At 55.1% G+C, this 57,001-nt stretch carries 55 protein-coding genes and 3 pseudogenes (1 of these 58 cut by a window edge); 35 read left to right on the top strand and 23 right to left on the bottom strand.

The features are described 5' to 3' along the window. The 7 genes from M2418_RS24635 to M2418_RS24605 all read right to left on the bottom strand — a co-directional run. Positions 1–218 carry the 5' portion of an RNA polymerase sigma factor gene (locus tag M2418_RS24635; protein WP_259149672.1) on the bottom strand. 331 nt of this gene lie to the left of the window's left edge, so 218 of the gene's 549 nt are visible here — the first part of the coding sequence; its start codon is at positions 216–218; its stop codon lies beyond the left edge, outside the window. 298 nt (positions 219–516) lie between these two features. Next, positions 517–1,314 (bottom strand): ABC transporter ATP-binding protein, encoded by a 798-nt coding sequence (locus M2418_RS24630; protein WP_259149671.1) that lies wholly within the window; start codon positions 1,312–1,314, stop codon positions 517–519. Then, positions 1,301–2,287, bottom strand: coding sequence for an iron ABC transporter permease (locus tag M2418_RS24625; RefSeq protein WP_259149670.1), 987 nt, complete (start codon positions 2,285–2,287; stop codon positions 1,301–1,303). The genes M2418_RS24630 and M2418_RS24625 overlap by 14 nt, the downstream gene beginning before the upstream one ends. Further along, entirely contained in the window at positions 2,284–3,264 is a 981-nt protein-coding gene (locus M2418_RS24620; RefSeq protein WP_259149669.1) for an iron ABC transporter permease, read from the bottom strand. The genes M2418_RS24625 and M2418_RS24620 overlap by 4 nt, the downstream gene beginning before the upstream one ends. 32 nt (positions 3,265–3,296) lie before the next feature. Then, the gene (locus M2418_RS24615; RefSeq protein ID WP_259149668.1) at positions 3,297–4,220 is read right to left on the bottom strand and encodes an iron-siderophore ABC transporter substrate-binding protein; all 924 of its coding nucleotides are present in this window, start codon (positions 4,218–4,220) and stop codon (positions 3,297–3,299) included. 66 nt (positions 4,221–4,286) lie between these two features. Continuing rightward, a complete protein-coding gene (locus M2418_RS24610) occupies positions 4,287–6,683 on the bottom strand; it encodes a TonB-dependent receptor (protein ID WP_259149667.1) in 2,397 nt (798 codons plus the stop codon). 359 nt (positions 6,684–7,042) lie between these two features. Beyond that, positions 7,043–7,819, bottom strand: a complete 777-nt coding sequence (locus M2418_RS24605; protein WP_259149666.1) for an IclR family transcriptional regulator — start codon at positions 7,817–7,819, stop codon at positions 7,043–7,045. 215 nt (positions 7,820–8,034) lie between these two features. Here M2418_RS24605 and M2418_RS24600 point away from each other — a divergent pair, with 215 nt between their 5' ends. The 5 genes from M2418_RS24600 to M2418_RS24580 all read left to right on the top strand — a co-directional run bounded on the left by M2418_RS24600 (position 8,035) and on the right by M2418_RS24580 (position 12,540). Continuing rightward, on the top strand, positions 8,035–8,718 hold the full coding sequence (locus tag M2418_RS24600; RefSeq protein ID WP_259149665.1) for an amino acid ABC transporter permease: 684 nt from the start codon (positions 8,035–8,037) through the stop codon (positions 8,716–8,718). Between the two features lie 9 nt (positions 8,719–8,727). After that, a complete protein-coding gene (locus tag M2418_RS24595) occupies positions 8,728–9,372 on the top strand; it encodes an amino acid ABC transporter permease (protein ID WP_192490066.1) in 645 nt (214 codons plus the stop codon). Further along, a complete protein-coding gene (locus tag M2418_RS24590; protein ID WP_275643003.1) occupies positions 9,356–10,090 on the top strand; it encodes an amino acid ABC transporter ATP-binding protein in 735 nt (244 codons plus the stop codon). Before M2418_RS24595 ends, M2418_RS24590 begins: the two co-directional genes overlap by 17 nt. A 45-nt stretch (positions 10,091–10,135) precedes the next feature. After that, positions 10,136–10,945 carry a transporter substrate-binding domain-containing protein gene (locus tag M2418_RS24585; protein WP_259149663.1) on the top strand — a complete coding sequence of 270 codons (810 nt, stop codon included), beginning with the start codon at positions 10,136–10,138 and terminating at the stop codon, positions 10,943–10,945. A gap of 65 nt (positions 10,946–11,010) precedes the next feature. Next, a complete protein-coding gene (locus M2418_RS24580) occupies positions 11,011–12,540 on the top strand; it encodes a UxaA family hydrolase (RefSeq protein ID WP_259149662.1) in 1,530 nt (509 codons plus the stop codon). Positions 12,541–12,874: 334 nt separating this feature from the next. Here the strand turns inward: M2418_RS24580 and htpG are convergent, their stop codons facing one another. Beyond that, entirely contained in the window at positions 12,875–14,767 is a 1,893-nt protein-coding gene (htpG, locus tag M2418_RS24575; protein WP_259149661.1) for a molecular chaperone HtpG, read from the bottom strand. A gap of 366 nt (positions 14,768–15,133) precedes the next feature. On the opposite strand from htpG, the gene M2418_RS24570 reads away from it, so the two are divergent. After that, entirely contained in the window at positions 15,134–15,406 is a 273-nt protein-coding gene (locus M2418_RS24570; protein ID WP_405049485.1) for a DUF982 domain-containing protein, read from the top strand. Between the two features lie 57 nt (positions 15,407–15,463). Here the strand turns inward: M2418_RS24570 and M2418_RS24565 are convergent, their stop codons facing one another. Next, entirely contained in the window at positions 15,464–15,757 is a 294-nt protein-coding gene (locus M2418_RS24565) for a hypothetical protein (protein WP_259149659.1), read from the bottom strand. Positions 15,758–15,929: 172 nt separating this feature from the next. Then, positions 15,930–16,172: a DUF6894 family protein gene (locus tag M2418_RS24560; protein ID WP_405049481.1), complete on the bottom strand. Its 243-nt coding sequence runs from the start codon at positions 16,170–16,172 to the stop codon at positions 15,930–15,932. 634 nt (positions 16,173–16,806) lie between these two features. On the opposite strand from M2418_RS24560, the gene treZ reads away from it, so the two are divergent. The 3 genes from treZ (at position 16,807) to M2418_RS24545 (ending at position 22,396) form a co-directional block, all read left to right on the top strand. Next, positions 16,807–18,582 carry a malto-oligosyltrehalose trehalohydrolase gene (gene treZ / locus M2418_RS24555; protein WP_259149658.1) on the top strand — a complete coding sequence of 592 codons (1,776 nt, stop codon included), beginning with the start codon at positions 16,807–16,809 and terminating at the stop codon, positions 18,580–18,582. Then, positions 18,579–21,155, top strand: a complete 2,577-nt coding sequence (gene treY, locus M2418_RS24550; RefSeq protein WP_259149657.1) for a malto-oligosyltrehalose synthase — start codon at positions 18,579–18,581, stop codon at positions 21,153–21,155. Before treZ ends, treY begins: the two co-directional genes overlap by 4 nt. A gap of 980 nt (positions 21,156–22,135) precedes the next feature. Next, on the top strand, positions 22,136–22,396 hold the full coding sequence (locus M2418_RS24545; protein ID WP_250984728.1) for a DUF982 domain-containing protein: 261 nt from the start codon (positions 22,136–22,138) through the stop codon (positions 22,394–22,396). 508 nt (positions 22,397–22,904) lie between these two features. Here the strand turns inward: M2418_RS24545 and M2418_RS24540 are convergent. Further along, complete coding sequence (locus M2418_RS24540; RefSeq protein WP_259149656.1) at positions 22,905–23,180, bottom strand: DUF2934 domain-containing protein; 276 nt, start codon at positions 23,178–23,180, stop codon at positions 22,905–22,907. Between the two features lie 613 nt (positions 23,181–23,793). Here M2418_RS24540 and M2418_RS24535 point away from each other — a divergent pair. Continuing rightward, positions 23,794–24,159, top strand: coding sequence for a carboxymuconolactone decarboxylase family protein (locus tag M2418_RS24535; RefSeq protein WP_259149655.1), 366 nt, complete (start codon positions 23,794–23,796; stop codon positions 24,157–24,159). A 66-nt stretch (positions 24,160–24,225) separates the two neighbouring features. On the opposite strand, the gene M2418_RS24530 is transcribed toward M2418_RS24535, so the two are convergent. Next, entirely contained in the window at positions 24,226–25,149 is a 924-nt protein-coding gene (locus M2418_RS24530) for an SDR family NAD(P)-dependent oxidoreductase (RefSeq protein WP_259149654.1), read from the bottom strand. A 62-nt stretch (positions 25,150–25,211) separates the two neighbouring features. Here M2418_RS24530 and M2418_RS24525 point away from each other — a divergent pair, with 62 nt between their 5' ends. Further along, a complete protein-coding gene (locus tag M2418_RS24525; protein ID WP_259149653.1) occupies positions 25,212–26,174 on the top strand; it encodes a LysR family transcriptional regulator in 963 nt (320 codons plus the stop codon). A gap of 345 nt (positions 26,175–26,519) precedes the next feature. Here the strand turns inward: M2418_RS24525 and M2418_RS24520 are convergent, their stop codons facing one another. Next, a complete protein-coding gene (locus M2418_RS24520) occupies positions 26,520–27,476 on the bottom strand; it encodes a dienelactone hydrolase (RefSeq protein ID WP_259149651.1) in 957 nt (318 codons plus the stop codon). Positions 27,477–27,580: 104 nt separating this feature from the next. Here M2418_RS24520 and M2418_RS24515 point away from each other — a divergent pair, with 104 nt between their 5' ends. Beyond that, on the top strand, positions 27,581–28,480 hold the full coding sequence (locus M2418_RS24515) for an AraC family transcriptional regulator (protein WP_259149650.1): 900 nt from the start codon (positions 27,581–27,583) through the stop codon (positions 28,478–28,480). A gap of 101 nt (positions 28,481–28,581) precedes the next feature. Here M2418_RS24515 and M2418_RS24510 read toward each other — a convergent pair whose 3' ends face one another. The 3 genes from M2418_RS24510 to M2418_RS24500 all read right to left on the bottom strand — a co-directional run bounded on the left by M2418_RS24510 (position 28,582) and on the right by M2418_RS24500 (position 30,373). Then, the gene (locus M2418_RS24510) at positions 28,582–29,106 is read right to left on the bottom strand and encodes a GNAT family N-acetyltransferase (protein WP_259149648.1); all 525 of its coding nucleotides are present in this window, start codon (positions 29,104–29,106) and stop codon (positions 28,582–28,584) included. Positions 29,107–29,313: 207 nt separating this feature from the next. Beyond that, positions 29,314–29,577 carry a hypothetical protein gene (locus M2418_RS24505; RefSeq protein ID WP_259149647.1) on the bottom strand — a complete coding sequence of 88 codons (264 nt, stop codon included), beginning with the start codon at positions 29,575–29,577 and terminating at the stop codon, positions 29,314–29,316. A 34-nt stretch (positions 29,578–29,611) separates the two neighbouring features. After that, complete coding sequence (locus M2418_RS24500) at positions 29,612–30,373, bottom strand: SDR family NAD(P)-dependent oxidoreductase (RefSeq protein WP_259149646.1); 762 nt, start codon at positions 30,371–30,373, stop codon at positions 29,612–29,614. Between the two features lie 266 nt (positions 30,374–30,639). On the opposite strand from M2418_RS24500, the gene M2418_RS24495 reads away from it, so the two are divergent. From M2418_RS24495 to M2418_RS24455, 9 genes are all read left to right on the top strand, one after another. Further along, positions 30,640–31,797 (top strand): transporter substrate-binding domain-containing protein, encoded by a 1,158-nt coding sequence (locus M2418_RS24495; protein ID WP_259149645.1) that lies wholly within the window; start codon positions 30,640–30,642, stop codon positions 31,795–31,797. Further along, positions 31,794–32,447, top strand: coding sequence for an ANTAR domain-containing response regulator (locus M2418_RS24490; protein WP_259149644.1), 654 nt, complete (start codon positions 31,794–31,796; stop codon positions 32,445–32,447). Before M2418_RS24495 ends, M2418_RS24490 begins: the two co-directional genes overlap by 4 nt. 49 nt (positions 32,448–32,496) lie before the next feature. Further along, positions 32,497–33,708, top strand: a complete 1,212-nt coding sequence (locus M2418_RS24485; protein WP_405049484.1) for an urea ABC transporter substrate-binding protein — start codon at positions 32,497–32,499, stop codon at positions 33,706–33,708. Between the two features lie 69 nt (positions 33,709–33,777). Continuing rightward, positions 33,778–34,650: an ABC transporter permease subunit gene (locus tag M2418_RS24480; protein ID WP_259149642.1), complete on the top strand. Its 873-nt coding sequence runs from the start codon at positions 33,778–33,780 to the stop codon at positions 34,648–34,650. 4 nt (positions 34,651–34,654) lie between these two features. Continuing rightward, complete coding sequence (locus M2418_RS24475) at positions 34,655–35,731, top strand: branched-chain amino acid ABC transporter permease (RefSeq protein WP_259149641.1); 1,077 nt, start codon at positions 34,655–34,657, stop codon at positions 35,729–35,731. 3 nt (positions 35,732–35,734) lie between these two features. Continuing rightward, positions 35,735–36,451, top strand: a complete 717-nt coding sequence (locus M2418_RS24470) for an ABC transporter ATP-binding protein (RefSeq protein ID WP_259149640.1) — start codon at positions 35,735–35,737, stop codon at positions 36,449–36,451. Continuing rightward, complete coding sequence (locus M2418_RS24465; RefSeq protein WP_259149639.1) at positions 36,444–37,160, top strand: ABC transporter ATP-binding protein; 717 nt, start codon at positions 36,444–36,446, stop codon at positions 37,158–37,160. The genes M2418_RS24470 and M2418_RS24465 overlap by 8 nt, the downstream gene beginning before the upstream one ends. Before the next feature lie 36 nt (positions 37,161–37,196). Continuing rightward, positions 37,197–38,195 (top strand): acetamidase/formamidase family protein, encoded by a 999-nt coding sequence (locus tag M2418_RS24460; protein ID WP_259149638.1) that lies wholly within the window; start codon positions 37,197–37,199, stop codon positions 38,193–38,195. A 63-nt stretch (positions 38,196–38,258) separates the two neighbouring features. Next, positions 38,259–39,995: a nitrilase-related carbon-nitrogen hydrolase gene (locus tag M2418_RS24455; protein ID WP_259149637.1), complete on the top strand. Its 1,737-nt coding sequence runs from the start codon at positions 38,259–38,261 to the stop codon at positions 39,993–39,995. 823 nt (positions 39,996–40,818) lie between these two features. On the opposite strand, the gene M2418_RS24450 is transcribed toward M2418_RS24455, so the two are convergent. The 4 genes from M2418_RS24450 to M2418_RS24435 are packed head-to-tail and all read right to left on the bottom strand — an operon-like array spanning position 40,819 to position 45,540. Beyond that, entirely contained in the window at positions 40,819–41,832 is a 1,014-nt protein-coding gene (locus M2418_RS24450; protein WP_259149636.1) for a proline racemase family protein, read from the bottom strand. A gap of 37 nt (positions 41,833–41,869) precedes the next feature. Further along, positions 41,870–42,643 (bottom strand): ABC transporter permease, encoded by a 774-nt coding sequence (locus M2418_RS24445; RefSeq protein ID WP_259149634.1) that lies wholly within the window; start codon positions 42,641–42,643, stop codon positions 41,870–41,872. A 1-nt stretch (position 42,644) separates the two neighbouring features. Further along, complete coding sequence (locus M2418_RS24440) at positions 42,645–44,495, bottom strand: ATP-binding cassette domain-containing protein (protein ID WP_259149633.1); 1,851 nt, start codon at positions 44,493–44,495, stop codon at positions 42,645–42,647. A gap of 4 nt (positions 44,496–44,499) precedes the next feature. Continuing rightward, a complete protein-coding gene (locus M2418_RS24435) occupies positions 44,500–45,540 on the bottom strand; it encodes an ABC transporter substrate-binding protein (RefSeq protein ID WP_259149632.1) in 1,041 nt (346 codons plus the stop codon). A gap of 143 nt (positions 45,541–45,683) precedes the next feature. On the opposite strand from M2418_RS24435, the gene M2418_RS24430 reads away from it, so the two are divergent. After that, positions 45,684–46,679, top strand: coding sequence for a GlxA family transcriptional regulator (locus M2418_RS24430; protein ID WP_259149631.1), 996 nt, complete (start codon positions 45,684–45,686; stop codon positions 46,677–46,679). A gap of 101 nt (positions 46,680–46,780) precedes the next feature. Here M2418_RS24430 and M2418_RS25850 read toward each other — a convergent pair whose 3' ends face one another. Then, a complete protein-coding gene (locus M2418_RS25850) occupies positions 46,781–47,185 on the bottom strand; it encodes a GNAT family N-acetyltransferase (protein WP_405049480.1) in 405 nt (134 codons plus the stop codon). A gap of 659 nt (positions 47,186–47,844) precedes the next feature. Here M2418_RS25850 and M2418_RS24425 point away from each other — a divergent pair. The 5 genes from M2418_RS24425 to M2418_RS24405 all read left to right on the top strand — a co-directional run bounded on the left by M2418_RS24425 (position 47,845) and on the right by M2418_RS24405 (position 50,503). Beyond that, entirely contained in the window at positions 47,845–48,372 is a 528-nt protein-coding gene (locus tag M2418_RS24425) for a hypothetical protein (RefSeq protein ID WP_259149630.1), read from the top strand. Between the two features lie 86 nt (positions 48,373–48,458). After that, positions 48,459–49,265 (top strand): N-6 DNA methylase, encoded by an 807-nt coding sequence (locus tag M2418_RS24420; protein ID WP_259149629.1) that lies wholly within the window; start codon positions 48,459–48,461, stop codon positions 49,263–49,265. Positions 49,266–49,331: 66 nt separating this feature from the next. After that, a complete protein-coding gene (locus M2418_RS24415) occupies positions 49,332–49,580 on the top strand; it encodes a type II toxin-antitoxin system VapB family antitoxin (RefSeq protein WP_259149628.1) in 249 nt (82 codons plus the stop codon). Beyond that, a complete protein-coding gene (locus M2418_RS24410; protein ID WP_259149627.1) occupies positions 49,580–50,017 on the top strand; it encodes a type II toxin-antitoxin system VapC family toxin in 438 nt (145 codons plus the stop codon). The genes M2418_RS24415 and M2418_RS24410 overlap by 1 nt, the downstream gene beginning before the upstream one ends. A 147-nt stretch (positions 50,018–50,164) precedes the next feature. Further along, positions 50,165–50,503: a hypothetical protein gene (locus tag M2418_RS24405; protein WP_259149626.1), complete on the top strand. Its 339-nt coding sequence runs from the start codon at positions 50,165–50,167 to the stop codon at positions 50,501–50,503. Between the two features lie 311 nt (positions 50,504–50,814). Here the strand turns inward: M2418_RS24405 and M2418_RS24395 are convergent, their stop codons facing one another. After that, positions 50,815–51,180 carry a helix-turn-helix transcriptional regulator gene (locus M2418_RS24395; protein ID WP_259149624.1) on the bottom strand — a complete coding sequence of 122 codons (366 nt, stop codon included), beginning with the start codon at positions 51,178–51,180 and terminating at the stop codon, positions 50,815–50,817. Between the two features lie 414 nt (positions 51,181–51,594). Then, complete coding sequence (locus tag M2418_RS24390) at positions 51,595–52,800, bottom strand: CHASE3 domain-containing protein (RefSeq protein ID WP_259149623.1); 1,206 nt, start codon at positions 52,798–52,800, stop codon at positions 51,595–51,597. A 489-nt stretch (positions 52,801–53,289) separates the two neighbouring features. Here M2418_RS24390 and M2418_RS24385 point away from each other — a divergent pair. The 8 genes and pseudogenes from M2418_RS24385 to M2418_RS24350 form a co-directional block, all read left to right on the top strand. Beyond that, a pseudogene (locus tag M2418_RS24385) lies at positions 53,290–53,697 on the top strand (Ku protein); the annotation flags it as partial. Next, positions 53,697–54,509 (top strand): annotated as a pseudogene (locus M2418_RS24380) (Ku protein). The pseudogenes M2418_RS24385 and M2418_RS24380, both read left to right, overlap by 1 nt. Before the next feature lies 1 nt (position 54,510). Then, positions 54,511–54,774: a hypothetical protein gene (locus M2418_RS24375; RefSeq protein WP_250984804.1), complete on the top strand. Its 264-nt coding sequence runs from the start codon at positions 54,511–54,513 to the stop codon at positions 54,772–54,774. A 185-nt stretch (positions 54,775–54,959) separates the two neighbouring features. Further along, complete coding sequence (locus tag M2418_RS24370) at positions 54,960–55,139, top strand: hypothetical protein (RefSeq protein WP_250984805.1); 180 nt, start codon at positions 54,960–54,962, stop codon at positions 55,137–55,139. After that, a pseudogene (xth, locus tag M2418_RS24365) lies at positions 55,136–55,931 on the top strand (exodeoxyribonuclease III). Before M2418_RS24370 ends, xth begins: the two are co-directional and overlap by 4 nt. Then, on the top strand, positions 55,928–56,137 hold the full coding sequence (locus M2418_RS24360) for a hypothetical protein (protein ID WP_259149622.1): 210 nt from the start codon (positions 55,928–55,930) through the stop codon (positions 56,135–56,137). Before xth ends, M2418_RS24360 begins: the two are co-directional and overlap by 4 nt. A gap of 275 nt (positions 56,138–56,412) precedes the next feature. Beyond that, complete coding sequence (locus M2418_RS24355; protein WP_259149621.1) at positions 56,413–56,652, top strand: hypothetical protein; 240 nt, start codon at positions 56,413–56,415, stop codon at positions 56,650–56,652. 128 nt (positions 56,653–56,780) lie between these two features. Further along, on the top strand, positions 56,781–57,001 hold a 221-nt coding region (locus M2418_RS24350), incomplete at its 3' end, for a cryptochrome/photolyase family protein (RefSeq protein ID WP_405049479.1).

Below are 57,001 nucleotides of genomic sequence, written 5' to 3'. Positions count from 1 at the left end.
AGGAAGGCCTTCACAGAGCGCTTGTTGCGAAGGACCTCCGGCTTAGTAGACAGCTTGATGTAAAGATCGTGAACAACGTCCTGAGCCGTCGAGCGCGGATGCCCGCGGCGCAGCACGGCACCAGTGATATCGGCATAGTGCTCTTCGATTGCTCTGTTCAGCAAATCATTGCCATCAAGACTGTCCCAAGACATCCGCGAGGTAGAAGAGCTCGACATAATACTCGCTTCCCAAAGCAACAATATCGTCAGGACGGCATCATGTCCTATGGCTCTGAACGCTATAGGTTCAGAAAAAGTCGTGCAAGGACAACAAGTTAAAACAATCCATCGGTGCTAATCTCTACTCGCCTTAAATCATGACATTAAAATTCATCTTTATGCCTGATTTTGTTGGTCGATTTTCATTTAACCTGTTCCGATCAGACAGCGCTGACCATGCTCAGACATCTGAAAAAATTGCAGCGGTGTGATATTTCCATCACCCATCATGAAGCCGCAACATTGACGGTTCGCCTTATAGTGGGATGCACAGCGGCGTTCCGGCAACCGGATCGCGCATGATCATAGTGTCTACGTTGAACACCTCAGTGATTGTCTTGGCAGAAATAACCTCTCCCGGATTTCCGGACGCTATGATGCGCCCTGCCTTGAGGACAACAAGGTGGTGCGCGTAGCGTGCAGCCTGGTTGATGTCATGCAAAACGGCAACAATGGTCTTGCCCTGACGGTCAACAAGCATCGTCAAGAGTTTCATCAATTCAATCTGATGTTCAAGGTCGAGGTAGGTTGTCGGTTCATCGAGTAGAAGGACTTCGCTTTGCTGGGCGAGTGTCATCGCAATCCAGGCGCGTTGTCTTTGTCCACCCGACAGGCTGTCCAAGGAACGATCGGCAAGGTCGGCTATGCCGGTAAGTGTCAGCGCCTCTTCGCAGGCAGACTGATCTTCGCTGGACCACCGCGCAAATAAAGACCGATAGGGATAGCGTCCTTGCTGGACAAGATCAGTGACAGTAAGCCCCTCCGGTGCGACCGGTCCTTGCAGAAGAACACCGATGCGCCGTGCCGTCTCCCTCGTCGAGAGCTTAGAGATGTTGTGACCATCCAGGAGCAAAGTGCCAGTTGTGGCAGGCATAAGGCCCGCAAACGTGCGCAGAATAGTGGATTTGCCACTCCCGTTCGGCCCTATTAAAGCAGTGAAACGGCGCGGCGGCACGGCGAGATCAAAATTCTCGACCACGTGACGTTTTCCATAAGCAATATGGATATCAACTCCAGCCAGCTTGGCATGCGGCGTTTTCTCATCCACGCTCATGGCGGCGTCCCCAGATCAAGTATGCTAAAAATGGTGCCCCGATGAGGCCTGTGACAATACCCGCAGGCAGTTGTGCTGGTGCTATGATCACGCGGCCCGCCAGATCTGCCGATGTGACAAGGCAAGCTCCGACGAGGGCTGCCACAGGTATAATTCTGTAGTGTGCTTGACCGACCAGGCGGGTGGCAATGTGGGGTCCTATCAGCCCGACGAACCCGATCAGTCCAGACACTGCAACCGCTGCGCCACAAATCATTACGCAGATAAAGATCAAAAGACCGCGCATTTTATCAACCGGCTGGCCTAGGCTTCGTGCGGCGTTGTCACCAAAGCGGATCAGATCCAGTTCGGACGATAGAAGGAACGTCAGCGTGATCGGTAGGATGAGCCAGATCGATAACAGCCGGACCTTGAGCATATTGGCGTCATAGACACTTCCAGAAAGCCAGATCATCGCGCGCTGTACATCACCAATCTCACCAAACGCAGACAGGAAAGTGGTGACCGCACTGGCAAGCGCACCCAATCCCACGCCAATCAGGATGATCCTTAGCGAGGATGTTCCACCACGCCATGCGAATAGGAAAACAGTCACTGCCATGATGGTTGCGCCACAAAATCCGGCGACCTGTAATAAAAATACGGGCGGGTCCTGCATCAGAACAATAACCGCCATCGCCGCCGCAGCGGCGCCACCATTGATTCCAAGAACTCCAGGTTCCGCTAGAGGATTACGCAGGACGGCAATCGTGATCGTACCTGCTGTCGCCAGCGCTGTTCCAACAAGGATGCCAAGAAGAACACGCGGCAGTCGCAGTTCAAGAACAATCATCACGTCTTGTTGGCTGGCATCAATACTCCCGGATAGCACGGCAAAAACTGCATGCCATGAGATGGAAATGTCGCCGAAGGTGAGGCTTGCGGCAATCAGGAGTGTCAGCAGCAACGTAAATGCGGAAATGACGCGGATCACGTTTCCGCCCTCACCCTTGTCCGTGCAAGCCAAAGAAAGAACGGTGCGCCGACCAGCGCAATCGTCACTCCAACCGGAAAATTCTGGCTCGCGAACAAGGTGCGTCCCATCATGTCGGCCATCACGACGACAAATGCGCCAGCAATGGCGCAGAAAGGCAAGACCCAGCGGTAGTCAACGCCGATCATGAAGCGAACAATGTGCGGCACAATCAGACCGACAAAACCAATCGGGCCAGCGAGCGCCACGGCGCCTCCTGCAAGGAGCATGACGATAACAAGAGACACACCACGCCACAGCGCAGTGTTTTGCCCAATCGCGCGAGAAGCGTCCTGGCCGAGACTAAGAGCTGTCAGATGCCTGCCGATGAACAAGGACGCAGCGAGCGCAACTGTAGCATAGGGGGCGACATCCAGTATCTCAGCGAATGTCCGACCGGAGACCGATCCAGCGGTCCATAGGCGTACGGCATCAAGTGTGCTCTGATCGAATATCAGCACCGCCCCGGTCAATGACGTAAGGAAAGCGGTAACGACAGCGCCAGCGAGAATAAGGCCTAGGGAATGATGAACGATACCGCCCATGGAACCGAGTGCGTAAACGACAACGGCAGCAGCTCCTGCTCCACCGAAAGCAAACCAAATGTAACTTGAACCGTTACCTGACCCAGTCAGTGTCATCATGGTTACGACAGCAAATGCAGCGCCGGCGTTGATACCAAGCAAACCGGGTGAGGCAAGTGGATTATTGGTCACTGCCTGCATGATGGCGCCTGACACTGCGAGCGCGCTTCCAGCGATGATGGCGGTCAGTACACGTGGAAGCCTAATCGCGATGATCAGGATGTGATCACGCGACCCGTCGAAATGCACGAGTGCAGCAATGACAGTTTTCGCGGGCATCCACGTTGTGCCGACACTGATGGCCAGAAGGCAGCCTAGCACCAGCAGCAACAGCAGCACAACCAAAGCCAACATCCTCCGCCCAGCTAACATGCGGGCTCCCGTCCTCACTGGCTGTCCAGAATATGACGTTCAATGTCATCAAGAATGCGATGTGCCGACGCAAGACCGTGAAAGCTTTGCCATGGCCCACGATCGACCCGATAAGCCCGACCGCTCTGCACGGCAGGCAATAGCTGCCAAAGTGGATTTTGCACGACCTCCTTTTCCAGTTTGTCGTCTTCATCGCTTTCAAAGCCGCTGGCCGAAACATAGAGCAGAATATCGCCTTCCAGACTGGCCAGCTCCTCCCAATCCGGACGCTTCACGATAGTGCCGTCTGTCACTGTTTCGTATGCCGTGCGTTTCACTCCGGCCTCGTGAAGCACGGCAAATGGCGCATAGGCTTCTGGACCATCAACGAAAACCACGAAGCGGCCGGGTGCGAAACGCACAGTCGAAACTGTCAGCTCAGTCTTCGCCATTCGCTCTCGAATGCTGGACACGCGGCTCTCATATGCTAGTAGCGCCTGGTCTGCGGTTCCCTCACCCCCCGCGACCTCAGACAAGCGCTGCAGATATTGCTTCCAGTCCATATGCTTGAAAAGCACCGTAGGGGCGATTTTCGCTGCAGTATCGTAAATCTGTCCATGGGCTTCGGCAGAACCGATAATCAAATCGGGTTTCAGCGCTGCAACCCTCTCGAGACTTGGCTCTCTGGGATTGCCCAAGTCGACCAAATTACGGTCTTTTACACTCTTCATCACCCCATCGTCCTGTATCGCCATATAAGGCGTCGCAACGACGGGAGCACCAAGTTCAAGGAGCATGCCTAGAGTGATGAGCGGATCAAGTGTCACGATCCTTTGCGCATTTTTAGGGATGCAGAGAGGACCATTGTAAACATCCTCACTGATCTCTTTGCCTTCGCATGCGGCATGCGAAAAAGAGGTGTTCATCAGAAAAATAATGAGGGCAAGACAGAAGCGCATTACAGACGTCATTTCATTCTTAGGGCTGAAAAGGCTGTGGGGTATGACACCCCACAACAGCGGTTGTCAGAACTTGACGCGGACATTCAGTCCGAATGAGCGACCCTTGCCCGCCTGGCCGAACGGCAGCGAATAGTCAGGATCCACGATCGTGAAATACTTCTCGTCCGTGAGGTTCTCCACGAATGCGATAACCTCCCAATTGTCCTTCTTGAAGCCAGTTTGCGTATTTACGATGAAGCGCGGATCGATCTTGTACATCCCATTCGTGCCAAAGCGCGAATTGTAGCTCGTCGTGTACTTGGCATCGGCTCCGACAAAGACGCCGTTTTCGAACTCATACCGTCCGCCCAACGCCACACTCCATTCTGGAGCTTCCGGGAACGACTTACCGTCTTGTGGCAGCGTAAGCGCTGCGTGGTTGAAATCGATGAACTTAGTGTTCAGGTAGCCGATAGACATGAATGCGGTAAATTCATCTGTGACCTCAAGAGTTGGCTCGATCTCGAAACCCCACGCCCGCGACGTTGCAGCGTTCGAAGTGATGCGATAACCCGGGATGGATGGATCAGGACGTATTTCAACCTGCTGATCATCGTACTTTGTGTAGAAAAGATTGGCGTTCAGCGTCAGACGGTCCTCAAGAAGCGTTCCCTTGTAAGAGACCTCAACATTCTGAGAGTATTCCGGATCGTACGTTCCCAGATCACCGGTCACCCGATCGAAATAGGAGCCACCAGATCGAAAGCCCTGGGTGTAAGTGAGGCCAACCGTCTGGTTGTCACCGAACTCCTTGGAAAGGCCGACTTTCGGCACAAAATTCAACTCATCAAGGGACGATGGATCGCCTGTCAGCACCGCTGAGGGATCGATAAGGCCGAAATAGTTTCGCTGGTGATCCCTATCTTTCAGATAGTCCAGGCGCCCTCCCAGTGTTGCAAACCAGGTCGGTGCAAATTCGTAGGTCGCTTCACCGAAGACAGCGAAGTTAGATGTTCTGCGGTTCTGTGTATCGCTCTGCTGATACAGGTCGAATGCGACAATATCCGTGGCGCCGTCCCACACTTCGTGGCTACCGTAGACGCCGGCAACCCATTTCCAGCTATCGGCTTCGTAGTTTAGCCGGAACTCTTGCGTGAAAATGGAATTATCGTCTTCGCCGGTAATGCCGTTGATCACACCCTCAGTGCCGTAATCGATCGAGCGCCGGTTGTTGATGCCGTACTGGTAACCCGTCTGGGATGTGAAACGCAGCGTATCTGAGAAATCGTGCGTGACTTCGAGGCCTAGGTTGTGCGTCTCGGTCCAGCGATACTCCGTATACGTCACCGGGGAATTGTTGAAGTCGCCACGGCCCGTATAGAGGCCTACGAGGGCGTCGTTCGGCCGATCTTTAGAGTAAGAATAGGTCAGCAGTGCGTGGGTGTCCGGCATTTCCGATGGTGTGATCAGCACCTTAGCCCGCAATACACCGCTAATATCGGTCGTCAGTTCATCGTAATTGTCGAAAATCCTGAAATCCGAATAATCGGGCTGGGCATATGAACGCTCGAAGGCACCCGAGATACGCAACGCGATCTGGTCATCAATGACGGGAGTATTAACCATGAAGGCGGTGCCTGCGAGATGATCGCTGCCTACCGTGCCGGAAAGTTCTACTTCTTTATCGAACGTCGGATCTTTGGACTTGATGTAAATCGCCCCGGTCATGGCTGCACGGCCGGAAAGCGTTGACTGTGGGCCTCGATAGACCTCCACCTGCTCAACATCCCAGAGGTTACGCGCACCGAAGCGGGCATTGTATCGCGTCTGGAGGATGCCATCGACATAGACGGATCCAGCCGGTCCACCGGACGGGACAAGACCTTCCGAACTCATGCCGCGGATGACGAAACCGGCGTTGACCGTGGCGCTGTCCAGCACGTTTGCCATGCGACGGTAGGTGTCCTGGGTGGTGCGTATTTGGCTGTCTACCAGGTTTTCAGCGTTCACAACGCCGACGCTGCTTGTCGTACCTTGAAGCGTAGTTGCGTTGCGTGATCCATAAATTTTAATGGCATCAAGCACGGTACTTCCGTCCGCGGCAGGAGCTGTTGTGAGGTTGGATCCAGAAGAAAGTGTGACCTGGTTGGTTCCCGCAAATCTGGCACCAATACCTGTCCCGACCAGCACGGAATCCAGTGCTTGTTGAGCAGTCAGATTGCCACTGGCACCTGAGGTCGTTTTGCCTTGGGCGATGGAAGCATCGAAGAGAATCTGTAACCCGGTCTGTGCAGCAAGGCTGTTGAGTGCTGGCGTCAACGGACCTGCCGGGATCGAAATTGGTTGCTGCGTTTGCTGCGCGACTGCCTTTGTGGCCATTTCCGGGACGACCGGGCTTAACACAACAAGTGCTGTACCAGCCAAAAGGATTTTACCCAGACTTGCCCAAACCCGGCTTCCGGAAAAAACATCGTTATACATCGAGACCCCCAAATCGTAAGGCGCTTAACGCGCCTGTACCCAACACGTAGTTTCCGTACCAAACCGGAAAAATCGCGATTTCCGGCATGGCTCTGGACGCGGCTTCACAATCCGCTCATGGGGTAGACGACTGGGTTTTGGCTCTTGGGACTATCGGCGAAAAAAAATCTGCTGATCGATCTGGGCACGCACCTACCTTGGGCGTTTCGAACGCTCGATCACATCAAATGACATCGAGAACCATGGTACGTGAAGCCATATGACAATCCCAGTTTTGTTCACTCAAGCATGAACTCCAATGCCATGGTCATGAATGTCAGCATATCCAAGGCCGGAAAATCTCCGCACGGGGAGTTTAATCATATTGCGTATCCCATACCGCGGGATATTGCCGCAGCGCTCTCTTGAACAATCGGCGCAAGCTCGATTAGCCTGGCTCTCGATATATGGGGTGGAGTGCTCGCGACACTCAAACCAGCGATGATCTTTCCTTGCGCGTCGCGAATTGGCGCAGCCACACAACCTATCCCTGTTTCGTTTTCTTCGATCTCCAAAGTGTAACCTGATAGGCAAAAATCACGCATTGAAGCCAGATAGTCGCTCCAGGTCAGGAAACCCGGTGGGGGACGATCATCTCCGAAGACCTCTGCCTGCGCCAGAGAATAGAGCCTTGCCCATTCGCCTTCGCCAAGATCGAGCATCTGGGCCTTTCCGGTACCGGTAACAGCTATCGGTTTGCGAAGCCCTACCCGCGAGCGCATTTCCAGCCCACGTCGGCCAGGTATCTTGTCGACATATATAACGTGGTCCCCATCGCGTACGCTCAGGTGGATCGTATCGCTAGTCTCATCGGATAGTTTTTCCAAAATAGGCCGCGCGACGAAAGTCAGTGGCATTTGCGTCAGTGCGGTGGCTCCCAGTTCAATCAAACGGGTGCCAAGCAGATATCCTCGGCCCTCGACATGACGAATAAAGCCCTCCCTCTGTAGAAATGCGACCAGTCGATGGGTCGTGCTGCGCGTTGTGCCGGTTTCCTTGCCAATCGATGCCAGGTCGCTCTTTCCGGCCGCGACGGCATTCAGCGTAGCAAATGCCCGAGATAAAGATTGAGTGCCCTGACCTGCCTGATCGCTCATTTAATATCCACACTATGAAATAGGTTCTCTTCTATTGGGATATAACACGAAATTGTTCGCTGCAACAACATGATAATCGCATTATATCCCATATTATGGGATTGCATCTTACATATTGAACAAAAATAAAAATGGTGCTAGGAGCTTGCTCACTGCCCGACGTGCACTTGCACGGCAGCCCCATTGGACGCTCAAAAGGGAGGAGCGCCTGCACCATGGACTATCAATTTGACTTCAGCTTTCTCGCTGAATACTGGCCCGAACTTCTTCGCGGCCTCTGGCTGACAATAAAGATGTCGGTGATCACGATCGCGCTCGGTTTCGCAGTCGGCACCCTCTTTGCTATTGGACGGAGCTCTCAAAGAAGTTGGCTTCGCCGCCTCTGTGCGATCTATGTGGAAGTGATCCGCAACACGCCACTTCTCATCCAGATGTTCCTGATCTACTTCGGGCTGGCATCACTCGGCTTGAAGCTCGGCGCTGATTTTTGCGCGATCCTCGCAATCGTCATCAACATAAGTGCCTACACTTGCGAGATCATGCGGGCAGGCATCGAATCGATCCGCAAGGGTCAGCTTGAAGCTGCGAACTGTCTTGGCTTGTCGAGGCTGCAGACTCTGGCAATGATCGTTCTGCCGCCAGCAACCGAGCGCGTTTATCCCGCACTGACCAGTCAGTTCATCCTTATCATGTTGACGACAAGCGTCGTTTCGCAGATTTCCGCAGAAGAACTGACCTCGATCGCAACACGGATAGACTCCATCACCTTCCGCTCCTTCGAGATCTATCTGGTGGTGGCAATTCTCTACATTCTCCTGGCCGCAACCGTGCGCATCTTTTTCTGGCTGCTCGGCCGGTTGGCCTTCCCTCGCTTGCGCCGACTTGGCACCCCGCTCTGAGGCCCCGCCATGCTTACAAGTTTTCAAATTCAAGCGCTGCTGGTCGGCGCAACCTGGACCTTGGGCCTGTCTCTGGTCGCCTTTGCGGCAGGCGGTATTCTGGGGCTGCTGATTGCCGTTTCACGCGTGTCCCAAAACCGCATGCTGCGTTACCTGTCGTTCCTTTACGTGCAAATCGTCCAAGGTACGCCACTGCTGATCCAAATGCTGCTGGCTTATTTCGGCCTGTCGCTCCTGGGAATTGACATCGCGCCTTTCGCGGCGGCTTCGCTGGCAATTGCAGTCTACGCCAGCGCCTATTTCGGGGAGATCTGGCGCGGTGGCATCTTGTCAGTCCCCAAGACCCAGTGGGAAGCTGCCGAATGTCTGGCGCTCAGTTCCCTTCAGCGGTTCTGGCTGGTCATAGTACCCCAGGCGCTTCGTCTCTCAACGCCCCCCACAGTAGGCTTCATGGTGCAGATCGTGAAGAACACGTCGCTTGCTTCGGTCATCGGTGTCGCCGACCTGACCTATACGAGCAAGCTAATCAACAACTCGACGTTCCAGCCCTTTCAGGTCTTCGTGCTCGTCGCCGCCCTTTATTTCCTGATGTGCTTCCCGCTCGCATGGTGGAGCCGCAAGCTGGAGGATCGCCTCAATGTCTCCAATCGTTAAACTCACGAACGTTTCCAAATCCTTTGGAGCCCTGCAGGTGCTCAAAGGCATCTCATTCGAGGTCGCCCAGGGATCGGTGGTCGCACTAATCGGACGAAGCGGTTCGGGGAAAAGCACTGCCCTGCGCTGCATAAACGGCCTCGAAACCATCAATGGCGGCGAGATCGAAATCTGTTCGCACACACTTGGCACCAAGCTCGACAGCAAGTTACTGCATCAACTGCATCTCGACGTTGGCATCGTCTTCCAGAGCTATAACCTTTTCCCGCACCTGACGGTCGGTCAGAACATCATGCTCGCGCCTCGCTGGGTGAAAAAGGCGTCGCGTTCCCACGCGAAAGAAACGGCCAGGGAAGTGCTCGATCGCGTGGGCCTCCTTGAGAAATTCGACAATTACCCTGAGCAGCTCTCCGGTGGCCAGCAGCAGCGCGTGGCGATCGCCCGCTCGCTGGCCATGCGTCCAAAGGTCATGCTGTTCGATGAAGTCACATCAGCGCTTGACCCGGAACTGACCGGCGAAGTCCTGCGCGTCATGGAAAACCTTGCCCGTGAAGGCATGACCATGGTGCTGGTCACTCACGAAATGGCTTTCGCCCGCGGCGTCGCCAACAACGTGATTTTCATGCACGAGGGCAAAATTCACGAAAGCGGACCAGGCTCAATGCTGTCTGCACCCCAAACGCGTGAGCTCGCCCAATTCGTCGGCAACGGCCTGTGAAGGGGCACCGCAACACTTTCCAAAAACTCAACGGAGGAAATGAGTATGAAACTGACAGCATGTCTTACCGCCTTTCTAGCGACGATTGCCTTGGGAACCGGCGCATACGCCGTCAAGGCCGACGACCTTGCCAAGATCCAAGAGAACAAGTCGATCACCATTGGGATTGACCTGGGCCAAGCCCCGTTTGGCATGGTCGATGGACAGATGAAGCAGGTAGGCTCGGACGTTGCGGCCGCCGAACTCCTCGCCAAGGATCTCGGCGTTGAACTTAAGGTCGTTTCCGTTTCACCCGCAAACCGCATCCCCTACCTGATGACGAACAAGGTCAATGCGGTCATCGCCAGCTTTTCGATCACAGACGAGCGCAAAAAGACGGTCGACTTCTCCGCTCCTTACGCCGTCATTCAGGCTGCTGTGTCCACGACGGGTGGTCTGAAAGTCACCTCATTGAAGGATATTGAAGGCAAGGAAGTCGCCGTAACCCGTGGCTCGACCAACGACCAGATCATCACCAAGGCAGTCACCGACGAAGGTCTGAAGGACGTGACCATTGTCCGCTATGACGATAATGCCACGGCAACTAACGCCGTCGTTTCCGGCCAGCAGTCGGTTTACGTGGTCGCACCGTCCCTGCTTGCGCCGGTCAACGCCGCTAACCCGTCGAAGCAGATCGAACCTCAGCTCACACTTAAAACCTTCCCGCTCGGCATCGGCCTCCGCAAGAACCAGGATGCCTTCAAAGCCTATCTCGACAAGTGGGTGGCTGACAATCTGGCGAACGGCAAGCTGCGTGAGATCTACAAGACCTACCACAATGTCGACCTGCCAGAAGACATGACCAATATCAACTGACTATGAAGCCTGCCGGTCTCCTGGCGGAGGCCGGCCCCCATTTCGCAAAGGCACTGGAAATCGAGATGTCTGCACCAACAATCATCCGCCTCCGCCCTGAAGACGACGTCGTCATCGCCGCCAAGGCGGTCTGCGCCGACACAGTGTTGCCGGAACACGGAATCACTGTCCTTACCGATGTGCCCGCAGGTCACAAGATCGCGGTGCGCGATATTAAAGCGGGCTCTCCGGTCCGGAAATACAATCAGATCATCGGCGCTGCCAGTGCGGATATACCCGCTGGCGCCCATATTCATGTCCATAATCTTGAAATGATGGAGGTCGAACACGACTTTGCGATCGGCCAGGATTTCCATCCCGTGAAATACGAAACAAAACCTGTGACCTTCATGGGCATCAAGCGCCCGGACGGACGCGTAGCCACGCGCAACTATATTGGCATTTTGACCAGCGTGAACTGTTCGGCGCGCGTGGCGCGTGTCATCGCCGATCACTTCCGTCGCGATATCAATCCATCGGCGTTGGCCGATTTTCCCAATGTTGATGGCGTCGTGGCTCTCACGCATGGCATCGGTTGCGGCGTCGATGTCGCAAGCGAAGGCATGGCGATGGTGCGCCGGACGATTTCCGGTTACGCTGTCCATCCGAATTTCGGAGCGGTCGTGATCGTCGGTCTTGGCTGCGAGGCGAACCAGATATCCACAATCATGGACGAGCGGGAGCTTTCTGAAAAAGAAACCCTGCAGGCGTTCACCATTCAGGCGCTCGGCGGGACCGCCAAAACCATTCAGCATGGTATCGAGAAGATTCGCTCGATCCTTCCCACTGTCAACGAGGTTCAGCGGGAACCGCTGCCAGTTTCGCATCTTACTGTCGGTCTGCAGTGTGGCGGCTCTGACGGGTATTCAGGCATTACAGCAAATCCGGCACTAGGTGCAGCCGTCGATATATTAGTCCGGAACGGCGGCACCGCCATCCTTTCCGAAACGCCGGAAGTCTATGGCGCAGAACACCTTCTGACGCGTCGCGCCTCCAGTCAGATCGTGGGCGAAAAACTTGTCCGCCGTCTGGAGTGGTGGAAGGAATATTGCGCCCGCAACGGCGCTGAAATGAACAACAATCCTTCCGCCGGCAACAAGGCGGGCGGCCTCACGACCATTCTGGAGAAATCACTGGGTGCCGTGGCCAAGGGCGGCACCACGCCGCTGAACGGTGTCTATGAATATGCCCAACCGATCACGACCAAAGGTCTCGTGTTCATGGATTCGCCCGGCTTTGATCCGATCTCTGCTACCGGACAGGTCGCTTCGGGGGCCAACCTGATCTGCTTTACCACTGGTCGCGGCTCTGCATTCGGTTGCATGCCCTCGCCGTCCCTAAAGCTTTCGACCAATACCGCCACGTGGAAACGCCAGGAAGAGGATATGGACGTCAACTGCGGCTCGATCATTGACGGCGACGCCACGATTGACGAGCTGGGTAAGACGATCTTTCAGATGATCATCGACTGCGCATCAGGAAAGCCGTCGAAAAGTGAAGCTTTCGGTTACGGCCAGGACGAATTTGTTCCATGGCAGATAGGCGTGGTTACCTGACATTTCACAACCTCTTTTGCCGCTTGTCGACTAACGGGCATGTAGCCATCAGCTTTGCGGGAGGACGGATCTGTAACGACAAATGCCTTCGAACAGGTCTGATTTTCCCTAAAAAAACGAAGAAAATCATCTGATTGATTGTCCCACGCGGAATTATGTCCTTACATAGTGCGGGAGGTCTTCGACATTCCGCCACGTTCCGTGCGCCATTTGGGCAGATGCGCTCGTGGAAGATTTTACAACGCTCGGCAGTTCCGTTGTCTCCTCTGCGCCCACACAGGGCGGGTTGCGCCAGGTAAGACCCCGGCCATGACGGCCGGGGTTTGGATAAAGCTTATTGGTTTAGTCCTGTCGCCAAAGAAAACAGTCTGGCCTGACGCTGTGCAAAGGCGCGCGGGTCGGAGGGTTTGTCCCCGTCGAGAATGCGGGCCTGATCGAGCAGCAGCCACGCGGCGTCCTCGAGAAATATCCTGTCTTCGACGCTGGCAATACGCTGAACCACTTCGTTTTGCGCATTGATTTCAAGGATCGGTTTTGACGCGGTTTGAAGTCGCCCTGCCCCTTGAAGGATTTTTTCAAGCTGTCTATCCGGGCCATGCTCAGATGCCACGAGACACACGGCACTTTCGGTCAAACGGCCAGATACCCGCACGTCGGCGAGCTCGTCAACAAGAACGCTGCGGGCGAGATCGATAAAGGCAGCGACATTCGCAGGCGCTTCGTGTTTTGGAGCGCCAGTGCCATCCACGCCAGAAACTTCGTCTAGATCGGCCAGACCCTGGGTGACAGACTTGAGAGGTTTGCCCTCAAACTCGGATATGTTGCCTGGCCAGAAACTGTCAACCGGATCCGACAGCAACAGCACTTCAATTCCTTTGGCACGAAAGCCCTCCAGATGTGGCGAAGACCTCAGTTGTTCGATACTGGACCCGTTGATGTAGTAGATCGATGACTGCCCTTCCTTCATGTCCGCTACGTAGTCACCGATGGTGCGTGTGGCGTCGTCGACGGCTGTTGTTTGGAATCGCGCCAGCTTGAGCAGTTGCTCACGACGTTCCCAGTCTTCGTAAATCCCTTCCTTTAAAATCGGTCCGAAGAGGTCCCAGAATTTGGCGAAAGTGTCGCTCTCGTTTTCAGCCAGTTTCTCCAAGGCGACAATGACCCGGTTGGTAACCCCTTTGCGGATTGCCGATAGGACCGGACTTTCCTGGATTGTCTCGCGCGAAATATTGAGAGGCAGGTCAGACGTATCCACAATACCACGCACGAACCTGAGGTATCTTGGCAGCACTTCGGCATCGTCCGTGATAAAGACGCGCTTCACGTAGAGTTTCATTCGCCCCTTACGCTCCGGGTCGAACAGGTCAAACGGCTGGGCTCCCGGGACGAACGCCAGAGTGGTATATTCGTGGCGGCCCTCGGCGTGGAAATGGACTGTTGTCAAAGGTGCATCATAGTCCCCGGAGATACCACGATAGAAATCGTCGTAATCCTGTTTGGCAATTTCGCCCCTGGAACGGGTCCAGAGCGCCACACCATCAGAGACCTGCGTCGGTTCAGCGCCATCCTTTTCAATCAGGCGGACGGGAATGGGTACATGGCCGGACTGGTCACGAATGATTTTCTCTACGGGCCACTTTCCGGTATACTTCTTCGCGTCCTCCAGTAGGTGCAGGATGACTCGAGTGCCTCTTTCAGGCGCCTGATCAAGATCAACGGCAACCATGTCGTAACTGCCCTTGCCGTCGGACGACCACTTCCAGGCGGCGGCCTCGCCGGCGCGACGGGAAATGACGTCGACCCTCTCGGCAACCATGAAGGAGGAATAGAAACCCACCCCAAACTGACCGATCAGTTGCGCCTTGTCCCCGGTTTTGGCGGCTTCGAGCCTTTCCATGAAGGCTTTGGTCCCCGAGCGGGCAATCGTACCGAGGGCATCGATCATTTCGTCGTGGCTCATGCCAATGCCGTTGTCCTCGACAACGACCGTGGAAGCTTTTTCATCGAGTTTAACGAGGATTTCCGGCTGCGTGCCCTCAGGATTGAGCTGCGGCTGCAATATTGATTCATAGCGAAGCTTTTCGCAGGCATCTGCGGCATTCGAAATCAGTTCGCGCAGGAAGACATCCCTGTCCGAGTAGACAGAATGGACCATCATATGCAGAAGGCGACTGACATCGGCTTCAAATGAATGTTTTTCGGGCAGAGCGTCCTGTCCTGTGGTCATTGGTAATCTCCATGTTGCAGAAAACGGCGATCAGATGGTTTTTCATGTTGTGAATTTCAAGCCATGAAATCTGTCTTTACCGAAGATATGAATTCACCTGAAACTTTGGCCGAAGCACACGACACCCTGCTGATGGAAGCCTCCTGTTGTCGTGCAAGACGACCTTGTTCCACCAGATCGCAACACTACCGTCTATAGCGTGTCAGTTTCCAGTTGGACCATCTCACAACGATAACCCGCACAAGTGCTGTCCAGCGATGGATCTGGGGTGTGAGGCGTCACTATGTAAGCCAGCGTACATTTGCGCCGGAAGAACAAACGACGAGGAACTTTCCTGGCGAGGCGGTGTTGGTAGCGGCAGCAGCAATGGAGGATAATATGCCTGCCCTTTCCTGGAATACCCCGGTCCAAGTCAACATGCCCCATAGCGGAAGGCAGACCGTACACGGCCCGTTCGCGGCTTTAATTTTACTTTTGGACGAATGGCCCTCTATCAGTGGACCAGCCTACGCCATGGCGCGCAGCAGATGTCGCGCCGCGCTTGATGGAAGAGCGACACCGGAAGAAGCTCGCGAGCTCTTTTTGACAGCTGCCGAAGAAGCCAGCGTTCTGCCAGGCTCTCATCGTTACGTCGCCTGAGTAAGAATATGTCAGCGCCACAAGACGTGTTAGAACCGGCCGAGCGCGTCGCTGTGTTTACTTGCCAGTAACGTGTATTGCACCGGCATTACCGAAGCTCTGCTGCACTGCCGGTATCTGGCTCGCCGCGATGTCGGCCGAAACCTCTATCTCCCCCTCATGCGGCGCGTCGAGCCGATCGACGTCGCCGCGTGAAGAAGTTGTTCCATTTGTATTTTGATCGGATGCCGACTGGATAAATATATCTGGGCGCGAAATTCCCACCTGCTGTACCAGATGCTCGACCGCCAGATCGGCCGCCTCACGTGTCCTGAACAGTGCACGGATGGTAATAGTGCTTTCGTCTGTCACAATATTTCTCCTGTCTGAATAAAAAATCAGTTTGACTAACGCTCGGGACCATCATGTGGAGAACCGCGAGCGACTGCCTGCAGCGATGAGATTCGTTTGACCGGTTCAAAGCCAATTAATTGAAACAGCGGTAACCGTCGTCCGTCATCCATGTCGCAGCTGGCGCCTTCCCTCAGTCCAGACGCAGGGCTGAGCGCACGGGTATTGTCGCAATTACCACACCATCTATGCGTATCACCTCGAACCTCGCGCCATCGACGACCTCACCTTTCAGGATTTTCTCGGCGAGCATTTCTCTGGCGGCCTGCATGGCCTCAGCTCGGGCCCGGTCATCACTGGCAAGTTCCACACCTTCCTCATCGAGGGATAGCCCGTCGCGATCTCTGACATGGAAGAAATACCTGGGCATTATCATGCTCGCTAATCATTCAGATTACTAAACCTGCTTGGCGCTAGTTGGTTCCGTGACGTCGCCTTATGGCGATCCCGTTGCGCGGTCTGGGCGCAATCACATAGCCGACGATCGGCTGACTATGAACGAGGAGGCCAACAGTCCCCAGTGAGTGTCGCGGCCATGCGGGTACAAAACTCGGCGTTGCTCAAATTAAGCGGGCAACGCCGTTCGCACGTTTAATGTTAAATCCACAACGGAAACACCGACCGACAGGAGGCAGATTCGCAGATCGATTATCCGGTACTGATAAATCGTCCCAGTTCCCATCCGTTTGCAACGCTGACGGCAAGATGAGACCGCTCGCAGGTAAAAGCGTCAGAGTTAGGCTTGGTCGCACCGACAGGCCTGCCATCCAGGCCTTAGCCAGAAATGGGGTTCACGACTATCAAGGGATAGAGAGAACTGCCCACACGTTCCGGACAGCGGGCAAAAAGTTGATACGGGCTTTCACCTCCCTGAAGCGGTAACCCGTTCACGCCGAAGTTCCGGCCCGGGCCGCTATCGTACGGTGACGTACTTTTTTATTGTGTTTGAAACCGTTCGAGCAGATGCGGGTTAAGCGAGTGGTAAATTCATTCCCTCTCAGTAAGGCAACATGTCCCCCTGCTTCGGTCCCATCATTGGCAAAGACAGTACTACATTTCAGCTATGGGCTCCATTTCATGACAGAATAGGTTTAAAGCTCGACAATCGCCACTTGTACGATATGCGCCGCGCTGATGACGGCTGGTTTACAGCTGTCGTCGAAGGTGCGGGGCCCGGCACCCTCTACCAGTTTATTTTGCCCGACGGGATCGCTGTACCCGACCCCGCTTCACGCCACCAGCCGAACGACGTTCATGGACCAAGCGAAGTCGTTGATCTTAGCGCCTATGCATGGAAGCGACAGAAGTGGACCGGTCGTCGGTGGGAAGAGATGGTTCTCTATGAGCTTCACGTTGGGACCTATACAAAAGAAGGAACGTTCAATGGGGTGATCGAACGGCTTGATCACCTCAAGCATATTGGCGTGACCGCTCTCCAGATCATGCCCATCGCTGATTTTCCTGGCGGTTACAACTGGGGATACGACGGCGTTTTACCCTATGCCCCCGACAGCAGTTACGGACGGCCGCAGGATCTCATGGCGCTGGTTGATGCCGCCCATGAGCGCGGCATCTGTGTTTTCCTCGATGTCGTTTACAATCACTTCGGGTCTGACGGCAATTACATTCCACTTTATGCACCGTTGTTCTCGCAGCGTCACAAAACGACGTGGGGAAACGGCCTCAATTACGACGGCGCCGACAGTGGCATGGTCAGGAAGTTCATCGTTGAAAACGCGTTGTACTGGATCAAAGAGTACAATGTCGACGGCCTGAGACTGGACGCGGTGCACGCGATAATCGACGACTCTCAAGAGCACCTTCTGGTGGAAATCGCAAGACGTGTTCGAGAAGCAGTGACCGACCGGCATGTGCATCTCATCGTTGAAAACGAAAACAACGACAGCGCGTTGCTGGAGCGCGACCACGACGGCCATGTTCTCCACTACACCGCTCAGTGGAACGACGACCTCCACCATGTCCTTCACGTCGCGGCCACTCATGAAACCTTCGGATATTACGGGGACTACCCTGCTGGTCAAAATGGTCTTGGAAGAGCGCTCGCGGAAGGGTTTGTGTTCCAGGGAGAGATCATGCCCTATCGGGGCGAGGCGCGCGGCAAGCCAACTGCCGACCTTCCGCCGAGCGCATTTGTCTCGTTCATCCAAAACCATGATCAGATCGGAAACCGCGCCTTTGGCGATCGGATGATCACCTATACCGATCCGCAGGCCCTCAAAGCCATCACGGCGATATACCTTCTTCTACCACAGATACCGATGTTATTCATGGGGGAAGAATGGGGAGCGTCCACCCCGTTTCCGTTCTTTTGCGATCTCGACGAAGACCTGAACGATATCGTACGCGAGGGCCGACGCAAGGAGCTTTCACCTCTTCCCGGCTTCGAGGGCGAGGACATCCCAGATCCGACAGCGTTGTCGACGTTTCTCTCGGGAAAACTGGATTGGGCAGCTCTTCGAGGTGAGCCTGCTGTCCAGTGGCTCGCATTTTATCAGTCCTTGTTGATGACCCGGCGACAGTGGATCGTTCCTCTTCTCGATCAGGGCATCGAGGGAGTTGGAACAACGCACCAGGAGGGCACAACAGTGGTCGTTGAATGGAAGCTGGCGCGTGAAGCGAAGCTCCGTTTGATGGCAAACCTTTCACCAGCTCCCGGCGCGTTCGTCCCAAGGAGCGATAAGGCAGAGACGATTTTCTCCCTTGGTGGCGTTGCAAATGAGAAGCTGCCGCCATGGGGTATTCTATGGAGGACAGAGCATCCATGACAGCAATGGTTCCAACAGCAACCTATCGCCTGCAGTTTCGCAATGGCATGACGTTCGCGCGAGCAAGCGCCCTTGTTCCGTATTTAAAGCAGCTGGGTATCAGCCATCTATACGCTTCTCCCGTCTTCACGGCTGTACCGGGCTCCACCCACGGCTACGACATCATCGATCCGAACGAAATTGATCCGACTCTGGGGGGACGCAAGGGTTTTGACGGTATGGTCGACGTGCTCAAAAAGCACGATATCGGGCTGATCCTGGATATCGTTCCCAATCACATGGCTGCGTCCATGGAAAACGAGTGGTGGCGTGACGTGGTCAAATTTGGTCGGGAGAGCAAATATGCGCGATTTTTCGATGTTGACTGGTCCCGGCCGATCACGCTTCCGTTTCTGTCCGATACGTTTGAAAAAGTCCTCGAAAGTGGTGACCTTACTGTCAAACTGCATCCTGAGACGGCACAGCCCTCGATAGAATATCTCGGTACGTTTTACCCTCTCAATCCTTCGTCCTATGCAGGCGACGACATCTGTATCTCTCCCGACAAGAACCGGCTGCGTCAACTGCATGAGCAACAGCCGTATCGATTGACGTCATGGCGCGATGCGTCGAGCATCCTGTCATATCGGCGATTTTTTGAGGTAACCGGCTTGATCGGAATGCGGGTTGAGGACGAAGCTGTCTTTGAGACAACCCATCGGTTGATCCTGGAGCTCGTGGAAAATGGCGCCGTAGATGGCTTGCGCGTAGACCATGTCGACGGGCTATCGGATCCGTCGGGCTATCTTGGACGACTTCGGGAAAAAACTGGGCCGGACTGCTACATCATTATTGAGAAAATTCTGGCAACGGGTGAGCAGATCCCGCAGACGTGGCCCGTGGCCGGCACGACCGGCTACGAGTTCATCGAAGCCATTTCCAATGTCTTTGTGCCTTCTGATAAAGCTGACTTGATGTACTCATCCTGTGATGAGGTTGCAGGACATGTATCGGATGCGACCAATGAGCTCGAACTGGCTCGATTACAAATGATTGACGTCAACTTCGAGGGCGAGACAGGCACTCTTTGCGATCTCGCGCAAAACATCAGTATCCGTCAGTCTCGCGGGTTTTCGTCGGAAACGATTAAGGATGCGATAAGGGCCGTTCTTCTCCACTTTCCGGTGTACCGGACATACGGCACCGATCAGGGCTTTGCCTCTCAGGACCTCGAAATACTCGACCTCGTACTGGCCCGTGCCAGATCCATGCCAAACGGGCCGACATCGGATGCTTTGACATTCATCGAGCAGATCCTTTTGACAAAGCTTGGCACGCCCCCGGACCCGGACGCGTCTGAATTCCGCAGACGCTTCCAGCAGTTGACCGGCCCCCTGATGGCCAAGGCGGTTGAAGACACATTGTTTTACCGGCGCAACGCCATTCTTGCCCTCAATGAGGTGGGCGGCGAGCCTCTAGCCAGACCCTTTTCGCTACACCGCTTTCATGCCGACATGCAAAGGCGCCTTGTGCGACAGCCGGATGGCCTTTCTGGTACATCAACCCATGACACGAAACGCGGCGAGGATGCCCGAGTCAGACTATATTCCCTTCTTGAGGCACCCGAGACCTGGAAAAGCGCCGTTCAAAGATGGCAGGTGATCAATCAGGAGCATGTCCGGTTCCTGCCAGACGGGCCTGCCCCTGAACCGGCCGTAGAATGGATGTTGTATCAGGCACTCGCCGGTGTATGGCCAGCGGATTTGCAGCCAGAGGACAAAGTTGGGCTTCAGGGACTTCACGAGCGGTTTTCCGGTTATGTGGAAAAAGCCCTGAGAGAAGCAAAGCTACGGACCAACTGGGGCCAGGTGAACAAGCCCTACGAGGACGCTGTCTTGTCCTATTCGAAAAACCTGCTGTCCGTCGACAACCAGTCGTTTTTGAGGGATTTCGTGGCAACAGTTACACCCTTTGTCCGGGCGGGTCTCGTCAATTCATTGACGCAGGTCGCGATCAAGCTGACCGCGCCTGGAATTCCCGACATCTATCAGGGATGCGAAAGTCTCGACTTCAGCCTGGTTGATCCGGATAACCGACGTCAGCCCGACTTTGAGGCGCTCCAGCACGCGCTATTGTCCGGTCAGCGCATTGATTTCAGTGACGACCAGAACTGGAAAAGCGGCCTGGTCAAGCAGTTTGTGACCCGCATCTTACTCGCACTAAGAAAGCGTGCGCCCGGACTTTTCAGAGCCGGGCAATATATCCCGCTGCAGATAACCGGTGACAATCGGGACGACTATGTCGCCTTTGCTCGCGCGGACAACACCAACGTGATCATTATCATAGCGCCCCGGCTGGTGCTTGAAAAAGTCGGCCGCGGACCGTTCGCAAACTCATTCTGTAAAAAAACCACCTGCACCGTCAGATTGCCGGAAGAACTGTCAAACAGGCATTATCGAAATATATGGAGCCGCAACCCGGTCGAAGTCGATGAACGTCTCGACATCACGTGTATCGATGGCATGCCTTTGATTGCTCTTTGGGCGGGAAGCGAATTGCCTCAGCAGGCCAATAAGAGTGGCGAACGGGGGTGAAGCCTGCTTGTGTCGTTTCTCCATTCGGACTGACGGCCATCACCGCCAGACACCGCCCGCGCCAGATGCCGCCTTATGGGCCATCTATGGAGTCCAGGGCGGTCTGATCAGCAATTTGCCCGCATCCAGCAGCTCTGTTGAACCGCTTTGCGGAATGCAGGAGGCAGCGAACGATCAGGCGGGCTTTTTCAAAAACTAAAGCGGAACAGGCCTGATCTTGAAAGAGCCTGCGAGCTCAATTCGCAGCACCAGCCAGGTTGATGTCGAATTAGCAGGATCAACCGTTGCCGGTCAGCTTTCACTGAAGGTTTCCCGCATATGCCACGGTCGTGCCCTCTCGCCATGGCGCAGCCAGTAACCCAGCTTAACGCGGGAGGATTCACCGTCTTCCAGAAACAAAGCCCAGCGGCCTCATCCTCTTCACGCTTTGGTATCGGTCAGGACAGCACTTTGCTAGAGCTTTCCGGTGGACAGGTCTCGCCCTGAAATGTCGGCCGGAACTCTGACCTCCTGCACTTCATCCTTTAAGGGCAACGATACGTTGTCGGGCACAGACACGACCGGTTGGTCGCTCGGCCGGGTACGTGCGGACCTGCCAGTTTTCGGAACTGCGCGGTCTTTAGCTGTCTTTTCTGGCGTGTCCTGGTCGGATCCTTCCGCTATGGACTTTTCTGCCAGGAGCTCGCTTGGATATACACCTTTGATCAAGCCGCCCTGCATGACAGCCCATCCGTTTTCGTGCGGTCTGATACTACAGCCGACATTGCTCATGACCACGCTCCTCCCTTTTAAGCATCCCTAACCTTGAATACTGGAAACGGTTCCATCGAACGGCCCATTTGCAAGGGTCCGTTTAGGATGACGGAGGGGATGAACCGTTAAACAGTGCCTCTGGACACTACAAAAAGTGATGCAGTTGATTGTCTCTGCGGAACACTCTGAGCTTGTCGCAGTTAGGACTTTTTTGGAGGAATGACGTGATGATGGTTATCGACACCACTTTTAAACCGGTCTGGCCGGTTCCAGTTCGTATTAAAACAGCAACGGGTTCCAGCGCGCAAGTGAGAGGACCGGAAGATGCGCTGCAGTGTTTGGCCCACAGTTGGCCTGCCAAACAGGGAACCGAGTTTGAGTCAGCGTGGCTGAGTTGCATGAGGATGTTGAAAAGACAGGCACGTTGCGATGACGCACGCGAAGCATTTGTCACCGCCGCGCTCAAAGCAAACGTACTTGTGCTGTGATAGCACCGGACGTAGCTAACGCCGAACCGCGGCTGGGCAATGGTTGTAATTTATTTTGAGATTTCGCCTGGCCTGCTGACTGTCAAGGGCAGTGGAGCACTCCAACATCGAACTAACCACGTCGACCCGCGACCTGCGCCACAGCTTGTAAGACATGGGAACATGTATGTCGTGAGGAAAGGCACTGAGAGATCGCCTTTCCATTATCGGTCGCTCACATTGGATACACGACGCAACTGCCATTGTGTAAGGCGAAACGAAAATCGCCGGACAGACAAGACGCGCAAGCCGTGCAAACAAGTGTCACCGATCTCCATGGCCAATTATCGTAGCACAAATGGCTCTCGGTCATCGTCGTCTCAATGGACTGCATTCCGGTCGTTGAAATCCGCATCCTGGCCATCAGCCGACGAAACGCTTGGACTTTTCATGCGCACAATGAAACAGATTTTGAAAATGGGGCACGCCCGGTGGCTTAACAACCGGGCACCCGTCTGTTAACACGGCTTTAAATTTCAGCCCGCACGACCGGCTGGACTGCCTCCTTGCTGACCAGCGAGGCTTTTAGCTTGCGGCCACCCGTTGACCGTTTGGATTCATTTTTCGACTCCGCGCGCATCAGTTTCACGTCAGCACCATCAACCGATGCTCGGGTTCTGGCGCGGCGCTCGTATTCCGCCGCGGCCTGTTGCCAGTGCTGGACATCCTTGCCGTGTGCTTGCCCATCTAGTTCCCAAAGAGCATAGGCTCGGGCGCTAATCCAGTCATTTTTGGCGTCAGTCATTGTGTTCAACCTATTCGGATAAAGAGAAAACCGGTGATGCGATTTGGACTGCTGTTTTAGAACAGCGTACCTAACCACCCGCCCGGGAAAATGTTCCCGGTCCCGACGCATTATTTTTGATATCCGTTAGCGATTGCGTGATTTGTAAACTGAGACGTATAAACCCGCATACTGAAGATCCTTTTCCGTTCTCGGGGTCTTGCTGTTGCCCTTGGATCTTTCAGGGTTGGTAAAATCCCGTATACTGGGGCAAGCAACTGAATATCCTATCAAAACTGGCCGTTATGACATGATATGCGATTGCTGAAACCACGTCTGGCCATGGCCGACTTGCGGAAAACGCGACAAACGTCCCCTAGTGCTGCCTATGGGAGAGCCTGTTTTCGTGAGCACAGACAGAGCTCGTTAAAACCAGCCATTAGATCAGTCAGCCACACTTAAAATTCATTTTAGTCGAGCAGCTATCGTCGTCGGCATACATTTTAGATGTTTGTAATATTTTAGTGAAAAATACGCGAAACAGATGCGACCATTCCGTTACAGGTTGCTGATGTACCTGTTTCGGCATAACCCCTTTTTACCAGATCATAGGCTGGTTCCTCATCACTATCGAATGAACTCAGATGATCGCGGGATCCACCTCGTTTTCCTGCGCGTGTCGCAGATCAACGGCTGCGCCCACTGCATCGACATGCACAGTCGTGATCTCCGCAAGACGATGTCCGTCGACAAGATCACCCTTGTGCCGGTCTGGGACGAGGTGCCTCATCTGTTCAACGACCAGGAACGCGCCGCTCTCGCCTGGGCGGAGGAAGGGACGAACGTCAGCCAGACCCACGCATCCGACGAGGCTTATGCGGCCGCTGCAGCCGTCTTCGAACCAAAGGATCTGGTCGATCTGACGATTACGATCGCCGCGATGAACGCCTTTAACCGCCTGGGCTCACCGTTCCGGCTTCCGGTGGCAGCCAAAGCCTGATCAGCGCCACTTCGTCGCGCGGGCGACACCCTGCCGGTCCGTAGAGGTCCGACAGGGTGTTGCAAGTTACAGCGGCAGTCCCAGCATCCGTGCCGCCATCTTCCAGAGGCTCAAGGCGTTATCAGGATCAACTGCATATCTTGCCACCCCCTTGAATGGTCCCGTCCCTCGCTCGTCGACGACCGGGGCCTCCTGGCAGTCGTCGAAGTACCTGCCCGAAATCCCCTCCACCAGAGGCGAGCCCGCGAGCAGGACCGTCGTCGACGCTCCCTGCTCTATCGACTTGCGAAGATGCTCGGGCGTTTGGAGGCCTCCGGTGTGCTTTTGAAGACCGGTCGCGATCGCTCCGGGATTGAGTGCATTCGAGGTGATGCCATCGCTGGCCCAGTGGTTGGTGATGCCAACTGACATTAGGATGCAAGCCGTCTTCGACTGCCCGTAGGCAAGCAGCGGATCATAGGGAATAAAGCGAAAATCCGGGTCGTCCCAGAACACCGGTGCAAAGAGGTTTCCGCTCGAGGCAACGCAGACGACGCGAGCGATGTTTGCCTTTGCGAGTTGCGGGCGAAGGCCAAGGGTTAGCGCGAAGTGTCCAAGATAGTTGGTGGCGAACTGCATCTCCCGGCCTTCCGCAGTCCGCTGAAGTTGCGGAATGGCCATAACGCCCGCGTTGTTGACGAGGACATGCAGCGGCTCGTCAAAGCTATCCACAAATTCCTGCACTGAAGAAAGATCGGCAAGGTCGAGGGGGCGAACCTGCAGTCGCGCCTTGGGCATCGCCGACTTCAACCTGGCGACAGCTCTTTTGGCTTCGTCTGGACGGCGGGCTGCAATCGTAACGCTCGCTCCCGCGGCAGCCAGCGCACGGCTTGTCGCCAGGCCGATGCCAGCTGCTCCTCCGGTCACAACGATGTTTTTGTCGGTGAGATCGACACCCTCCAAGACGTCAGTGGCAGTCGATGAAAATCCGAACTGTATAGGTGAAGTCATGATCATGCTCCTTCAGACATTAGACTTGTTCAGAAGATAAGCACGTGGCATTGATGAACTAGATGACCAACACCACACGCAATGATGAGATAATTCGTACAGTCGGTTCACTTCCGCCCGGCGAGCTGGCAGCCTTTCTCGCAGTCGCCGAACACGGAGGATTTCGTGCAGCGTCGAGGTCACTCAACCAGACGGCATCTGCATTGAGCCATGCGGTCGCCGGTCTCGAAAAGCGTCTCAAGGTCAAGCTCTTCCATCGCTCGACAAGAAATGTCTCTTTGACTGAACCGGGTCGGCGGCTTTCCGAGCGGCTCATGCCTGCGCTCGCAGAGATCGGTCTGGCGGTGGAGGAACTGCACGAACAGGCGTCTTCACCTTCAGGACTCGTCCGGATCAACTGCGACGCCAACGCAGCCGAACAGGTCTTGGTGCCGCTGCTCACCCGCTTCATGGCGCAGGTTCCGACTATGCGTTTCGAGATCAGATCCGAGGGGAAACTGGTCGACATCGCCGAGGGAGGATTCGACTGTGGCGTGCGAGCGGCTGAACTCGTCCCCGATGAGATGGTCGCGATCCCGATCGGTCCGGACCAGCAGCACATCGTCGTGGCTTCGCCTGCCTATCTTCAAAGCGCGCCAAACGTCGACAGCCCCTCAGATCTCGGTTTGCATCAGTGCATCCAGCTTCGCATGGCAGGCGGATCGATCTATCGCTGGGAGTTTCAACGTCGCGGCGAGACTGTCGTCGTGGCAACGACCGGCAACCTCGTGGTCGACCAGTCCCGGCTTCTTCTGGCGGCGGCTCTGGACGGCTGCGGGCTTGCCTACGTGACAAGGTGGATGGCGGCTGACGCGCTTGCCGACGGGAGCCTGCGGCAGGTATTGTATGACTGGACGCCGCCCTATCCGGGCCTGTGCCTTTATTACCCGCGGCATCGCCACCTTGGCACGGGCATGCGATCCTTCCTCGACTTCATGAAAGCCGAAGGATCGCGCTTTCATGAAGCACTACAGACGAATTCCTAGAGGGCCGGACCTTCAAACCTTGGAGAAGTCCCCGAGCTTGGTCTTGCAGGTATCGATGACAGACGCACGGGCATGTCGTGCCCGAGGCACAGGTTTTGGACGATTGCGGAATCCGCACATCCTGGAGAACCACCAGAGAACTCGTCCCACCGTCCGGTCGCAATCGGCCAGACCTGACCCGTGGGCCCTAGATCACAACGTTGCTGGGCGACGAGGTAAATAACGCCGCCCTTCTGCTGGATGCGGCCTTGCTAGCCATCATCGACGCCCCACAACAACGCCTGCTGCGTAAAGCTCCAATGTCTAACACGGTCATGTGACGTCACGGAGCGACGAGATCTTACCTCATTTCCTTGCGGATTGCAGCGAGATGACATGTCCGAGCGAAGATGCAGAGCGTTCGAGTGCAGCACGGCTCTTTGCCCAGGCATCCGCGTCAACGTCGAGCGCTGTCAAAAGCCAGGCAAGTGTCAGGCGTTTTGCCGCCTCCAGCACATCGGGCGCTTCCGTCTCGGTCTCTTTCGCGTCCAGACCCGCAATGCCGCCAAGTCCGTGACCGACACCATGCAGCGTCAGCATGTCGCGGTTTACACCCGTGGCATCGTGGAAAGCGTCGGCATGCCATTCAGGGCCGCGCGTCGTAAAATGCGGATTGTCTTCGTCACCGCAAACCACGAGGCTTCGTGTTGAAATCGTTGAGAAATCGACATCGAAAAACGGAAATCTGGCCGCGCTTTCCTCTGTCATGTCGCTTCCTCCGCGTCCAGGCGTCGTAAGCAGCATGCCTGCACCGATTCGCGGATCGGAAAAATCCTCGCCATTCAATTGCGCTCCGATCAACAGGCCAACGGTGTGTCCTCCGAAGGAATGACCCACCGCAGCGATACGATCCTTGTCCAGTCGGCCAGCGGTACCGCCTGCCTGTTGTTCCACCTCGTCCAGACGATCAAGAATTGCTCGCAGCTCTTCAACGCGTTCCCGCCAGAAGAAAGGCGCGCCGACAGCGTCGGAAGGCAGTCCGCCAACACGCGAGCTGGCATGGGTCGGCTGGATCACCGCAAATCCCCGCTCCGCCCAGAACTGGACAAGCGGCGCATAACCGTCTTTGGAGGGGATATAGTTGGATGGTCCGAAGCCGTGGGAAAAAATCACCACGGGAAGCCTCTCGCCCTTGGCTGGCGCTGTCAGACGCAACTCCAGCGGCTGTCGTCCCTTCATCGGCAAACGGATCGGTGTATAGGCAACCGTCAGCGCCGCATCCGTTGTGGGTATATGTCGCGCCAGCTCAATCAGATTGTTCATGTCGAAATCCTGTCTCTTAATGATGTGCTAGCGCGAAGATGGACTTACCCGCCCGGACATTCTATATCTGTTTGTCCAGTTTCATTTAGCGTAAGTCCGAATTTATGACCGACCCTGTTGCAGATGTCGTTTCGCTCTTAAAGCCCAGGCCCTCCATCGCCAAGCAGGTGACCGGCTCGCGGCAATGGCTCGTCGAGCGAACTGAGCTCGGTAGTCCGTTTTATTGTGCGCTGCTGGAAGGTGAATGCCTTTTGACTATCGCTCGTCGAAAGCCAATACGGCTTGAAGCTGGCGACTTCGTCCTTGTCCCTGAGGCTTTCTCCTTTACCATGAACAGCCTGCAGCCACCGCCGCGCGGGTCACTCCCCCAACGTCTTGAGACAAGTCCTGGAGTATTCAGGCTTGGTGATCCCGATGCACCAGCCGAAATCAGGGCCATGGTCGGTCACTGCACCTTCGGATCAAACGACAAGACGCTCCTTGCATCGCTGTTGCCCGATCTCGTTCATGTCCGCGGCGAGGAAAGGCTGATGCAACTTGTGCGGATGATCAATGATGAAACTGGTGACAGACGGACTGCACGCGAGATCGTTCTTTCACATCTGCTCGAGGTCCTCTTCATAGAGGCATTGAGATCGGTCGGAGGCAGCCATGCCACGCCGGGGCTTCTGCGCGCAATGGCCGATCCGCAACTGGCGCCGATACTTCGGCGCATACACGAGGATCCGGCCCACAGCATCAGCGCTGAAAGTCTTGCCCGGGAAGCCGCTATGTCGCGCTCCACCTTCTACGCCCGTTTTCAAAGTGAGGTCGGCGTGACACCGATGGAATATGTAACAGGGTGGCGCATGGCGCTGGCAAAACAGCTATTGCGGGAGAATATCGCACCGGCTGAAGTCTCAGAGCGCGTGGGATACGGTTCAGCCAGTGCCTTTAGCGTGGCCTTCAGCCGCCATGTCGGCATGTCACCCGGCGCCTATTCACGCACCGATGCTGCCGCGTGAGACCAAGGCGCATCACGCGTTTGGTCGACGAACTTCAAAAGCAATCTTTCAATCGGCAGAGGCAGGCCACCAAGACAAATTATCCGGTTGAAAACGTCCACCTATTTACGCTGGGCCGCCCATACCAGGATATGGCGATCAACACCTGCCAGTTTTCGAACGAAATCGCGCTGCTCAAGGCGTCTGAGCTTCAACCGCCCCATGACCGCCTGAGATCGGAGGTTTTCGCTTGAGGTATAGGCAAGGATTTCATCAAGCCGGAGACGTGAAAACCCGTCAGCAAGTGCCGCTTGTGCGGCCTCGGTCGCAATTCCGCGTCCCCACGCTTTGCGGACAAGGCGCCACCCAATCTCAACGTGCACACCTAAAGGATGCTCGCTTCCGACGGACATGAGGCCCGCGCAGCCAAGAAAACTGGCCGTACTCCCACACTCGATGGCCCATCGCGTGAACCCGTGCAATTCGAATGCCTGTGTGTAACGCTCCAGTCGGCGGTCGCTCTCGGCCCGCGAAACTGGCCCGCCCTGATCGTTCATGACCTCCGGATCAGAATTCATGCTGGCAAAATCCAACGCATCGGCATCGGCCCAGGGGCGCAAAATCAGCCGCGGTGTCGTAATGCGCATTCTCGTTGGCTCCCTTCCGTAGACGTCGTTTGCAAAGTCTGTCAAACCGGTACCTGCACCAGCAACCTTCTCAGCGGCGCCAATTATCGGTCGTGCCCACATGCGCGTGCAAGTGCGGTATCAATGATACCATCGCCACAGTAAGCTCAGATCGACAAGCCCCCCCCAACAAATCGGGTGGTACCTGTTAATGTTTGGGTAACCATATTAGCCAAAGCTTAGCCCATTCAACAATGGAGGTTGGACATGGCTTACGACTGGGATGGATCCAGAAACAGAAGCAAGATGGATGAGTGGGCTGTAGGCTTGCTCTTCTTTGGATGGCTTTGCCTGATATTGGTGGCTGTCTTCCTCGTCACGAGACTGGCTGCGTAGTGAAGTCATGACGGGGCTGATCGACGGATTTCCCGTCAGGGCTTGCGCCGTCTGCATGCTATAGGGCGTCGCGGTGGCGACGGTACACCAGATCATCACATCTCTGATCAGAAGTCGCCACCCGCATGATCTAGAGCTGTACGCCGCGGGTCAGTGCGCCATCAACGACGAGGTTGGTACCGTAGACGAAACTTGCAGCCGGGCTTGCCAGAAATACGGCAGCATTGGCTATTTCCTGGGGGGTGGCCATGCGGCCCGTGGGGTTTAATGCAAGCGAAGCTGCAAACAACTCCGGATTGTTCTTTTCGATATTTTCCCAGACGCCCCCGGCAAAGTAGGTATTGCCCGGCGAGACCGTGTTGGCACGGATGCCTTTAGGTGCCAGAGAGAAGGCTAAGCCTTGCGTGTAATGCGTCAGTGCAGCCTTGAAGGAGCCGTAGGGCCCGGCAGCAAAATCAATTTCGCGGCCGGATACCGAGGCAATGGTAACGATAGACGCGGACTGGCTTTTTTCCAGATACGGCATCGCTGCGTTGACAAGCCTGACCGTACCTAGCATGTCGACGTTGAAACCCTGTCTCCAGCTCTCTTCGTCATTGCCGATCGCCAGCGCACTGACATTGCCAACGACAATATCCAGACCACCAAACAGTGTTGCAGCCTCCTCTACCCACATCGAAATCGCAGCGCCATCGGCAACATCAACACCGCGACCTATAGTAGAAACGCCCTTTCTCGCCAGATCGGCCGCTACCGCCTTGGCATCATCGACATTTCGGCTGCAGATCGCAACGTCTACCCCTTCCCCAGCCAGTGTTTCGGCAATTTTAAAACCGATGCCCCGCGTTCCACCCGTGACCACCGCGCGCAAGCCTTTCAGACCCAAATCCATCTTCGTTCCCCTTTGTTCGGCCGGTTCGCCGGCGCCTATACGCGCATAGGATCCCCTCCATTTTTGCACTGCGTCAAGGATCGAAACGAACTCAAAAAATTTTGATTTTCCGCGCTTGACATATCGCCCGCAAACGGTCAGCTTAATTTCAAGGCGACGAGCAAAGATGCTCATTAAATCGCCAATACTGAAAAATCGTTTTCATTTTTGGCACCGTCGCCGCCGACAGTATCTGCTGTCAGGTCCAACATCGTGGCTGCCGAAACATGGTCAAGAAATATTCGATCGGAATATTATTTTCGGTTACGGGATCTTACGGAACGGTCGGCAAATCGATGCTGAACGGCGCGAAACTCGCCTGCGATCAAGTCAACGCAGACAAGGGCTTCGGCATTCAGCTACGTCCTGTCGAGCACAATCCCGGCGGCGACCTGAGCGCCTATGCGCCAGCGGTCGAAACAATGATTGCCGGTGGCGTCAACCACATCGTCGGATGCTACACCTCATCAAGCCGCAAGGAAGTCATTCCAGTCTTCGAAAAGCACGACGCGCTGCTGTGGTACCCCACTCACTATGAAGGCTTTGAAAGTTCGGCTAACGTGATCTACACTGGCGCCGCACCAAATCATCATATGTTGCCGCTGGTCGATTATTTTACACGCAACATCGGCAATCGCGTTTTTTGTGTCGGTTCAAACTACATATGGGCATGGGAAAGCAACCGGGTTTTGCGGGAAGAACTCGCCCTGCGGCAAGGATCTGTCGTTGGAGAACGTTATCTGCCGGTCGGCGAGACAGATGTTGACTGCATTATCCAGTCCATCTTCGAGACCAATCCAGACATCGTTTTCAATTCACTGATCGGTGAATCCGCCTATGCGTTCTTTCGCGCCTTTCGGGCTGCCTGTACAGCGCGCGGCATCGACCAGGTGAAACGTTATCCCGTCGCCAGCTGCAATCTTTCCGAACCTGAGCTTTCCAGCATCGGACCGCAAGCCATCGATGGCCATTTGAGCTCCAGTGTCTATTTCGCGTCCATCGACACCCCCGCAAACCACGATTTCGTTAAAAAATACCAGGCCGCGTTTCCACAGGAGATTGTCCCATCGGCGGAAGCGGAAGCGGCCTATAGCGCGGTAATCCTGCTCGCAAAATCCCTGTATCAGGCGGGCAATGACGATATGCGGGCCGTAAAAACCTGCGCAGCCAACCAGCGGCTGAGTGCGCCACAGGGCGAAGTCGTCATCGATCCAAGTACGTTTCATGCCCACCTGACACCCAGGATCGGGCGATCGCGCGGCGATGGACAGTTCGACATCGTTTTCGATGCTGGCAGCCCCGTCGCGCCGGACCCCTACCTGATCAACTCCACCTCCACTCTTGAGGCACCGTCGCGTCGCCCAGCCCTGAGGATCGTGTCATGAGGTCGAACCGATACGTTCAGAATTTTCGCCAGCGGCGGGCGCTCGTGCTGAGCAATGATGTTCGCGCGACAGAGACAATCATGGCCATGGTGACACGCTTGGGAATGTCACCGGAGCATCTTTCGTCTCATGACGGTGAGTTGCGCAATCTGCTCGATGCCGCAAAACCACAGCAAGACGTGCTGTTCCTCGATGGCGATCTCAACCTCTTCCCTGAAATGACCCACAATGCGGTCAACGAGCAATCTCAAGTCCCGGTCGTGGGTCTTGTCGGAATAGAGGCGCCGAGCCGCCTGAGGATGCTGATGCAGCTTGGCGCCACGGCATTTCTTTCAAAGCCAGTCCATAGTGGCTCGATCTTCTCAGCCCTTTATCTGGCAATCAACACCTTCGAACAGAAGGCGGATTTGCAGCTCTCCATCCTGGAGCTGGAAAAACGCCGCAGATATCGCCGTCACGTCATAAAGGCTGTGACGGTGGTGATGAAGTCCCATTCCCTCGATGATGAGGGAGCGTTCGCCCTGCTCCGCAAGGAAAGTATGCGCGCACGCCTTAGCCTTGAAGCCTATTGTGAATGTGTCGTTCAACGAAGCACGGCGCGCACCATCGACGACATGGAACCTGACGAGAAGCAGGCCATCGCCGAGTAGTTAAACCACCTCCATGGAGAACAAAATGATGAAGACGCTTAACGGCGCCATGACGGCGCTCGGCCTAATTTTGCTTTGCTCCGGGGCGGCCAACGCCCAGGAACCCATCAAACTTGGCGTGCTTGAAGACCAGTCTGGCGATTTTGCCGCCGCGACAATCGGCAAGGTTCACGGCATCCAGCTTGCAGCCGAAGAAATCAATGCCGCCGGAGGCATCGCAGGTCGCCCCCTCGAACTGGTGGTCTACGACACCCAGTCCGACAACACGCGCTATCAGGAATTCATGCGTCGCGTACTTCAGCGTGACAAGGTGGATGCCGTTTTCGCCGGTTTTTCCTCTGCGTCGCGTGAAGCTTACCGGCCAATCGTCAACCAGTTCGACGGTTTCGCCTTTTACAACAACCAGTACGAAGGTGGTGTCTGCGACGCCAACATGGTTGTCACTGGCGCTGTTCCTGAACAACAGTTCTCGACGCTTCTTCCCTACATGATGGAGACCTACGGCAAGAAGGTCTACACGATCGCTGCTGACTACAATTTCGGCCAGATCTCCGCCGAATGGGTGCGCAATATCGTCAAGGAAGGCGGCGGCGAGATGGTGGGCGAGGAGTTCATTCCGCTTGGCGTCTCACAGTTCTCTCAGACCATCCAGAACATCCAGGCAGCCAAGCCCGATTTCATCGTGACTTTGCTTGTTGGCACGGCTCAGGCTTCATACTACGAGCAGGCAGCTGCGGCCAACGTCAACCTTCCGATGGGCTCTTCGGTCAATGTAGGCCAGGGTTATGAGCACAAGCGCTTCAAACCACCAAGCCTCGCCAACATGTATGCGACCGTCAACTGGATCGAGGAAGTGGACAATCCACAGTCCAAGGCCTTCGTCGAGAAATGGCACAAGAAGTTTCCCGATGAGCCCTACATCAATCAGGAAGCAGAAAACTCCTATCTCGCCGTGTATCTCTACAAGCAGATGGTCGAGCGCGCCGGCGGTTCGACCAAAAAGGACGAACTGCGCAAAATCATTGCCCAGGGCGATGTCTGCTTCGATGCGCCGGAAGGCAAGGTCTGCCTCGACCCTAAGAGCCAGCACATGTCGCACACGATCTACTTGGCTAAAGTCAACGATGATCACTCGATCAGCTTTCCCAAAGTCTGGAACGACATCAAGCCTTATTGGCTGGGCGAAGCAGGCTGCGATCTGACCAAGAACGATCCGAGCACACAATACACGCCATCCAGCCCCCCACCGGCTGCCAACTAACCCCAAAATCGGCCGGGGCTCTCTGCTCCGGTCGTTCCCCGAGGCGTGCCCGCAAGGAAGTCTACTGCGATGACTTTAGTCTACACCCTGTTCAGTTTCCTCTATCAGACGGGCGACGCCTTCGCCTTTCTCGTTCTTTCAGCCTGTGGTCTGGCAATTATCTTCGGCATGATGGGCGTGATAAATCTTGCGCATGGCGAGTTTATTCTATGCGGAGCCTATGTGTGTTCAGCCAGTGCGCGGGCCGGTCTACCGCTACCGCTTGCCATCCTCGCTGGTGCCGTTGCTGCAGGTCTTGTCGGCATGGTCATCGAACGCATCATCATTCGTCCGCTCTATGACCGCCCACTCGATACGATCGTGGCCACATGGGGGGTCTCCATGATTGTCACGCAAAGTACGCTTATTATTCTGGGGTCCACAATGCACGGCACCGGAACACCGTTCGGCAGCTTTGCGGTCGGCCCCTATTCCTATTCGGTCTACCGCGTGGTCCTCATGGCGGCAGCGGTGGCAACCCTTGGCGTCCTCTGGCTCGGGTTCACCAAGACCCGTTTCGGCATCCTGGCCCGGGCCACTATACAGGTGCCGCACATCGCTCAGGCGCTCGGCGTCAATACCGGCCTCATCTACAGCCTGACATTTGGTCTGGGTGCAGCCCTGGCTGGTCTCGCTGGCGGTCTCTACGCGCCGACGATGACCCTTGTGCCGACGATGGGGAGTGCCTTCGTCGTTGAAGCCTTTGTGACCGTCGTAGTCGGCGGAGCTGACATCTTCCTTGGCACGGCACCGGCTGCACTCGTTCTCGGTGCGGCCAAGGCCGCGCTTACCTCTTGGCAAGGACAACTTGCAGGCCAGATCGGCCTTCTCGTCGCAGTCATCATCGTCATCCGAATCCTGCCGCGGGGCATATCCGGCTGGATCCTTCGTGAAAGAGCCTGACCCTATGTTGAGACCCAATCCCCTATCACGAGCCATTGCCTTGCTGGAAGGCCCTCAAACGCAGGGGCGAGGCACACCGTTCTGGGCAAGCTTTGCCGTCGTTGTCGCCATTGCCTGCGCCTATCCCCTCTTCGCGGACGGTTACGACGTCGGCAACAATGTTTACTTCTTCAACTGGACCTTTATGGCACTGGGCCTCAGCCTTATCTGGGGCTATGGCGGAACACTGAGCTTCGGACAGACTGCCTTCTTCGGTGTCGCTGGCTACAGCTACGGCGTCATCTCCATCAATCTTGGTGATGCCTATGGGTTGACGCTGTTTGCATTATTCGCGTCTGTCGCGGCGGCGGCATTGTTTGCAGCCTTGCTTGGGTACTTCCTGTTTTTTGGGCGTATCAGCGGAGTTTTTCTGGGGATCGTCACCCTGTCGGTCACGCTTGTTCTGGAGCGTTTCATGGCACAGACCGCTGGTCCGGAATGGCGAGTGGGCCTGGCAAGACTTAACGGTTACAATGGCATGGGCAGCATGCCCTCGCTTACAGTTCCGTGGTTTGGCGGCGACATCGTTCTCTTTCCCGATGTGCAGCTGTACTACTTTACGCTCGCACTGTTGGTTGTCAGTTATCTCGGCCTTCGTATCCTTGTGAATTCCCGCTTTGGAAATGTGCTCGTTGCCATTCGTGAAAACCCACAAAGGGCAGAGATGCTTGGCTACGACATCCGCGTCTATCAGCTCGTGACTTTTGTCATCGGTTCAGCCTTTGCAGGTCTATCAGGCGTTCTTTACACCTCCTGGGGCAACTATATCACGCCCGCATCGATGAACATGACCGCAGCAGCTCTGCCAATCGTATGGGTGGCCGTTGGCGGTCGCAGCGACCTGACCACCACATTGATCGGGACGCTGGTCGTGCTCGCCGGGTTTCAGGCTTTGACCATTCACGGGAGCCAGTATGCACTCGTCGTCATGGGTGTTCTGCTCGTACTGACTGTTCTTATAGCACCGCGCGGGCTCATCTTCGGCCTTGGTACATTTCTGGCAAAATGTTTCCACCACAAGACCACGGCCGGGAGGGAGTGACGCATGGCTATCCTCGAAACACGTGAACTCAACAAATGGTTCGGAGGCCTGCATGTCACATCAGGCGTGAATTTCTCTCTGAAACAGGGCGAAATCCACTGCCTCATCGGCCCAAACGGCGCCGGCAAAAGTACACTCTTCCGCCTTATCCTGGGAGAGCATCTGCCGACCAGTGGTCAGATCGTCTACGAGGGAGTGGACATCACGAGAGCAAAATCGTTCGAGCGCATCCGCAAGGGTATCAGTGTTAAGTTCCAGGTCCCCGGGATATTCAAGGCGCTAAGCGTCCGCCAGAACCTGCAGATCGCGCTTCAGCATCACCGGCGCCCGGAGGATCTGGACGAGGAAATCGACAGGCTCCTGGAATTTCTCAAGTTGACCGAGGCGCGCGCTCAACTCGCGGGCAACCTGAGCCACGGCCAGAAACAATGGCTGGAGATCGGCATGGCAGTTGGCCTCAAGCCACGTCTTCTGCTCCTGGACGAACCGACCGCCGGTATGACACCGGACGAGACTGCTGCCACCGGCGAGATGGTGCAAGCGCTCAACCGGGACGGAGTGACCGTTCTGGCGGTCGAACATGACATGGCCTTCGTCCGCCAGATTGCCCACAAGGTCACTGTTCTTCACTTCGGCAAAATCTTTGCCCAGGGCACTATCGACGAGATTGTTGCCGATGAGCGCGTGGCTGCCATCTATTTGGGAGACGCCCATGCGTAAGGAAATCCTCCTCAACACCCTTGGTCTATGGTCGGGTTATGGTGGCAAGCCGGTCCTGCAGGGCATCGATATCCAGGTCCGCGAAGGCGAGATTGTCGCCGTTATCGGTCGAAACGGCGTGGGAAAGTCCACCCTTATGAAAAGCCTGATCGGTCTTCTTCCCGGCGACAAAGGATCAGTGGTTTTTCGCGGAGCCGCGATCGATACCATACCGGCTTTCAAGCGGGCGCGGCTCGGGATCGGTTACGTGCCGCAAGGACGCGACGTTTTTCCTCGGCTCAGCGTAATCGAAAACCTGCTGGTCGGCGAATCCATCAGTGGCAAACGCGCCACGGCCGACCAGATCGAAGCCGTGTTCAGTTATTTTCCTATCCTCAAGGAACGCCGGAACCAGCAGGCCGGAACCATGTCTGGCGGACAACAGCAGCAGCTTGCGATCGGCCGCGTTTTGATGGGCAGGCCCTCGCTGATCCTGCTCGACGAGCCGTCAGAGGGCATCCAGCCCAACATCGTTCAGGATATCGCCCGGATCATGGTGGAGCTCAACAAAACAACCGGCGTCACGGTGGTGTTCGTGGAGCAGAACATCGACATGATCCGCGCGATGGCGCAGCGCTGCTACGTCATAGACAAAGGGCGGATCACCAATGAGATCATGCCAGAAACGCTCGAGGACCGTGACGCCGTCCGCCGTTATCTGGCTGTCTGAAACCTCAAAATCCCTCACATGAAAAGGATAAAACACATGAGTTGGCTCGACGAAACAATCATGGCCCGAAAAGGCGTTGCCAAAGGCAAAGTCGGAGAGACTTACGCCATCACCGAGGAAAGCCAGGGTAAATATCATTATGTCTACGGTGCCTATGTCGATCCGATCTTGAAAGTTGATCCGGGCGCCGTCGTCTCGGCGGAAACCCATGATGCATTCGAGGGAGCAATCAAAAGCGAGACAGATGTTCCATCCAAGGTTCTCAATTTCCCCTACCTCAACCCACAGAATGGACCGATCTACGTCAACGGTGCAGAAAAGGGTGACTGCCTCGCCGTCTACATCAAGAGCATTGTGCCGCGCGGGCCGCAGCCCAGGGGCACGACAGTCATCATGCCGGAGTTCGGCGGCCTGGTGCCAACAGCCGACACGGCGCTATTGACCGCGCCTTTGCCCGAACGCGTACGGAAAATACATGTCGATGCCGAGACCGGTGTCCAGTGGAACGACAGGATCACGCTTCCCTACGAGCCCTTCATCGGAACAATCGGCACCGCACCGGAAATTGAGGCCATATCGTCGCTCGTTCCGGACTATTACGGCGGCAACATGGACCTGCCTGATGTTTGCCCAGACACCGTGATCTATCTGCCAGTCAATACCGAAGGTGCATATCTCTATCTCGGTGATTGCCATGCAGCGCAAGGTGACGGCGAGCTTTGCGGCGTCGCACTCGAGCATCCCACCGTCACGACGGTTCAAATCGACCTCATCAAGGGCTGGACAATCAGGACGCCGCGACTGGAAAATGACCGGTTCTACATGACGATCGGGTCGGCAAGGCCGATGGAGGATGCGGCCCGCGGCGCTTACCGCGAATTGATCCGCTGGATGGTCGCAGATTTCGGCTTCGAGGAACTCGACGCCTATATGTTGCTCACCCAATGCGGTCGCGTCCGTCTCGGCAACATGGTCGACCCGAAATATACGGTCGGTGCCTCCGTTTTGAAATCCATCATCGGCATAGCCGCCTGAAAAGACCAACCGAGCAGGGTCGCCCATCTTGGGCGGCTCCCTATCTTCCCGATGGAGCAAGACATGACCGACCCTTTCAAAGGCGCTGCAATCCAGTTTGAACCCGATTTTGGTAACAAGGACCGCAACGTTTCAGCGCTGCTGGCACTGGTCGAGGAAGCGGCAACCAATGGTGCGAGGCTGATCACCACGCCGGAAATGTGCACAACAGGTTATTGTTGGTACGACCGCCAGGAAGTTTCCGGTCTTGTGGAAACAATCCCCGGGCCGACCACAGATCGTTTTGCGGAACTTGCGCACAAATATGACTGCTTCATTGTTCTGGGCCTGCCCGAAGTCGATGCGGAAACCAACCTCTACTACAATTCTGCGGCACTCATCGGGCCGGAAGGTTTGGTAGGCGTTCATCGAAAAACGCACCCCTATATTTCAGAGCCGAAATGGGCTGCATCCGGTAATCTTGGTCATCAGGTTTTCGAAACCAAGATTGGCCGCATAGCGATGCTCATCTGCATGGACATCCACTTTGTGGAGACGGCGCGATTGGTGGCACTCGGTGGTGCGGACGTGATCTGCCATATCTCGAACTGGCTAGCCGAACGGACCCCTGCTCCCTATTGGATAAGCCGCGCTTATGAGAACGGCTGTTACCTGATGGAGAGCAATCGCTGGGGACTTGAACGAGGTGTTCAGTTCTCAGGTGGCAGCTGCGTCATTAGCCCTGAAACCGAAATCCTTGACGTGGTTGATGACGGTGACGGCATTGCTTACGGCTTGATTGATCCGGCACGGTCGCGCATGAGGCAGATCGCAGGCGAGCCCGTTATGCTGCAGCGTCGTCCCGAGCTTTACAGCGAGCTGATGACGAACACCTATACGTGGAATCCGGGAGAATTCTTCTGTCTCTACGGACACCAACCGATTGAAAAAGGGCGTCGCAGCCGCATTGCCGTCGGCGAGTTCACTCCGACATCTGATCACGACGCCAATCTCTCCATGATGTCGGCTCTGGCGAAACAAGCCAAGGCTCAAGGGTCAGAGCTCATCGTCTTTCCGGCTTTTGCCTTGACCGGGCTCGACAACCCTGCGCAAACGGCAATCCCGCTCTCTCATCCTGCGGCGCAGACGATCGGCAAACTCTCGCAGCAGCTCGGCATCTCCATCATCGCCGGCTTTGCCGAGGCGCAGGAGAACGAGCGCTTCTGTAGTGTCATGATCGCCAGACCTGATGTTCCTGCCATCGCTTACCGCCAAGTCCACCTCACTCAGGATGAGCACGCCTGGGCAACACCGGGCGACGAATTCTGCGTCTTCGATCTTCCACTGGGAAGAGTAGGCGTCATGGTCGGACACGATGCGGCTTTTCCCGAGACTGGCCGTCTCCTTGCGCTCAGGGGTTGCGACCTAATCTGCTGCCCCTCGAGTATCAGTGATGGATTCCATCTTGGCCACCCGGGCAGTAAGGTCAGGCAACCAGAGCCGATCCCCTATGGCGCAGACCAATTGCACTGGCACCACTACCGGGTGCGCGCAGGGGAAAACAACTGTTACTTAGCATTTTCCAATACCAGGACGGTGGCAAACCAGGCGGCAGGCCTCAGCGGCATATTTGGCCCCGACACCTTTGCATTCCCACGCAAGGAGGCGCTCGTGCAGGAGGGAGGCCTTGCGGTCGCGGAAATAGATACCTCAAGCACAAGCCCGACATATCCGACAAACGTCGTGCGCAGGAAAGACCTCGTCCTCATGCGTCAGCCGCATCACTATTTGCCACTGGTGATGTCATCCGTGGCTATTTAATCGTACAAAGGTTGCCGACGCCAAAACCCTGTTGCGAAGGCAAAACCTCAGTGACAGTCTGAAATTTCAGAAGCGTGGACGCATCGCGCGACGATGAAAGCGACAGGGAGAAACCGGTTAAAAACTCGCTGTAATGAAAAAACGAAACACGAATTTCGCCACCGCACTGTTGGCCCTCAACGCTCTGCAACAGTTCTATGGCGAAGTGACACCCGGATTACCCTCTTGCAAGGCGGGAGCACCCGTTGTCTCACATCACATGTTTCTCCTTCGTTTGGCCGTGCAACTGACGGCCAACGGCTTACTCAACTCGGCAGGTCACGCCGCTTGAAGTGCCCCGCGGCAAACGACAGCCTCAAGGACATAAAATTGGAACAAGCTTCCACGAGCCTTTGGAGAGCAGATCGTTTCCGATTTTTGTCGCGCAACAGTGAACGATCATAGAATAAGGCCGCTAAGCGGAATTTCCTATTGCTGCCAAAGTGGAACACCACGATCCGGGCGTAGTCGGTCCCGCCCTCCGCTGCGCGGCCACTATGTTGGGCTCCTGCGGCGACGCTTTCCCGGTCCTGGCGTGTCGAGAATTCCCGAAATCCCGCCTGAAGGCGGCCGCTATGCTGATTTCTCCGATACTCTTCATTCTGGTCTTGGATCACGCCACAGCGGTTCCGATCCAAGATTGTGTCATCCCGTCGCAACGAATGGTCAGCCAACAGCGCTGAAGCTGACTTCTTAATTTCGCTGGGTCAGGGATCAAAGGTACTGTTTTGCCATGGCGGGACAGCGGACGCACAAAATGTGGTGCGTCCGCCAGAAAGCTTCTTCAGAGAACCATGAAGCCGGCATCGACTGGATCGTCACGATTGATGGTCCAGGCCGCGGTGCCCAGCATTCCGGCCGTGCCCTTGACCGTCGGACGCACGGCACGCACAGAACCAAGCGTCGTTTCGCCGATCAGGCAGCCTTCGAACACACCCGATCCGAGGAGACCTTCGGAGGTGATCGTCTGGTTGAGGGAAATGACGCCACGTTTCTCGAAATAGGCCATCATCGCAGATGTACCTGTTCCGCCGGGTGAACGGTCCAGCTGGCCAGTAGAGAAGACGTGCACGTTTTTGTAAAGGCATCCCTCGATTGTTGGTTCGTGCCAGAAGGTAACGAAGTTCAGGTTGTTGATGTGGGATTGCGTGGGATGCTGCACCTTGACCTTCTCACGGATCGCCTCTCGCGCTATCAGGCCCATACGCGAAAGCTCGGAACCGTTCTCCGGCGCGATGCGCAGTGTGGTATTGCGAAGGTCGATGATGCCGAAGTAGTTACCACCCCACACAAGGTCGGCCTTGAGGGCGCCGTAGCCGGGCAATTCGAACTCGATATTCTGTTCGGCGACGTAGGCTGGAACGTTTTCGAACCGGGTCCACAATACGCGATCACCCTCGTGTGCGACCTCGGCAACGACCAGACCAGCCGTCGTTTCGAAGCGGATCTTTGTCAACCCGTCCGCAGAGCGTCTCACCAAGCCATTGGCGACCATAGCCATGGCGACCGCGATCGTTCCGTGACCGCACATGTGCGAATATTCCTTGCCGTCGATGTAAATCAGCCCGGCATCGAATTCAGAAGATGATGGCGGTGTGAGAAAAACGCCGAACATGTCCGCATGTCCACGCGGTTCGCGCATCAAAGCCTTGCGCAGCCAGTCGTAGTTTTCCTCGAGAAAAGCACGCTTTTCGAGGATGTTCGAGTTAGCCGGATAGGGCACGCCGCTATAGATGATGCACAGCGGTTCGCCTTCCGTATGGGTATAGATTACGTTGTACACGTCCTGAACGCGCATTTTATGTCTCCTGAGAATGTTGGGGGATGGGAAGGGTTTAACTTCCAGACAGGAAGTCCAGACCGATCAACCAGTCGATCAGAATGATCGCGATAGCTGCGGCCAAGATTGTCAGCGACGAGACCGCCGCAATGGATGGGTCGACCGAATACTGCACGTAATTGAACAACTGTACCGGGATGGTATTCAGCGTCGACGTTGTATTGAAAATCGATAGCTCGACATTGATGAACGAGGTGATGAACGCAAAGATTCCACCCGAGACAAGCCCGGCTCTTATTTGCGGAAGCGTGATGAGAAAGAAGGTCGACCATGCAGAAGCACCAAGATCGCGCGATGCCTCCTCCAGCGACAGTTGCTCATGTGAAAACAGCGGCAGTATCGTGCGCAGCACGAACGGCGTGATGATGACGACATGGCCGACCAATAATGCCGGGAAATTGCGAATCAGCCCGATTGAAGCACCATACTGCAACAACGCCGCGCCGATGACGATATGTGGCAGGACCAGCGGCGACAGCAGCACCGCTGACAGCACCGACTTCCCGGGAAAGGAATAGCGTGCCATTGCGATCGAGGCAGGCAGTGCGACCACTATCGCAGTCAGAGTTGCCACGCCGGCAAGACCGGCACTTGTCAGGAATGAACGCACATAGGTAGGGTTTTCGAGCACGACCGCGTACCATGACAGCGTCAATCCCTGGGGTGGAAAGGCCAGAAACTTTGTTTCGGTCAGCGAGACGCCGATCACCACGACCAGCGGCAACACCAGATAGGCAAGCGTGGTCAGCGCGATAAGTCGAATGATCATGTCAGTTTCCTTTCACGTCACGCGCGCCGTAACGCGCCAACCATGACGAGAAGCCGATAAGGGCCATGGTGAAAGTCAGGAGCGTGATCGACAGCGCGCCACCATAATTGAAGTCAAAAACCGTCGAATACTGCTGGAAAGCTAGCATCGCCAGGACAGTCACCTTCCCTCCAGACAGAAGCGCCGGTGTGACATAGGCACTTATTGCCATTGAAAAGACGATGATCCCTCCAGCCATGACGCCGTGCATCGTGAGCGGGAATGTCACACTGAAGAACGTTCGCACGGGACCTGCACCTAGATCGCGCGATGCGTGTTCCAACGCAGGCTCGACCCGCGCCAGTGCGTTTCCGATCGTCAAAACCATGAACGGCAGCAAAATATAGACCAGCCCGATCAAGATCCCCGTTTCCGTTCCTAGGAAACGGATCGGACGATCGATCAGACCGGCGCCCATTAACGCGTCGTTCACGAGACCTGTACGCCCCAGAAGAACCATCCAGCCGAACGACCGGACAATGTTTGAGGTAAAAAGTGGAAGGATCAGCAGGATCACACAGGCCCGGCGCCAACTGCGCCACTTGACGATACGCACGAGGTACCAGGCAAGCGGGTAGCCGAGGACTGCGCAGATCAATGTCGACAGTATAGCGAGCCGGAAGGTGACGCCAATCACCTGCCAATGGTAGCCATCCATAAGGATCCGGCCATATTGAGCAAAACCGAACTGGCCATCCGGAGCGGTCAGTGAGGCAACGAGTACCACGCCGAGTGGCATCAGGAAAAATGCCGTGAACACACAGACCGGCAGTGCCAGCAGCCAACAAAGGGTCAGGCGAGAGGTAAACATCGCCCTAGCCCTCCAGAATATGAAGGTCTGAGGGATCGAAAGCCGCGATAACCTCGGCGCCTTCGGTAACGCACGGTATTGGCGGGCGTGCAGTGTGCGTGCACCCCACTGCATGTAAATGTTGGACGTGCCGCCAACATAGGTGGTCGCTGTGACACGCCCGGGCAGTGACAGCCAGCCGGCCGGCACATCGTCCAGCTGCCGGAATACACGTAGATTTTCCGGGCGAAGAATGCCCTCTGACTGTCCCTCGGCAAATGAGCGACCGTTGGAACTCATGGGCAGAACGGTGGCTTCACCGATAAAATCAGCCACGAAGCGTGTCTTTGGCTGGCGATATATTGTCTCAGGTGTGTCGATCTGCTCGATACTGCCTGACGACATCACAGCGATACGATCTGACATCGCCATGGCTTCGTCCTGATCATGGGTCACGAAGATAAACGTGATACCCAACTGGACCTGCAACTGTTTCAACTCGATCTGCATGCGTTTGCGAAGCTGCAGATCCAGCGCTGACAATGGCTCGTCCAGAAGCAACAGTTTGGGTTTGTTGACGATGGCACGTGCGAGCGCCACACGCTGTTGTTGTCCTCCAGACATCGCGCGCGGGCTGCGGGGCGCCATTGCCGCGAGCCCGACCATATCAAGAGCTTCCAGCGCGCGGACTTCCGCCTCCTTGCGCGACGAGCCGCCGCGTAGCGGGCCATAGGCAACGTTTTGTAAAACCGTCATGTGAGGAAACAGTGCGTAGTTCTGGAAAACCGTGTTTAGTGGTCGCCGTTCAGGCGGAAGCCCCGTCACGTCTTCTCCGTCAATCATGACACGCCCGGCGTTTGCGGACATGAAACCTCCGATGATCCGCAGAAGCGTCGTCTTTCCACAACCCGATGGCCCAAGCAGAGAGATGAACTCGCCCTGAGTCACGTCCAGCGACACGTGATCGAGCGCACGATGATGACCAAAGGACTTGGTGATGTCTGTAATTGCGAGCAGCGTCATTGGATCAGTTCGCTATTTCGCGGTTCCAGCGATCAGTGATGGCAGGTCGCTTGGCATTGACTTCAGTCCAATCGAAAAGCCGCAGGTTCTTGATCGATCCGCCGGTGCCCCATGGCAGCTTGCGCTCGACATCATCAGACAGCGTCACACCTGTAATGGCTGGACCAAGATAGAGTTTTTCCGCCAGGCAGGTTGCGGCTTCGCTTGTCAGAGCCGTGTCGATGAACTTCTGCGCAGCCTCTTCATTCTTTGTGCCCTTGACGATATGCATTCGTGCATCAGTCGCCCACACCCCTTCCCTGGGAACGGTGAAGCCGATCGGCAAGCCGGCGTCGATCAGATCCCATGCACCGACATTGAAATGAGCGCCGATGACGACCTCATTGCTCTGAAAAGCGTTCGATGCTGCGCCTGACGTATCGTAGAGAAGTCCCGAGTCCAACGATTTAAGCTTCGAGAAGGTCGCATCGAGTGTTTCGGTCGAGTCACCGAAAGCACCAGCAAGGAAAATTACGAACGGTACGCCGGCAGAATTGTTAGGTGAGGGAATGGCCACCGCGCCCGCATAGTCTGGATTCCACAACTCTTCCCAGCTTTGGGGTGCCTCAGTCACCTCGGAAGTATTGTAGATTGGGCCTAGTGAGTAATAACCGGCGCTGACGGCAAAGACATGATCACCGCTCTTGTACGCTGCCTCAGGTTGAAGTGCACCGGCATTGGCAAGCTTGGCCAGTTCGATTGGCGCAAGAACACCTGCTGCCTTGGCGATCTCGCTGACGCCACCATCCATGTAAGCAACATCAATGACAGTGTCGCCCGTCTGCTGTTGGAGCTTGGACAGTGTCGTGGTCGAGTTTCCAATCTCCGCGATGACCTGGATCCCGGTTGCCTTGGTGAAAGGTTTCGCAACACAGGCATCGAAAGCCTCTCCCCAGTTGCCACCGTAATAGGCAACCGTAATCGACTGCGGCGCCGTCTGCGCAACTCCAACCTGCGAAATGAATGCGATGCTGGCGACCGTGCCGAGAAAAATGCTCTTCTTCATCTGATAGCTCCGTCTCTGGGGTAACGCGTTGTGCGCTTGGGATCGTTGTCCAGCCACGACCATAGCAAAGACCTCAACATACCTGTTGAATAATCCGGACACATGATTGAACATAACCGACGAATTGACGAGTTGGATCAGCCATGATGAAAGTTCAGGAAAACAGTTTCGAACTGCGCATAGCGTTCATATTGCAGAACAAATTCACGCTGGCAGCGTTTTCCGGGTTCATTGACGCACTGCGGCTCGCAGCCGATGATGCCGCCAAAAGTCGGCAGATCCGCGTCGGCTGGGAGGTCTATTCACTGGCTGGAGGTGCAGTTCATGCCAGTTGTGGCGTGGCAATTGCCACCTTGCCGATCCCACGCGATGGAGCAGGGTTCGATTATGTTGCTGTCTGTGGCGGTAACAGTTTTGATGATGACAGACCTACCCCTGCCTTGATGAGTTTTATCCATTCTGCCCATGCACAAGGTGTCGGACTGCTCGGTATCTGTACGGGGAGTTTCGCTCTGGCACGGGCGGGATTGGTCGCGTCACGTCGCTACTGTATTCACTGGAATGTTCTTGAAGCGTTCAAGAGCCGCTTTCCGCGTGCGCAGATATCGCTCGACCGAATTTTCGCGGACGAAGGCGACGTAATAACTTGCGCGGGCTCTACTGCTGCGATCGATCTCGCCCTTTATCTTATCGTTCGACATTGTGGTCGTGAACGCGCCCAGCAGGTGATGCGACACATGATGCTCACATCGATGCGCCCGGCCAGTGTCCCGCAAGCACACTTTTTCCAGATGCCACCCGATGGAACGGATAGCCGTGTGCGCAAAGCTCTCTACTTCATGGAGCAACAGCTCGATCAACCGCCCAACGGCCCAGCAATTGCACGCTATTGCGCGATCTCAAGCCGCCAGCTGGAAAGATTATTCCGCGCCAATTTGGGGCAGACGATTGGGCAAACGTTTCGGAATATGCGGTTGAACTACGGGCGATACCTTCTTTCAGGCGGCTCGCTCTCTGTTATGGAGATAGCAAACATTACCGGCTTTGCCGACACTGCGCATTTTTCTCGCGAGTTTCGTCGCGCCTTCGGTGATACGCCTACAAACTACCGGGCCGCTTCAAGCCCAGATCGTGGCTAGCGGTGTTTTTCCAAAATCACAAATGCGCGCAGTTTGACACAAAGTGCTGCTCTTGGGAGCGACATCTGCCACCTACGGCGTCTTATGGCAATCGACATCCATTATTGCGGTTGCTCAAGCGATCTGGTCATCAGGATCTCATGAAACCTATTATCATCTTCTCGAAAACCATCCGGGATAAAACCGACCTCAGCAAAACCTCTTTTACGATAAAAGCGCCGTGCCGGTCCGTTATCCTCGCGGACTACCAGCTCGATCTGCGAGATATCCTCTGTCCGAGCGTAAGCCTCGACCGCTTGCAACGGGCGGACGCAAGTCCTGATCCCCGCAAGGACTGGCGCACATAAACCATGACAAGCGTAGCGCGATGACGCATCTTGGCTGGTTGTGATCGTTTCAAGCCCATAAGGCAAGCAGGCACGTCCTGGGCGAAGGCTATTTCCAGACCGCTCGCAGTCCGTTCGAAAAACTCCGTGAAGGCATTGAGCCTTGGCGCGAGGCGCCACCGGTTGATTACCTGCTGATCAACCATAGCATTGTCTCCCTTTTGAGTCCGTTGCACCGAGCGCGCGTAAAAAAACGGACCACCAAATAGCGCTTTAAGGTCTGCGCTCAGGAGACTTCGCATGAGCGAGTGGCGCAATCTGACGATATCAACAGATTGACTGATTGGCTGGAAGCTTTCGTCAGTGCGGAACCCTTGTTCAAGTCGCACGCCATGATCCGGGCGTAGTCGGTCCCGCCTCCCGCGGCGCGGCCACTACGCTGAGGCTCCTGCGGCGACGCTTTTCCGACCCTGGCGTGTCGAGAATTCCCGAAATCCCGCCTGAAGGCCAGCCGCTTTGCAAAGTCTTTCTTAAACCTCGCCAAGGCGGTTGATCCAAGGTGTGTCATTGCATGACTTAGAGTGGTCAGTCGGCACGACAGAAGAAAGTAGCGCGCGCCCGCACGCGATAAATCGCGGTTGCGGCGCACATTCATCTGTTTGTCTGGTTTCCCCTGCAATCGGATCGTTCCGGCGATCAAGGGGCAAGCGCGCTGCGCGCTGTCACGCCGGATCCATCCGCCAGTGGGCTGGCTTCGCCCTCCCCCTTTGCCCGGTAATACATACGTATTCCCAATCAAATTTGAGAGGGAGCGCCAACGGGGAAAATAGGAGTGTTTCGTGAGCCCTGAGCCTTCTTTGAAATATGTTGTGGTCGAAAATGCAGGATATCAGGGTGAGCAGGATGTCTTCAGCCACCCTGATTTTAGGGTCGCGGCGAAGTGGCTGAAGGATCGGTATACCGATTTTGAGGTCAGAACATGCACATCGACATCGCCTGTGATCTGCCAAATGGCGATCGTACCTATGAAATCTAGTCCGACACCAGAAATGGTCCGCTACTCACTGGCCTGGAGAAATCCCCATACACAGCCACCGGGACCACGTGTTTTGCATGCGGTACTCGTGACGCGGGGTGAAAAGTGCCCTCAAGAAATCCTCGATCTTTGGTCGCCGGGTTGTGGTTATGCCGTGACGTGGGAACTGGTGACGCAGCGGCCTATTCGACGCTGGCGCAAGGAAGCGAGAGCAAGGGTGCGTCGCAAGACCCTTGAACGACGCATGACGGCAAAGTTCCCGCTGTTCGCGGTCGAGTTTATCGCGCAGGAGCTGGAGAAGCGCCCGCAATATTACGACAGCGATTACTAACCCGCCTCCTCGTCCCGCCATCAATGACAATCCATCCCGCCTAAACGCTCAAAGGTTCAGTCGCGCGTTTTCCTATGGGTATTCCTATGTCCAGTTCTTATGTGGCCACCATCGTCAAGCTATTCGAAAAGTGCCGGTACAAGCACGATCTTTACACGGTGTTTTCTGACTGGTGCCAGTGCGCGGCGATCTCGTTGAGCAATGCCGCCGATCTGCCAAAGCGCGATGAGCGCGAGAACCAATATCTGGAAGTGGTGCGCTGGTATGACCCGGCAACATTAAAGGTGTTTCCCGAGATCCTTGGCGCGGTCGTGAAGGCGTTGGAAGAAAAGCCAACGGATATCCTGGGGCAAGTGTTTCATGCGCTGGAGTTGCACAACACCGCCCGAGGTCAGTTTTTTACGCCCTACTCCATTTGCGAAATGATGGCGAAGATCAACATAGGATCAGGTGACGATATTGCAGCCGTCATGAAAGGCCGGGGTTATATCCGCGCGCAGGAACCGGCTTGCGGTTCTGGAGCGATGGTTATTGCGCTGGCCGAGGCCATGAAAGACGCAGGCCATAACTATCAGCAGTGCTTGCATGTGACCGCAATTGATATTGATCGCCGTGCTGTTCACATGGCCTATATTCAGTTTGCCCTTCTCCATATTCCGGCTGTGATCCTTGAGGGCAACACGCTTTCACTTGAGTTTCGCGATGAATGGAAAACCCCGGCGCATGTCCTTGATCAATGGGATGCAAGGTTTAGGCTGTGGGACCAGATCGATAAGATGAAAGAGCGTTGTTCGTCGGTTTCTGCGCCTGTGTCGCTTCCGTCCGTCAAAACCAACGACCTACCAACACAGGATTATGCCGTTGAAAAAACAGGACAAATTCGGTTGTTCTAGTGTTTTTTGTTGTAGATTGGATATCCTTGTGATATAAAGGAGGATATCCAATAAGAGGGTTTTGAGATGGGCCAACTCTATATCAAAGACGAAGCAGTATATGATCTGGCTGTAGCTGTGATGAAGGCTACCAACGCCAAGAGCAAGACGGATGCTGTTCGCCAGGCGCTGCTGCATGAATTGCAGCGTGCGCAACAAACCGTGCCTTTGCGGGATCGCGTGCGCGAGCTTCAGGATGCCGTCGCCGCAAAGCGTGGGCCAAACCCGAAACCTATTGATTTGAAGAAAATCTCTGACGACTTGTGGGACATGTAATGTATCTGGATGCTTCAGCTATAATCTCGATCCTGGCAAACGAGGACGACAGCGGCTACCTCTTGGCAAAAATCGAGATGACCAATAAGCCGATTATGTACTCGTCGCTCACTGCGTATGAAGCAGTTGTCAGTCTTGCGCGCGTATACACGGAAGACAGGATCGGTAGTAATAAGCCCATCCCGAAAGAGTTTTTGGACGATGCGCAGGAAGCTGTTGAACAGTTTCTGTCCCTCATCAATGCGCGTGACATTTCCATCAGTGGAACCACCCACCGCAAGGCGCTGGCGGCAAACCGTGAATACGGGAAGGTCGTTGCCAGCCCTGCCCGATTGAACATGGGCGACTGCTTTGTTTACGCGATGGCAAAGGAATATCGTTTGCCACTGCTGTTCAAAGGCGATGACTTTACAAAAACCGATATCGAGCAGGCATAGGGCGAGATAGGGCTGGCGGTATTAATTGCTTCCCAACTACACCGCTCTCCAAATTTGCGTATCGCTGTAAAGTTCAATTGGTTAGGGAACCAACAACGGACCAATGACTTGTGACCACATACAGTTTTGTGGTTTGGGGTTATCACTTTGAAGATTATTCTAGCTCTCACAGTCTATAGCGTCGTCAGCATGACCGCGTTAACAAGCTACGCACAGACGAGCAATGACGCTGCCGTGCAAGCCTGCCAGTCCACAGGGCTCATTGCGCTCAAACAGAGAGCGCCCGAGATAACAGACCTTGTTTTAGATATGGAAACGCTCGCAGTTAGCGCGGCCGACACGAAAGTTGAAGACGTTGCTGTGAAGACTGTCATTATGGGCGATGCATACATCGCTCGCGGTGGTCAGACTGGAAAGCCGGACCGCTTTGTTTGCCTTATTGGTGATAAGGGCAAGGTGCTTCTTACTTTCTTTACCGCGCAGTAGTCCCTTCGAGAGGGGGTGCAAACCCGTTGATCTAGGTCGGGATGATGATGTGCAGCAACTTGCCCGGTTCGTTGCTTCAGTCCACCTTGGCTCTCATGTTACTCTTGCGGGCCGTCAGATCACAATACGCCGATTACTGCGAGGGTTTGGTTTCCTGGACCAGTGCCATAATCGACTATTGCGTCGTTCTGCGCATCCGCAACTTGCCATCGAGACGGCTTTATGTGTTCAATCCGGTAACAACGCAAAGGAATTACGCCGTCTGGTCAGCGGCAAGATCCGCGAAGAACTGATTATCGCAAACTGGCCTGTTATCGGTCGCGAGCCAAGTGCCGACTGTCGAGTTTTGCTTCAACTTTCGTAGTGGTGTCTTTAAATACATACATGTTCTTAGCCGCAAATTCCGGACTGAAAATTTCGTCAAGCAAATTCAAAACACGGTGCACTCCTACGTTTGTGCAGGTGTAGTAGACAATTTGAGATTTACGGCGTGTGCTGACCAAACCGTCAGACCTCAGTTTTGCCAGGTGCTGGGATACAGCAGACTGGCTTATGGTCAATTTTGAACAAAGCTCACCAACAGACACTTCTCGTTTAGTCATGAGCGAGAGCATTTCAAGCCGCGTAGCGTTTGAAAGATTGGTCAGCAACCGGGCTTTTGATGCATTTGAGTACATTCTACCAAGCTCCTAAATTAGGCGTTAGATGCCATAGGGGAAAGCCCAAGAATTGTCTGAAACAGCAGCTTACGTTTTTCGGCTGTCTGCGCACGCAAGGGTGAACCTTCCCCTCAGAGGTAAGGACCATCTCAGGTTCGCAAACCAAAGCACGCTCAGATCGTAACCGTACGGCCTTAATCGAACACAGGCCCTTGGGTACCGATCACTTCGGAACAAACTGCAACTGATTGAGTTCACCTACAGAGCGCGGGCCGTGTCAACCGGACGCGACAGGGATGGTGAACATCGCGGTTTCTCCGGTTTCTCGCGATGGCCAACGAAACGGCAGACGAGCGCCCCACCTGTCCGGCTTCGCACTCGATACTATACAAAGTGGCCGACCTTGCAAGGTTGTACGGAAGGAAAAGGACATCAATCTTCAGCGTAGACTCTGAAGGTGCTGATGGGTTTGGAAATGTTCTTTACCCGTTGAAATCCCGCATCCTCAAACTTTAGCTTTCGGTGCTTTCTGACATGATCTCTCACTGATCGTGAAACGCATATTCCACCAGGCTCTGAAATGCTTTCCAACCGCGCAGCTATGTTAACCGTGTCGCCAAAAATATCCCCATTGTCGATAATCACGTCGCCAACATTCATCCCGATTCTGAACCAAAGCTGATCATTTTCTGATCTGTCGATGTTTTGAATTCCCAAATGCTTTTGGATTTCAATAGCGCAATCGATTGCTGACAGGGCACTCGAAAAAGCCGCTACGATGCTGTCTCCGGCAGTCGTGATGATGACGCCACTGTAGTCCTCAATGATCGCATCAATGCCGTGTCTGGCCGACTTGAGCCGATTGAGTGTGTCTGCTTCGTCAATTTCCATCATTCTGCTGTAGCCGACCAAGTCCGCCGCCATGACGGCCATCAGGCGTCGATCGGCGTGCCCCAGAAGCTCATCTCTCGTCTTCTCGGCCGCTTTTGCGCGCGTGACCGTCGCGCGCACCACAAGGATACTCAAGCCCCCTGCGAGAGTTGCGAATAGTACGAGCAGGATTTGCATTCGCCTCTTTCCGAGAGCGACCGCTTCCAGCCGCGTGGCTAACTGCGCGACACCATCTTCTTTCATTTGGAGGATGACAGCCCGTATGCCATCCATCAGGATTTTACCCTGACCGGACCTCATGAGTGCAATCGATGCTGCCTCGTCCAAGCGACGAAGCTCGACGCTTTGCTGGAGCTCAGATTTCTTCTGCGCAACGAGACTTCGGAGCGCTGCGATATTTGATGTCTGCACAGGGGTGCTATCTACCTCTGCGAGTTTGTCGATGATGTTGTCCAACGACGCCATAGCGACGTTGTAAGGATTTAAATAGAGTTCATCACCCGTAAGAAGATACCCTCGTTGCCCTATCTCCGCGTCTTGAATGGATGACATCAGATCAGCGACACCGTTCTGGTATGCAACGGTTACTCGGAAAGCCTGATCTGCCTCCGAGTCTTCTGAGGCTATCCAAACCGATAGGAATATTGCGACGCAAAGAACAAGCCCAACGACTGTGGCAGTGATGGGCATCGCTCCGCTTGCAAGCTTCCCAGAAATCCTTGAATCAATGACAGAAGCGCGACGCATGTGTGTGATCCTGCTGCTAATAGCTTTGCCGATTCGTCAGCGGATTCTCGCCTTTATCTGACAGATTAAAGAACGTTTGACTCTGAACTTCGTTCAGAAAGTTTCAATTTGGGGATATTGCCCTGTCCATTGTCGAAATGCTTGGTTCCGCTGGAGGGAGAAACCGCCATCCGAAGCTATCAGCGCGTCCAAGAGCCAGGTCGAAATTGCCGACGCTTCATTACATGTTTGCTTTCAGGAGACCTTTTCCGAGATTGCCAAACCACCATCAACGACCTTTCCCCCAGGCGAGCTTCCACGATCGCCCGAGTTGTTTGGAACAAGGGAGGACCGTTTCGTTCTCGATCGGAACGAACCGGGTGCGTGACGGTTGATTCGCTGTCAAGCGTCACTCGGAGTATCTCGTGTGGCCGCGCATCGAGCACAGTGGAAAGGCTTCTTGAAGGTTGGTGAAGTGAGTTGTGGGATCGCGCTCTACACAGCGGCGTCACCACATTGAACTATGACTACCAGGTTCAGTCTTCGAAGAAAGCATTCGAGGAAATGCCGAAGATTAAGCTTGAGGCCGAAATGTTTGATCTCGCCCGACATATCATCTCAACCAAGAAAGGCACATTCGATCCGGCGACATTCGATGATCGCTACGAAGCTGCCCTCACTGAACTCGTTGAAGCGAAGGTCTCCTGTAAGGCGCTTCCCAGGCGAAAGGCCGTCGAGGTTTCAAAACCGAATGACCTGCTGGAAGCGCTTCGTCAAAGTGCTGTCATGTCGAAAGGTGGTGAAGCGAAACCGAAACGCGCTGCGGCCAACGCCAACAGGACAACGGCTAGAAAACCCGCAGCCCGAGGGGCCGCTAAAAGTTCGTCATCGTCCTCGGCACGCAGAAAGGCTGGTTGATCATGCCTAGACCTTATTGGCGCGGTTATCTTAAACTCCGCTTTGTGACCTGCCCTGTTACGGTGTCACCGGCTACGTCGGAGAGTGACAAGGTTCGCTTTCACACTTTAAACTCCGAAACCGGCAACCGTGTCATTTCCCAGTACATCGACTCCGTGACGGGTAGGTGGGTGAAAGAGGGCGACGATGTTCGCGGTTACGCGCGGGGAGAAGACGACTACGTCATCCTTACGGGCGATGATCTCGATGCTGTCGAGCTCGACACGGTGAAAACCATCGACGTTGAGAAGTTCGTACCAGCCGATAGCATCGAATGGGTTTATCTCGAAAAACCGCATTATCTGATGCCTGAAAGCTCAGTTGGCAACGAGGCATTCGCCGTTATCCGCGATGCCATGAAATCTGACTAAGTCGTTGGTGTTTCGAAACCCGTCAGGAGCCGCCGTGAGCGAGCCGTGGTGCAGGAACCTCGCGACGATGGCATCGTACTCTGGACTCTTCGTTTCGGTGATGAGGTCAGGCCTGAGAAAGAATACTTCGAGAATATCGAGGACGATTCTGACCCTGAACTAATCCCACTGATGCAGCAACTCATCAAGCAAAAAACCGAGAAGTGGTCGCGTGAGATGGTGAGCGACCCTGTTCAGGAAACGCTGCTGCAACTGATTGCGACGAAAAAGAAATCACTGAAACCAAGGAACGGCGGTCGAAAAGGGAGTGCCCCCGCGGAACCTAACAACGTCGTCAACATTATGGATGCACTGAAGAAGTCGTTGGCCAAAGAGCTTAACGGCGGAAGAAAGGCTGGCTGATATGCATTTGACTGAAACACACATTGAACACTCAAATGATGGCTGGAAGATCGAATTCATTGGAGATGATGGCGATGAAGTGATCGTCAAAGTCGCTGGTGACAACGATCTTGACGAGATCAATGTTGTCGAGCGGGCTCGCGCCGTGATGGTGCAATTAACTGCATTTGGTACTCGCGGCGGTGGAGAAAGCGTCAATTCCTATGATGCTCTCAGTAACGGTAATTTCGATGATGACGACAGTGTCGTAGAGACGCACCACTGACCGCCCCTCACCTTCACTCGTGTTTTGGATTTCGTGCAGGGTCGCCAATGGGCGGCCCTTTTTCCAAACGGGCGCCAAACCTTATTGTCGTTTTACGCTTCCAATTGACTGACGCCATCAACCGTTGATGCATCTTTTTCATGAGGTTGCTAGTTAGTGAGGTATCGCTAACGAAGGAGAATACCATGAGCAAGCGCGAACTGATTGATACGGGAACCGACAAGCGTTACGTCCGCCGAGATGAGGACGGCCGCTTCAAAGAATCCGTTGATGTGGGCAGGTCTCTCTCAGCAGACAAGCGGCATGACGCCAAACACGATGCAAAACCGGGGGAAGGAGACAAGGGCGACCGCAAGTCGAAGTGATAGTCGCGACCTACAATGTCAATGGCGTAAACGGCCGCCTTGAGGTTTTGCTGAAATGGCTCGAAGAGGCGCAGCCCGATATTGCCATACTTCAGGAACTGAAAGCACCTGACATCCGGTTTCCCGAAGACGCAATCGGAAAGGCTGGGTACGGCGCGGTTTGGCATGGTCAGAAGTCATGGAACGGTGTCGCGATACTCGCTAGAGGACAGATGCCATTACTCACCCGTAAGGGGCTACCTGGGGAACCAGAGGATGAACAGAGCCGCTACATTGAGGCTATAGTAGATGGCATCGTAATCGGCGGTCTCTATCTTCCGAACGGTAATCCCTATCCTGGCCCGAAGTTCGAATACAAGCTCCGCTGGTTTCAACGTTTGCGGGATTATGCGGCGGGGCTTCTCGAACTTGAGGTACCCGTCATTCTCGCCGGCGACTACAACGTTATGCCGACCGAGCTCGACGTATATAAGCCAGACAGATGGAAGAACGATGCACTCTTCCGCATTGAGGTCAGAGATGCATTTCGCGAGCTGATTGCTCAAGGATGGACGGATGCCATCCGTGAACTTCACCCCGATGAAACAATTTACACTTTCTGGGATTACTTTCGGAATGCCTATGCCAGAAATGCCGGGCTCCGTCTGGATCATTTCCTTCTCAGCCCCGATCTTGCCGAACGGTTAGTGGAGGCAGAAGTGGACAAGCATGTCCGCGGGTGGGACCACGAGTGATCATGCTCCTGTCAGAATTGAACTTGCAGAAAAACCCATCACAAGGAGAAAGAGATGACAGCGCAATGGCGAGATGAACTCCGGCTCAAACTCGAAGATTTGGTCGACAGGTTCGTTACGGAAGGCGTCGACCAAAAGGAAGTTCTCAGGGCGGTCAGCGAAGAGATAGGAAATCTGCATAAAGCCTACCAGCAAGATCCAGAGCCCGCGGACGACGATAGCCTGGTCGATGAACCAGCCAACGACTGGCCCGCTGCGACCTAACTATCTCTTAGGTCAACGAGGCATTTTACCAATGAGCCATTCGCTGTTGCCTCTCACGCCACATTCGCATCGTAACTCGGGAAGCAACATAGTGATGACACACTGTTTTCCGTGTTTTCGGGCCATCTCTCAGCGGTTGACAGGCGCAACCCGGTCGCAGCTCCTGCAGCGTATCGCGAGCGTTTTCCATTCGGGCAAAGACGCGAATATGTACACGGGATCATCAAGAACGTCGGGATAGTGGTCCGTTCTTTCCTTGCACTTCGACGGCCTCAATGACTCCGGTAGATCTGGCGCGAGTTCGCATGTCATGTGATGGCGTTCGTGACGTACGCTTCATGTCTGCCCAACTGCAATGCGGAGACTGGATCAATCTGCACCGTATTGGTATTTCCGGCTTAACCGATATCGAAACCGAAGTGTGGGTGACGCGGGCGGCTGCGAGGCTCTTTCTACAACGCTCGCCAACCCATGTGAACGACTTTGCTGGCTTTGCCACAATCACCTGGCGTTGAGCAATCTTCGATTTACGCATTGAGTCATTGGCGGGCAAGACATCGAGGATGAGACGATAAGTCGTGCCCTGTCCCCTAAAGTCCCGTTGCTTGTGTAAAGATCTCCCAGCGATCCATCAGACCTTTCAATGCGTAATAAGCGCGAATGTCTTTTAGCAGAGAATGCCATCATGAGCGCTGCCAGAAATTTGATTTTCATACTAGGCGATCAGCTTACGCTGGAAATGTCGAGCCTCGATGGTGCTGATCCCACGCAGGATATAATCCTGATGTGCGAGGTAATGGAAGAAGCAACGTATGTGCAGCATCACAAGCTGAAGATAGCTCTGATCTTCTCCGCAATGCGGCA

Source organism: Rhizobium sp. BIGb0125 (assembly GCF_024810055.1).
Taxonomy (GTDB): Bacteria; Pseudomonadota; Alphaproteobacteria; order Rhizobiales; family Rhizobiaceae; genus Agrobacterium.
Note: the sequence above shows the minus strand (reverse complement) of the source record. Positions and strands in the feature narration are given on the sequence as shown.

What these genes read in the sequence shown, in the direction of transcription:
- M2418_RS24560 (WP_405049481.1), bottom strand. Translation starts at nt 16,172, where the DNA reads ATGATAATGCCCAGGTATTTCTTCCATGTCAGAGATCGCGACGGGCTA.
- M2418_RS24535 (WP_259149655.1), top strand. Translation starts at nt 23,794, where the DNA reads ATGAACTCAGATGATCGCGGGATCCACCTCGTTTTCCTGCGCGTGTCG.
- M2418_RS24375 (WP_250984804.1), top strand. Translation starts at nt 54,511, where the DNA reads ATGCATTTGACTGAAACACACATTGAACACTCAAATGATGGCTGGAAG.
- M2418_RS24490 (WP_259149644.1), top strand. Translation starts at nt 31,794, where the DNA reads ATGAGGTCGAACCGATACGTTCAGAATTTTCGCCAGCGGCGGGCGCTC.
- M2418_RS24475 (WP_259149641.1), top strand. Translation starts at nt 34,655, where the DNA reads ATGTTGAGACCCAATCCCCTATCACGAGCCATTGCCTTGCTGGAAGGC.
- M2418_RS24525 (WP_259149653.1), top strand. Translation starts at nt 25,212, where the DNA reads ATGACCAACACCACACGCAATGATGAGATAATTCGTACAGTCGGTTCA.
- M2418_RS24570 (WP_405049485.1), top strand. Translation starts at nt 15,134, where the DNA reads ATGGAGGATAATATGCCTGCCCTTTCCTGGAATACCCCGGTCCAAGTC.
- M2418_RS24545 (WP_250984728.1), top strand. Translation starts at nt 22,136, where the DNA reads ATGATGGTTATCGACACCACTTTTAAACCGGTCTGGCCGGTTCCAGTT.
- htpG (WP_259149661.1), bottom strand. Translation starts at nt 14,767, where the DNA reads ATGACCACAGGACAGGACGCTCTGCCCGAAAAACATTCATTTGAAGCC.
- M2418_RS24415 (WP_259149628.1), top strand. Translation starts at nt 49,332, where the DNA reads ATGGGCCAACTCTATATCAAAGACGAAGCAGTATATGATCTGGCTGTA.
- M2418_RS24620 (WP_259149669.1), bottom strand. Translation starts at nt 3,264, where the DNA reads ATGTTGGCTTTGGTTGTGCTGCTGTTGCTGCTGGTGCTAGGCTGCCTT.
- M2418_RS24470 (WP_259149640.1), top strand. Translation starts at nt 35,735, where the DNA reads ATGGCTATCCTCGAAACACGTGAACTCAACAAATGGTTCGGAGGCCTG.
- M2418_RS24500 (WP_259149646.1), bottom strand. Translation starts at nt 30,373, where the DNA reads ATGGATTTGGGTCTGAAAGGCTTGCGCGCGGTGGTCACGGGTGGAACG.
- M2418_RS24480 (WP_259149642.1), top strand. Translation starts at nt 33,778, where the DNA reads ATGACTTTAGTCTACACCCTGTTCAGTTTCCTCTATCAGACGGGCGAC.
- M2418_RS24465 (WP_259149639.1), top strand. Translation starts at nt 36,444, where the DNA reads ATGCGTAAGGAAATCCTCCTCAACACCCTTGGTCTATGGTCGGGTTAT.
- M2418_RS24370 (WP_250984805.1), top strand. Translation starts at nt 54,960, where the DNA reads ATGAGCAAGCGCGAACTGATTGATACGGGAACCGACAAGCGTTACGTC.
- M2418_RS24420 (WP_259149629.1), top strand. Translation starts at nt 48,459, where the DNA reads ATGTCCAGTTCTTATGTGGCCACCATCGTCAAGCTATTCGAAAAGTGC.
- M2418_RS24515 (WP_259149650.1), top strand. Translation starts at nt 27,581, where the DNA reads ATGACCGACCCTGTTGCAGATGTCGTTTCGCTCTTAAAGCCCAGGCCC.
- M2418_RS24455 (WP_259149637.1), top strand. Translation starts at nt 38,259, where the DNA reads ATGACCGACCCTTTCAAAGGCGCTGCAATCCAGTTTGAACCCGATTTT.
- M2418_RS24355 (WP_259149621.1), top strand. Translation starts at nt 56,413, where the DNA reads ATGACTCCGGTAGATCTGGCGCGAGTTCGCATGTCATGTGATGGCGTT.
- M2418_RS24430 (WP_259149631.1), top strand. Translation starts at nt 45,684, where the DNA reads ATGATGAAAGTTCAGGAAAACAGTTTCGAACTGCGCATAGCGTTCATA.
- treY (WP_259149657.1), top strand. Translation starts at nt 18,579, where the DNA reads ATGACAGCAATGGTTCCAACAGCAACCTATCGCCTGCAGTTTCGCAAT.
- M2418_RS24460 (WP_259149638.1), top strand. Translation starts at nt 37,197, where the DNA reads ATGAGTTGGCTCGACGAAACAATCATGGCCCGAAAAGGCGTTGCCAAA.
- M2418_RS24540 (WP_259149656.1), bottom strand. Translation starts at nt 23,180, where the DNA reads ATGACTGACGCCAAAAATGACTGGATTAGCGCCCGAGCCTATGCTCTT.
- M2418_RS24630 (WP_259149671.1), bottom strand. Translation starts at nt 1,314, where the DNA reads ATGAGCGTGGATGAGAAAACGCCGCATGCCAAGCTGGCTGGAGTTGAT.
- M2418_RS24590 (WP_275643003.1), top strand. Translation starts at nt 9,356, where the DNA reads ATGTCTCCAATCGTTAAACTCACGAACGTTTCCAAATCCTTTGGAGCC.
- M2418_RS24445 (WP_259149634.1), bottom strand. Translation starts at nt 42,643, where the DNA reads ATGATCATTCGACTTATCGCGCTGACCACGCTTGCCTATCTGGTGTTG.
- M2418_RS24495 (WP_259149645.1), top strand. Translation starts at nt 30,640, where the DNA reads ATGGTCAAGAAATATTCGATCGGAATATTATTTTCGGTTACGGGATCT.
- M2418_RS24450 (WP_259149636.1), bottom strand. Translation starts at nt 41,832, where the DNA reads ATGCGCGTTCAGGACGTGTACAACGTAATCTATACCCATACGGAAGGC.
- M2418_RS24580 (WP_259149662.1), top strand. Translation starts at nt 11,011, where the DNA reads ATGTCTGCACCAACAATCATCCGCCTCCGCCCTGAAGACGACGTCGTC.
- M2418_RS24395 (WP_259149624.1), bottom strand. Translation starts at nt 51,180, where the DNA reads ATGTACTCAAATGCATCAAAAGCCCGGTTGCTGACCAATCTTTCAAAC.
- M2418_RS24520 (WP_259149651.1), bottom strand. Translation starts at nt 27,476, where the DNA reads ATGAACAATCTGATTGAGCTGGCGCGACATATACCCACAACGGATGCG.
- M2418_RS24510 (WP_259149648.1), bottom strand. Translation starts at nt 29,106, where the DNA reads ATGCGCATTACGACACCGCGGCTGATTTTGCGCCCCTGGGCCGATGCC.
- M2418_RS24440 (WP_259149633.1), bottom strand. Translation starts at nt 44,495, where the DNA reads ATGACGCTGCTCGCAATTACAGACATCACCAAGTCCTTTGGTCATCAT.
- M2418_RS24505 (WP_259149647.1), bottom strand. Translation starts at nt 29,577, where the DNA reads ATGATCTGGTGTACCGTCGCCACCGCGACGCCCTATAGCATGCAGACG.
- M2418_RS24390 (WP_259149623.1), bottom strand. Translation starts at nt 52,800, where the DNA reads ATGCGTCGCGCTTCTGTCATTGATTCAAGGATTTCTGGGAAGCTTGCA.
- M2418_RS24360 (WP_259149622.1), top strand. Translation starts at nt 55,928, where the DNA reads ATGACAGCGCAATGGCGAGATGAACTCCGGCTCAAACTCGAAGATTTG.
- M2418_RS24485 (WP_405049484.1), top strand. Translation starts at nt 32,497, where the DNA reads ATGACGGCGCTCGGCCTAATTTTGCTTTGCTCCGGGGCGGCCAACGCC.
- M2418_RS24435 (WP_259149632.1), bottom strand. Translation starts at nt 45,540, where the DNA reads ATGAAGAAGAGCATTTTTCTCGGCACGGTCGCCAGCATCGCATTCATT.
- M2418_RS24605 (WP_259149666.1), bottom strand. Translation starts at nt 7,819, where the DNA reads ATGAGCGATCAGGCAGGTCAGGGCACTCAATCTTTATCTCGGGCATTT.
- M2418_RS24615 (WP_259149668.1), bottom strand. Translation starts at nt 4,220, where the DNA reads ATGCGCTTCTGTCTTGCCCTCATTATTTTTCTGATGAACACCTCTTTT.
- M2418_RS24595 (WP_192490066.1), top strand. Translation starts at nt 8,728, where the DNA reads ATGCTTACAAGTTTTCAAATTCAAGCGCTGCTGGTCGGCGCAACCTGG.
- M2418_RS24530 (WP_259149654.1), bottom strand. Translation starts at nt 25,149, where the DNA reads ATGACTTCACCTATACAGTTCGGATTTTCATCGACTGCCACTGACGTC.
- M2418_RS24585 (WP_259149663.1), top strand. Translation starts at nt 10,136, where the DNA reads ATGAAACTGACAGCATGTCTTACCGCCTTTCTAGCGACGATTGCCTTG.
- treZ (WP_259149658.1), top strand. Translation starts at nt 16,807, where the DNA reads ATGTCCCCCTGCTTCGGTCCCATCATTGGCAAAGACAGTACTACATTT.
- M2418_RS24610 (WP_259149667.1), bottom strand. Translation starts at nt 6,683, where the DNA reads ATGTATAACGATGTTTTTTCCGGAAGCCGGGTTTGGGCAAGTCTGGGT.
- M2418_RS24410 (WP_259149627.1), top strand. Translation starts at nt 49,580, where the DNA reads ATGTATCTGGATGCTTCAGCTATAATCTCGATCCTGGCAAACGAGGAC.
- M2418_RS24600 (WP_259149665.1), top strand. Translation starts at nt 8,035, where the DNA reads ATGGACTATCAATTTGACTTCAGCTTTCTCGCTGAATACTGGCCCGAA.